The sequence below is a fragment of the Microbispora hainanensis genome (assembly GCF_006874475.1).
GTDB classification, from domain to species: Bacteria; Actinomycetota; Actinomycetes; order Streptosporangiales; family Streptosporangiaceae; genus Microbispora; species Microbispora hainanensis.
Map to the genome: position 1 here is coordinate 1 of NZ_VIRM01000037.1, position 57,267 is coordinate 57,267.

The 57,267-nt window shown below is 71.4% G+C and carries 49 protein-coding genes, 2 tRNA genes and 1 pseudogene (1 of these 52 only partly in view); 19 read left to right on the forward strand and 33 right to left on the reverse strand.

The window, feature by feature from the left end:
* Positions 1-1,186 (forward strand): HNH endonuclease signature motif containing protein (locus tag FLX08_RS26250; protein ID WP_142622409.1); only part of this gene is annotated, 1,186 nt, incomplete at its 5' end.
* A gap of 228 nt (positions 1,187-1,414) precedes the next feature.
* Here the strand turns inward: FLX08_RS26250 and FLX08_RS26255 are convergent.
* From FLX08_RS26255 to FLX08_RS26270, 4 genes are read right to left on the reverse strand one after another with little or no spacing between them, the layout of a single operon-like run.
* Positions 1,415-2,074, reverse strand: coding sequence for a dihydrofolate reductase family protein (locus FLX08_RS26255; protein ID WP_142622411.1), 660 nt, complete (start codon positions 2,072-2,074; stop codon positions 1,415-1,417).
* A gap of 60 nt (positions 2,075-2,134) precedes the next feature.
* On the reverse strand, positions 2,135-2,866 hold the full coding sequence (locus FLX08_RS26260) for a helix-turn-helix domain-containing protein (protein WP_142622413.1): 732 nt from the start codon (positions 2,864-2,866) through the stop codon (positions 2,135-2,137).
* A gap of 56 nt (positions 2,867-2,922) precedes the next feature.
* Positions 2,923-3,105: a hypothetical protein gene (locus FLX08_RS26265; protein ID WP_142622415.1), complete on the reverse strand. Its 183-nt coding sequence runs from the start codon at positions 3,103-3,105 to the stop codon at positions 2,923-2,925.
* A gap of 16 nt (positions 3,106-3,121) precedes the next feature.
* Entirely contained in the window at positions 3,122-5,578 is a 2,457-nt protein-coding gene (locus FLX08_RS26270) for a GcvT family protein (protein WP_142622417.1), read from the reverse strand.
* A 72-nt stretch (positions 5,579-5,650) separates the two neighbouring features.
* On the opposite strand from FLX08_RS26270, the gene FLX08_RS26275 reads away from it, so the two are divergent.
* Together FLX08_RS26275 and FLX08_RS26280 are read left to right on the forward strand one after the other, a co-directional pair.
* Positions 5,651-6,571 carry a choline/ethanolamine kinase family protein gene (locus tag FLX08_RS26275; protein WP_142622419.1) on the forward strand — a complete coding sequence of 307 codons (921 nt, stop codon included), beginning with the start codon at positions 5,651-5,653 and terminating at the stop codon, positions 6,569-6,571.
* 12 nt (positions 6,572-6,583) lie between these two features.
* Positions 6,584-8,131 (forward strand): amino acid permease, encoded by a 1,548-nt coding sequence (locus FLX08_RS26280; RefSeq protein WP_142622421.1) that lies wholly within the window; start codon positions 6,584-6,586, stop codon positions 8,129-8,131.
* A gap of 4 nt (positions 8,132-8,135) precedes the next feature.
* On the opposite strand, the gene lipB is transcribed toward FLX08_RS26280, so the two are convergent.
* The 6 genes from lipB to FLX08_RS26310 form a co-directional block, all read right to left on the reverse strand.
* Positions 8,136-8,774, reverse strand: a complete 639-nt coding sequence (gene lipB / locus FLX08_RS26285) for a lipoyl(octanoyl) transferase LipB (protein WP_142622423.1) — start codon at positions 8,772-8,774, stop codon at positions 8,136-8,138.
* Between the two features lie 52 nt (positions 8,775-8,826).
* Entirely contained in the window at positions 8,827-9,036 is a 210-nt protein-coding gene (locus FLX08_RS26290; RefSeq protein ID WP_142622425.1) for a PspC domain-containing protein, read from the reverse strand.
* A 116-nt stretch (positions 9,037-9,152) separates the two neighbouring features.
* Complete coding sequence (locus tag FLX08_RS26295; RefSeq protein ID WP_142622427.1) at positions 9,153-9,977, reverse strand: ABC transporter ATP-binding protein; 825 nt, start codon at positions 9,975-9,977, stop codon at positions 9,153-9,155.
* Complete coding sequence (locus tag FLX08_RS26300) at positions 9,974-11,020, reverse strand: FecCD family ABC transporter permease (RefSeq protein WP_142622429.1); 1,047 nt, start codon at positions 11,018-11,020, stop codon at positions 9,974-9,976. Before FLX08_RS26300 ends, FLX08_RS26295 begins: the two co-directional genes overlap by 4 nt.
* Positions 11,017-12,099: a FecCD family ABC transporter permease gene (locus FLX08_RS26305; protein WP_142622431.1), complete on the reverse strand. Its 1,083-nt coding sequence runs from the start codon at positions 12,097-12,099 to the stop codon at positions 11,017-11,019. Before FLX08_RS26305 ends, FLX08_RS26300 begins: the two co-directional genes overlap by 4 nt.
* Before the next feature lie 31 nt (positions 12,100-12,130).
* Positions 12,131-13,198, reverse strand: a complete 1,068-nt coding sequence (locus FLX08_RS26310; protein WP_142622433.1) for an iron-siderophore ABC transporter substrate-binding protein — start codon at positions 13,196-13,198, stop codon at positions 12,131-12,133.
* Between the two features lie 203 nt (positions 13,199-13,401).
* On the opposite strand from FLX08_RS26310, the gene FLX08_RS26315 reads away from it, so the two are divergent.
* The 7 genes and pseudogenes from FLX08_RS26315 (at position 13,402) to FLX08_RS26345 (ending at position 21,439) form a co-directional block, all read left to right on the forward strand.
* Positions 13,402-13,980: an LURP-one-related/scramblase family protein gene (locus FLX08_RS26315; protein ID WP_142622434.1), complete on the forward strand. Its 579-nt coding sequence runs from the start codon at positions 13,402-13,404 to the stop codon at positions 13,978-13,980.
* A 360-nt stretch (positions 13,981-14,340) separates the two neighbouring features.
* Positions 14,341-15,420: pseudogene (gene rho, locus FLX08_RS26320) on the forward strand (transcription termination factor Rho); the annotation flags it as partial.
* A gap of 154 nt (positions 15,421-15,574) precedes the next feature.
* Positions 15,575-16,168 carry an ECF RNA polymerase sigma factor SigK gene (gene sigK, locus FLX08_RS26325; protein ID WP_280117133.1) on the forward strand — a complete coding sequence of 198 codons (594 nt, stop codon included), beginning with the start codon at positions 15,575-15,577 and terminating at the stop codon, positions 16,166-16,168.
* Positions 16,165-16,953 carry an anti-sigma factor gene (locus FLX08_RS26330; RefSeq protein WP_142622440.1) on the forward strand — a complete coding sequence of 263 codons (789 nt, stop codon included), beginning with the start codon at positions 16,165-16,167 and terminating at the stop codon, positions 16,951-16,953. Before sigK ends, FLX08_RS26330 begins: the two co-directional genes overlap by 4 nt.
* 169 nt (positions 16,954-17,122) lie before the next feature.
* Positions 17,123-18,514: a DUF4331 domain-containing protein gene (locus tag FLX08_RS26335; protein ID WP_142622442.1), complete on the forward strand. Its 1,392-nt coding sequence runs from the start codon at positions 17,123-17,125 to the stop codon at positions 18,512-18,514.
* A gap of 76 nt (positions 18,515-18,590) precedes the next feature.
* Positions 18,591-19,883, forward strand: coding sequence for a tetratricopeptide repeat protein (locus FLX08_RS26340; RefSeq protein WP_142622444.1), 1,293 nt, complete (start codon positions 18,591-18,593; stop codon positions 19,881-19,883).
* Between the two features lie 11 nt (positions 19,884-19,894).
* Complete coding sequence (locus tag FLX08_RS26345) at positions 19,895-21,439, forward strand: HoxN/HupN/NixA family nickel/cobalt transporter (RefSeq protein WP_244312898.1); 1,545 nt, start codon at positions 19,895-19,897, stop codon at positions 21,437-21,439.
* A 39-nt stretch (positions 21,440-21,478) separates the two neighbouring features.
* Here the strand turns inward: FLX08_RS26345 and FLX08_RS26350 are convergent, their stop codons facing one another.
* The 3 genes from FLX08_RS26350 to deoC form a co-directional block, all read right to left on the reverse strand.
* Positions 21,479-22,354 (reverse strand): aldehyde dehydrogenase family protein, encoded by an 876-nt coding sequence (locus FLX08_RS26350; RefSeq protein ID WP_142622446.1) that lies wholly within the window; start codon positions 22,352-22,354, stop codon positions 21,479-21,481.
* Between the two features lie 221 nt (positions 22,355-22,575).
* The gene (locus tag FLX08_RS26355) at positions 22,576-24,030 is read right to left on the reverse strand and encodes an aldehyde dehydrogenase family protein (protein WP_142622448.1); all 1,455 of its coding nucleotides are present in this window, start codon (positions 24,028-24,030) and stop codon (positions 22,576-22,578) included.
* 15 nt (positions 24,031-24,045) lie between these two features.
* Entirely contained in the window at positions 24,046-24,984 is a 939-nt protein-coding gene (deoC, locus tag FLX08_RS26360) for a deoxyribose-phosphate aldolase (RefSeq protein WP_142622450.1), read from the reverse strand.
* Positions 24,985-25,191: 207 nt separating this feature from the next.
* Here deoC and FLX08_RS40835 point away from each other — a divergent pair, with 207 nt between their 5' ends.
* On the forward strand, positions 25,192-25,359 hold the full coding sequence (locus FLX08_RS40835; protein WP_167530576.1) for a hypothetical protein: 168 nt from the start codon (positions 25,192-25,194) through the stop codon (positions 25,357-25,359).
* A 121-nt stretch (positions 25,360-25,480) separates the two neighbouring features.
* Complete coding sequence (locus tag FLX08_RS43015) at positions 25,481-28,366, forward strand: ATP-binding protein (RefSeq protein WP_142622452.1); 2,886 nt, start codon at positions 25,481-25,483, stop codon at positions 28,364-28,366.
* A gap of 7 nt (positions 28,367-28,373) precedes the next feature.
* On the opposite strand, the gene FLX08_RS26370 is transcribed toward FLX08_RS43015, so the two are convergent.
* From FLX08_RS26370 to FLX08_RS26415, 10 genes are all read right to left on the reverse strand, one after another.
* Positions 28,374-28,943, reverse strand: a complete 570-nt coding sequence (locus tag FLX08_RS26370; RefSeq protein WP_142622453.1) for a TMEM165/GDT1 family protein — start codon at positions 28,941-28,943, stop codon at positions 28,374-28,376.
* Between the two features lie 220 nt (positions 28,944-29,163).
* Entirely contained in the window at positions 29,164-30,222 is a 1,059-nt protein-coding gene (locus FLX08_RS26375) for a UDP-N-acetylmuramate dehydrogenase (RefSeq protein WP_142622455.1), read from the reverse strand.
* 40 nt (positions 30,223-30,262) lie between these two features.
* Complete coding sequence (locus FLX08_RS26380) at positions 30,263-30,616, reverse strand: hypothetical protein (RefSeq protein WP_142622457.1); 354 nt, start codon at positions 30,614-30,616, stop codon at positions 30,263-30,265.
* 57 nt (positions 30,617-30,673) lie between these two features.
* Positions 30,674-31,102, reverse strand: coding sequence for a MaoC family dehydratase (locus tag FLX08_RS26385; protein ID WP_142622459.1), 429 nt, complete (start codon positions 31,100-31,102; stop codon positions 30,674-30,676).
* Positions 31,103-31,104: 2 nt separating this feature from the next.
* Entirely contained in the window at positions 31,105-31,554 is a 450-nt protein-coding gene (locus tag FLX08_RS26390; RefSeq protein WP_142622461.1) for a MaoC family dehydratase N-terminal domain-containing protein, read from the reverse strand.
* Positions 31,555-31,703: 149 nt separating this feature from the next.
* On the reverse strand, positions 31,704-31,868 hold the full coding sequence (rpmG, locus tag FLX08_RS26395; RefSeq protein ID WP_030510782.1) for a 50S ribosomal protein L33: 165 nt from the start codon (positions 31,866-31,868) through the stop codon (positions 31,704-31,706).
* An 80-nt stretch (positions 31,869-31,948) separates the two neighbouring features.
* Positions 31,949-32,022: transfer RNA gene (locus tag FLX08_RS26400), tRNA-Met, on the reverse strand.
* A 178-nt stretch (positions 32,023-32,200) separates the two neighbouring features.
* Positions 32,201-32,273 (reverse strand) — tRNA-Thr (locus tag FLX08_RS26405).
* A gap of 140 nt (positions 32,274-32,413) precedes the next feature.
* Positions 32,414-32,845, reverse strand: a complete 432-nt coding sequence (locus tag FLX08_RS26410) for a hypothetical protein (RefSeq protein ID WP_142622463.1) — start codon at positions 32,843-32,845, stop codon at positions 32,414-32,416.
* Positions 32,846-32,940: 95 nt separating this feature from the next.
* Positions 32,941-33,150 (reverse strand): transposase, encoded by a 210-nt coding sequence (locus tag FLX08_RS26415; RefSeq protein ID WP_142622465.1) that lies wholly within the window; start codon positions 33,148-33,150, stop codon positions 32,941-32,943.
* 106 nt (positions 33,151-33,256) lie between these two features.
* Here FLX08_RS26415 and FLX08_RS26420 point away from each other — a divergent pair, with 106 nt between their 5' ends.
* Positions 33,257-33,877: a hemerythrin domain-containing protein gene (locus FLX08_RS26420; RefSeq protein ID WP_142622467.1), complete on the forward strand. Its 621-nt coding sequence runs from the start codon at positions 33,257-33,259 to the stop codon at positions 33,875-33,877.
* Here the strand turns inward: FLX08_RS26420 and FLX08_RS26425 are convergent.
* Both FLX08_RS26425 and FLX08_RS26430 read right to left on the reverse strand, forming a co-directional pair.
* Positions 33,813-37,229 carry an ATP-binding protein gene (locus FLX08_RS26425; RefSeq protein ID WP_244312899.1) on the reverse strand — a complete coding sequence of 1,139 codons (3,417 nt, stop codon included), beginning with the start codon at positions 37,227-37,229 and terminating at the stop codon, positions 33,813-33,815. The genes FLX08_RS26420 and FLX08_RS26425 overlap by 65 nt on opposite strands.
* A 5-nt stretch (positions 37,230-37,234) precedes the next feature.
* Entirely contained in the window at positions 37,235-37,762 is a 528-nt protein-coding gene (locus tag FLX08_RS26430) for a C40 family peptidase (RefSeq protein WP_142622471.1), read from the reverse strand.
* A gap of 209 nt (positions 37,763-37,971) precedes the next feature.
* Between FLX08_RS26430 and FLX08_RS26435 the strand changes: the two genes are divergently transcribed.
* Complete coding sequence (locus tag FLX08_RS26435) at positions 37,972-38,307, forward strand: STAS domain-containing protein (RefSeq protein ID WP_142622473.1); 336 nt, start codon at positions 37,972-37,974, stop codon at positions 38,305-38,307.
* On the opposite strand, the gene FLX08_RS26440 is transcribed toward FLX08_RS26435, so the two are convergent.
* From FLX08_RS26440 to FLX08_RS26460, 5 genes are all read right to left on the reverse strand, one after another.
* Positions 38,304-40,457 carry a transglycosylase domain-containing protein gene (locus tag FLX08_RS26440; RefSeq protein WP_341874349.1) on the reverse strand — a complete coding sequence of 718 codons (2,154 nt, stop codon included), beginning with the start codon at positions 40,455-40,457 and terminating at the stop codon, positions 38,304-38,306. The genes FLX08_RS26435 and FLX08_RS26440 overlap by 4 nt on opposite strands.
* Positions 40,458-40,530: 73 nt before the next feature.
* Positions 40,531-41,484 (reverse strand): class A beta-lactamase, encoded by a 954-nt coding sequence (gene bla / locus FLX08_RS26445; RefSeq protein WP_142622475.1) that lies wholly within the window; start codon positions 41,482-41,484, stop codon positions 40,531-40,533.
* Positions 41,485-41,605: 121 nt separating this feature from the next.
* On the reverse strand, positions 41,606-42,718 hold the full coding sequence (locus FLX08_RS26450) for an AAA family ATPase (protein WP_142622476.1): 1,113 nt from the start codon (positions 42,716-42,718) through the stop codon (positions 41,606-41,608).
* Positions 42,715-43,386 (reverse strand): nicotinamide riboside transporter PnuC, encoded by a 672-nt coding sequence (gene pnuC, locus FLX08_RS26455; protein ID WP_244312900.1) that lies wholly within the window; start codon positions 43,384-43,386, stop codon positions 42,715-42,717. The genes FLX08_RS26450 and pnuC overlap by 4 nt, the downstream gene beginning before the upstream one ends.
* A gap of 155 nt (positions 43,387-43,541) precedes the next feature.
* Positions 43,542-43,907 (reverse strand): ribosomal maturation YjgA family protein, encoded by a 366-nt coding sequence (locus FLX08_RS26460; RefSeq protein WP_142622478.1) that lies wholly within the window; start codon positions 43,905-43,907, stop codon positions 43,542-43,544.
* A 244-nt stretch (positions 43,908-44,151) separates the two neighbouring features.
* On the opposite strand from FLX08_RS26460, the gene FLX08_RS26465 reads away from it, so the two are divergent.
* Entirely contained in the window at positions 44,152-47,481 is a 3,330-nt protein-coding gene (locus FLX08_RS26465; RefSeq protein ID WP_280117134.1) for a S8 family serine peptidase, read from the forward strand.
* Positions 47,482-47,546: 65 nt separating this feature from the next.
* Here the strand turns inward: FLX08_RS26465 and FLX08_RS26470 are convergent, their stop codons facing one another.
* Positions 47,547-49,064, reverse strand: coding sequence for a serine/threonine-protein kinase (locus tag FLX08_RS26470; protein ID WP_142622482.1), 1,518 nt, complete (start codon positions 49,062-49,064; stop codon positions 47,547-47,549).
* The gene (locus FLX08_RS26475; RefSeq protein WP_142622484.1) at positions 49,054-50,481 is read right to left on the reverse strand and encodes a DUF4407 domain-containing protein; all 1,428 of its coding nucleotides are present in this window, start codon (positions 50,479-50,481) and stop codon (positions 49,054-49,056) included. Before FLX08_RS26475 ends, FLX08_RS26470 begins: the two co-directional genes overlap by 11 nt.
* Before the next feature lie 218 nt (positions 50,482-50,699).
* Here FLX08_RS26475 and FLX08_RS26480 point away from each other — a divergent pair, with 218 nt between their 5' ends.
* The 4 genes from FLX08_RS26480 to FLX08_RS26495 are packed head-to-tail and all read left to right on the forward strand — an operon-like array spanning position 50,700 to position 56,614.
* Positions 50,700-52,124 (forward strand): hypothetical protein, encoded by a 1,425-nt coding sequence (locus FLX08_RS26480; RefSeq protein WP_142622486.1) that lies wholly within the window; start codon positions 50,700-50,702, stop codon positions 52,122-52,124.
* 8 nt (positions 52,125-52,132) lie between these two features.
* Positions 52,133-53,119, forward strand: coding sequence for a DEAD/DEAH box helicase family protein (locus FLX08_RS26485; RefSeq protein WP_142622488.1), 987 nt, complete (start codon positions 52,133-52,135; stop codon positions 53,117-53,119).
* Complete coding sequence (locus FLX08_RS26490; RefSeq protein WP_142622490.1) at positions 53,116-55,407, forward strand: hypothetical protein; 2,292 nt, start codon at positions 53,116-53,118, stop codon at positions 55,405-55,407. The genes FLX08_RS26485 and FLX08_RS26490 overlap by 4 nt, the downstream gene beginning before the upstream one ends.
* Positions 55,408-55,417: 10 nt before the next feature.
* Complete coding sequence (locus FLX08_RS26495) at positions 55,418-56,614, forward strand: erythromycin esterase family protein (protein ID WP_142622492.1); 1,197 nt, start codon at positions 55,418-55,420, stop codon at positions 56,612-56,614.
* Positions 56,615-56,653: 39 nt separating this feature from the next.
* Here FLX08_RS26495 and FLX08_RS26500 read toward each other — a convergent pair whose 3' ends face one another.
* Positions 56,654-57,267, reverse strand: partial view of a serine hydrolase domain-containing protein gene (locus FLX08_RS26500; RefSeq protein ID WP_167530577.1) — the final stretch only. Its footprint extends 640 nt past the window's final position; only the last 614 of its 1,254 coding nucleotides appear in the window; its start codon lies off the right edge, out of view; it ends in the stop codon at positions 56,654-56,656.

Genomic DNA, 57,267 nt, shown 5'->3' on the forward strand with positions numbered 1-57,267 from the left:
AGCCACCGATCCCACAGACACCGACCTTGCTGAGGGCGAGGCCGACGACACCGGCGGCCCTGCTCCCAATGAGACCGGAAGCGCCGACGACCCCAGCGAGGCCGAGGCAGGTGCCGGTGCGGCGAGCGATGCCAGTGCCGACGGAGCCGCTGACGCCTGTGCCGGGAGCACCGACGACATCGGTGACTATGCCCCCGACGGCACCGGAAGCGCCGACGACCCGAGCGAGGCCGACGACACCGTCTTCGGCGCGATGGGCGACCCCGGCGCTGCGGGCCGCACCGACGCCCCCGACGTCCCGGACGGGCCCTACACTGCCGAGGCCGAGGCCGCTGCCGATGTGGGAACCGATGCCGATGCGGACACCACGGATGTCGGTACCGCGAGCGCCGCCAACGCCTGCGATATCGCAGAGGCCGACGTCAATGGTTCAGGCACGGCCGAGGCCGACCCCGCCACCGACCCCGCCCCTGCCCCTGCCGACGCCGCGGCCGGACTCCGTGACAAGGAGTCTCGCGGCTGTGGAGCCGGTGAGCGGCGGCCCGGCGAGTGCGAGCCACCGGAGGCAGCGTGGCCGGATCCCCCTCCCGAGGACGCCTCCGCGCATCACACCCACGCCGGGCCTCGGCCTCCGGGGGACTGTCGGCATGGCCAGGGCACGCCGGGGACGTCGGAGGGGGCGTCATCGGGAGCAGCTCCGGGAGGGGCGCCGGGAGGGGCGGCAGGTACGCTTCCCGGGGCGTTCCTGGGGACGACGCTGGGAGCCTCGTTGGGAATGGTGCCGGGGTTGCTGCTGGCGACCGGGCAGGTGCTGCCCGTCTCCAGCGTGCACCGCCTCGCCCGCACCAGCACATTGGTCCGGATCGTCATGAACGCCGACGGACAGGTCCTCGACATGGGCCGCAAAGTCCGCCTGGCCACCCCCGCCCAGCGCAGGGCCATCTTCGCCCGGTACGCCACCTGCTGGATCGACGGCTGCCCCCTGCCCGCGACCATGTGCCAGATCGACCACGCCGACAACTGGAGCACCGGCGGCCTCACCGACCTGAAACTGCTCGGACCGGCCTGCCAGTTCCACAACCGCCACCGCTACCAGCACCCCGACCGCTACACCCGCCGCAAAGAAGGCAAAGACCGCTGGGCCTTCACCTACCATCGCCTGGGAGCCCGGCGACTACGGGAATGAGGCGGGGAGTGAGGGATGAAGGAGGGGCGACGCGCAGGCAGGCCCGGGCGACTGCGGGAATGACCACCAGGGCCGAGGGCCGACACGAGGTCCGACACGAGGGCCGACGCGAGAGTCGCCGGTGCGCTGTCCGCTGGGCGCACAGTTCTTCGCCGTGCACCGCAGGGCTTCATGGGCCCCTTCGCTCTGGCCGGCGATCAGCATCCCAAAGCCGGGCGGACACCAGTGTCATCCGAGGACCGTCGCCGAGCGCCCCTCGTCCACGGTGTACGCACCCGCGGAGATCGCCCCGAGACTCGAGGGCTTGAGGGTCAGCGAGACGATGCCGCCGGGCAGCACACGCGAATTCTCGTCCACGGTCGTGAACGTCGCGGGCGTCGATCCGTCCGGGAACAGGCGCTTCCCCGTCCCGACGACGACTGGGTACTGGAGCAGCCGGTAGAGGTCGACAAGTCCTGCCTGATGCAGCGTCTGCACCAGCTTCCAGCTTCCGTGAACCTGGAGCTCCATACCGGGAAGCTCCTTGAGGCGGCGTACCTCGTCGACCAGTTCACCGCGCAGGACAGTCGTCGGGCTCCAGTCGGCTTCCTCGTCGGACAGCGTCGAGCTGACGACATACTTCGGCAGCGTGTTGAGCTTGGTGGCGATCAGGTCGTCAGGTTCGGTGACCTTCGGCCAATACCCACCGAGCAGCTCGAAGCTCGTGCGGCCGAAGAGGAAGGCGTCGGCCTCACGAAACCAGCTCTCGACAACCTCGTTGGTGTGCACCGAGGCGTGCGGAACGAGCCACCCGCCGCGGTCGAAGCCGTCGGAGCGGTCCTCGTCGGGGGCTCCGGGCCCTTGCATGACGCCGTCGAGACTGATGAAGGTGTTGACGCTGAGCAGCACGGTTCTCCCCCGGGGATTCGGGTCGCGGACAGCCGGCCAGGGCTGACCGGCAGGCAGACGCTAGCTCCCGGGCCCAGGGTGAGTCTTGTACAGGAACGACATCGCGGCATGGTCGCCGCCCTCCCGCAGTTCGCGCGCGGTGCGCCCTACGTAGCGACGTAGCGCATGTGCGAGGTGGGCCTGGTCGAAGTACCCGAGCGCCTCGACGACCACGCGCCAATCGTGGCCGTCGCGCAACATCGTGGCCGCGGCGTTCGCGCGGTCGATCTGCGTCACTGCGGTTTGCGACAGTCCGGTGATCGCACGGTATCGGCGCTGGAGGGTACGCAGGGTGGGGCTGGCCTCGGGATGCCCGGCGACGTCCTCCTCGTCCCCGAGGCGCGATCGCACCAGCAGACCCGCGTCCAGCAGTCGCCGGATAAAGCATTCGACGTTCTCGTACGTCGGCGCCTCCCAGTCCTCGCCGCCGATGATGACTCTCCCCGAGTCCGTCACTGGGAACGGCACGTACCCGTCGATGATCGAGGCTGCCGGATGTGGCCGAAGAACCGTACCGAGCGTGAATCGGACCCCGAGGAACTCGGTGTACGGCGGGACCGGTGCGGGGGTCGCCCTCGTCTCCGGCCCGCGCAGGCCGGCGAGCAGGCATTCCTGCGTCCGCGAAAGGATCAGATGCAAGCAGGTGCGCGCTGCGGACGTCATCGTGTCATCGGCGCCGCTGCTGGTGCGCCACACCCGGTCGACGATGCTCACGTCGATCTCGGTGACGCGATGCTCGAACCGCAGGGCCATGATCTCCTTGGTCTTCAGAATCTGCTCAGGGTTCCCCTCAAGGATAAAGACACACGTCAGGGATCCAGGGCCTGTACGGACTTCGGATCTTCAGGCAGCCCCGAGGCTTCGGAGAGGAGTTCACCGTCCAAGGCCGTTCCGGCGGCGTGGTGGTGAGCGCGGGCCGTGGTGGAGTCCACACTGACCAGATCGAGATCAACCTGCCCGCGAGCGCCGGCCTCGGCGATCACGGCCTGCATCAGCTCCGTACGGGCCCTAGTGCCAGGGCTCGGCCTTGATACGAAGGCCGTCCGGGTCGTAGAGGGGTTCTTGGACGACGGTGGCGCCCACGCGACCGCCGTTGACGCCGATCTCCACACGGCCACCGATCTCCACGGCGCCGATCTCCACGCCGTCGGGCTGCACGTCCAGGGGCAGGTATGCGTACGCGATCGAGCGGCCGACTCGGTGGCCGAAACCGCCGCTGGTGACGCGGGAGATGGGGCGGCCGTCCAGCCGGACGGGTTCGCCGCCCAGGCAGACGTCACGCTCGTCGTCCAGCACCAGGCAGCGCAGCGCCGTACGGGGACGGGGCAGGGCGGCCCGGCGCTCCGGGCGGACGGCGAAGGCGAGCCCGGCCTCCAGAGGGGTGGTCTCGGGTGTGATGTCGAGGCCCCACAGGCGGTAGCCCTTCTCCAGCCGCAGCGAGTCGAGCGCGCGGTAGCCCGCGGGCCGCATGCCGTGCGGCAGGCCCGCCTCCATGAGGGAGTCCCACAACGTCAGCCCATATTCGGACGGGCAGTAGAGCTCCCAGCCGAACTCGCCCACGAACGTGACCCGCTGGGCGAGCACCGGGACGTGTCCCACGCTGATCTCGGCGGCCCGCAGGTAGCCGAAGGTCAGATCGTCGTCGGTGAGCGACGCCAGGATGTCGTACGCGCGAGGCCCCCACAGGCAGTAGCAGGCGTAGGCGGAGGTGACGTCGGTGACCGTGAGGCCGTGACGGCGCAGCAGGGCGGCGTCGTGAGGCCCGAACGCGGTGCCGGTGACGAGACGGAACCGGCCCTTCGAGAGCCGGGTCACGGTCACGTCGGCCTCGATGCCGCCGCGGGCGTTGAGCAGCTGGGTGTAGACGACCGAGCCCTCCGCACGGTCCAGGGAGTTGCCCGCGAGCCGCTCCAGGTCGGCGACGGATCCGGATATTTCCAGCTTGGCGAAGGACGACTGGTCGAACAGCCCGGCGGCGTCCCGCGTCGCCAGGCACTCCTCGCGGATCGCCGGAGACCAGACCCGGCCGGCCCAGCCCCTCGGCCGTGCCCCGTCCCCATCCGGCGCACCCGAATCCGGAGCGTCCGACATGGGCGGATACCAGTTGACCCGCTCCCAGCCGGCCTTCTCGCCGAAGGACGCGCCCAGCGCCTCGTGCCGCATCCAGGCGGGCGAACGGCGCAGCGGCCGGGCGGCGGTGCGCTCCTCGCCGGGATAGACGATGTCGTAGTACTTGCTGTAGGAGTCCAGGGCCCTGGCGCGGGCCCAGCGGGCCGATCGGGCATAAGAGCCGAAGCGGCGGATGTCCATGCCGAAGACGTCATATTCGGGGGCGCCCTCGACGATCCACTCGGCCATGACCTTGCCGACACCGCCCGCGGCGGCCAGGCCGTGGACGCAGAAACCGGCCGCCACCCACAGTCCGGCGACCTCGGTCTCCCCCAGCAGGAACTCCCCGTCGGGCGTGAACGCCTCCGGCCCGTGGACGGCCTTGCGGAACGCCGCCGGGTCGTCGCCGTCCCCGACCGGCTTGAGTGACGGCACCCGCCGGACCGCCGACTCCCACGACTCGCGGAACTTCGGCATGTCGGGCGCGAAGAGGGTGCGGGGCTCGGACAGGGGCCGGGCGGCGTCCCAGACCTGCGGGCTCCTGATGTAGCCGCCGACGAGGATGCCGCCGTCCTCCTCACGGAAGTACACGATGTTGTCCGGGTCGCGGACGGTCGGCGTGTCCGCCGGGACGCCGGACGGCGGGGTCACGACGTACTGGTGCTTGATCGGCACGATCGGGATGTCGGCTCCGGCCATCCGGCCGATCACCCCGGCCGCCGCCCCCGCCGCGTTCACGACGGTCTCCGTACGGACGACATGGTCGACACCAGCCACGGCCAGCCGTACGGCGGCGACCCGGCCGTCGTGGACGTCGACGCCGGTGACCTCGACGCCGGTGAAGATCCGTACGCCGAGCCTGCGGGCGCCCTCGGCCAGGGCGTGACCGAGCCGGGCCGGGTCGAGCCAGCCGTCCCCGGGCAGCCACAGCGACCCGAGGACGTCGCCCACCTCCAGCAGCGGCAGCCGGTCGAGCGTGCCCCGGGGGTCGAGCAGCTCCAGGTCGAGCCCGTACGTCTCGGCGGCCCCGGCCTGACGCAGCAGTTCCTCCATGCGCTCGGGGGTGGTGGCCAGGCGCAGGCCACCCACGCCGTGCCAGCCGGGATCGAGCCCGGTCAGCTCACGCAGTTCCGGGTAGAGACCGGCCGAATACATGATCATTCTGGTCTGCGTGACGGTGGACCTGAGCTGGCCGACGAAGCCGGCGGAGTGCCAGGTCGTGCCCTCGGTGAGATCGTGCCGCTCGACCAGGATCACGTCGGTCCAGCCGAGCCTGGCGAGGTGATAGGCGACGCTGCATCCGGCCACTCCGCCGCCGATGACGACGGCTCTGGCGTCTGCTGGAAGTTGCGACATCGGTACCGTCCTGTAACACCCGGCCCAGACAATCGGATCAATGGTCTGAAGGTAGACCAAAAGGAGCCGGGCATGCCAGATCCCGTCGCAGACACAATGGATCTCGTCACGGCCTGGGCCGGGCGGCCGCTGACCTTCACGACGATCAAGGGCGGGCTCAGCCACCACATCGCCAGGGTCGACAGCGAGGACGGCGACCGCTGGCTCCTGCGGGTGCTCGACCCGCGCATCTCCGAGACCGGCCTCGGCATCCCGCTCGACCAGGAGATCGCCAACACGGTCGCCGCCGCGACGTCCGGGATCGGCCCTCGCGTGGTCCACGTGCTGCCGGGCGTCCTGCTCCTCGAGTGGGTCGAGGGGGTCACCCTCGACGCCCCGGCCGTGGCCGCGCGGATCGAGGAGGTGGCGGTCGCCTGCCGCCGCCTGCACGCGGGCCCGCGCTTCGGCAACGACTTCTCGATCTTCGGCAGGCTCCGGGAGTTCGTGACGCGCTGCCGCGCCCACGGCCTGGCCCTCCCTGCCGGCTATGAGGACGTGCTGCCGGTCGTGGCCGATATCGAGGCGGCGCTGGCCCGGCGCCCGCTCCCCGCGGTCCCCTGCCACAACGACCTGCTGGCCGAGAACATGATCGCCACCGGCGACGGCGTCCGGATCGTCGATTACCAGCTCTCCGGCAACAACGACCCCTGTTTTGAGCTCGGGGACATCGCCGCCGAATCCGACTTCGATCCCGACCAGGTCGTACGGCTCACGCGCGCCTACTTCGGCGACGACGAGCACGTCCCCCGGGTGCGGCTGAATCTGATCATGTCCAACCTCACCTGGACGCTCTGGTTCGTCATCCACGAGGGACTGGTCCGCAACACGGCTCTGCCCGGGTTCGACTATTCCGCCGAGGCCGCCGACAAGTTCGCGCAAGCCGTACGCGACCTCGGGGATCCCAGCTTCGGACGCCTGCTCGACGGCGTCCGAGAACTCCGCACCAGTAGGTAAGAGGAGGCCTCAGTGGCGCAAGCCCTCGACGACGACGCCAAACGACTAGCGGAACTCGGTTACAAGCAGGAACTGGCCCGCACCTGGAGCGGGTTCTCCAACTTCGCGATCTCCTTTTCCATCATCTCGATCCTGGCGGGATGCTTCACCACCTTCAGCCAGGCGTGGAACAACGGCGGGCCCCTTGCGATCTCCATCGGCTGGCCGCTGATCTCGGCGTTCATCCTGATCATCGGGTTCTGCATGGCGGAGCTGGTCTCCGCGTATCCCACGGCGGGCGGCATCTACTGGTGGGCGGCCAAGCTGGGCGGGCCCGTCCACGGCTGGTTCACCGGCTGGCTCAACCTGATCGGCCTGATCGCGGTGACCGCGTCGGTCGACTACGGCTGCGCGACGTTCCTGAACATCACGATCGGCCGGTTCAGCGACTCGTGGGCCAACGGCAACGCGCTGCACCAGACCTTCCTGCTGTTCGCGATCGTCCTGGTGCTGCACGCGTTGATCAACATTTTCAGCCACCGCCTGATCTCCGTGCTGCAGAACGTCTCGGTGTGGTGGCACGTGTTCGGTGCGGCGGCGGTCGTGCTGATCCTGATCTTCGGCCCGTCGAAGCACCAGGATGTGGGCTTCCTGTTCGAGACGTTCAACAACTCCGGCTTCGGCGACGGCGAGTCGGGACCGACGTTCTGGCTGTACGTGCTGCCGCTGGGCTTCCTGCTCACGCAGTACACGATCACCGGCTTCGACGCCTGCGCCCACGTGTCCGAGGAGACCCACGGCGCGGCCCGCACGGCGGCCAAGGGCCTGTGGCAGTCGATCTTCTACTCGGCGATCGGCGGCTGGATCCTGCTGCTGTCGTTCCTGTTCGCGGCCACGAACGTGGACGCCGTCAACGCCGAGGGCGGCTTCGTCGGCGCCATCTTCACGTCGTCGCTGTCGTCCACTCTCGCCACCGTCATCTTCGGCATCTCCACGATCGGGCAGTTCTTCTGCGGCATGAGCTGCGTGACCTCGATGTCGCGGATGACGTACGCGTTCTCACGGGACGGCGCGGTGCCGGGCTGGCGGCTGTGGTCGAAGGTCGACCGCAACCGCACGCCGGTCAACGCGATCATCGGCGGTTGCGGGGTCGCGCTGCTGATCACGCTGCCCGCGCTCTACGCACCCGAGGGCACGACGACCCCGGTGGCGTTCCTCGCCGTGGTGTCGATCGCGGTGATCGGGCTCTACCTCGCGTTCCTCATCCCGATCTGGCTGCGCCTGCGCGCAGGCGACTCCTTCCAGCCCGGACCCTGGACCCTCGGCCCCAAATACAAGGCGTTGTCCTGGATCGCGGTGATCGAGATCGCGATCATCTCGATCTACTTCGTCCTGCCCATCGCCCCTTCGGGCGTCCCGGGCAACAAGGACTTCACCTGGACGTCGGTGAACTACGCCCCCATCGCCGTGGGGGCCGTGCTCATCGGCATCGCCCTGTGGTGGCACCTGTCGGCCAAGCACTGGTTCGCCGGCCCCCGCCGTACGGTCGACGACGCGGGCGACCGCGAACCGGTCGCGTAACCCCTCAGGAGGCCTCGAACGCCTCCGCGACGACTCGGCGGGTCTCCTCCATGGAGGCCCGTCCGAGCTCGCGGGCGATCGAGGTCATCTCCACGTCGGGCATGCCGCACGGGACCGCGAGGTCCCACGGTGTGAGGTCGCCGTCCACATTGAGCGCGAAGCCGTGGCTGGTGACCGACCGACTCGACCGCATGCCGATCGAGACGATCTTCCGTCCGGTGTCCCGGGTCCACACGCCCGTGAGCAGCTCCGACCCGGGCGGGGTGTCGCGCCGCTCGGCCGGGACGCCGAGCTTCGCCAGCGCCTCGACCAGCCGTAGCTCGACCTCGCGGATGTAGTCGACCACGCCCTCGCCGGTCCGCAGCTTCACGATGAGATAGCCGACGAGCTGCCCGGGCCCGTGATAGGTGAGCTGGCCGCCGCGGCCGGTCGGCACCACGGGGATGCCGGCCGAGGGGTCGGGCAGGTGGGTCTCCAGCGTCCGCTTGCCGATCGTGAAGACCGGCGGGTGGCTGAGCAGCCACAGTGTGTCGGGCCGCGCGTCGTCCTGCCGCTCCGCCACCAGCGCGTCCATGCGCTCCATGGCCTTCTCGTAGTCGACCAGCTCGTCCTGGACCAGTGTCAGGGGCCGTTGCCGCATCATCGCTCACCTCTTCCGATGTGAGCATAAACGCGGCCGTACGGCCCCGTGCTTCCTACCTGTGCCCGTAGGAGTAGTGGTGGTCCGAGGAGGCGGGAGCCTTGGGGAACAGCACCCACATGATGATGTAGGCCACGAACTGCGGGCCCGGAAGCAGGCAGGACAGCAGGAACAGCGCCCGCACGACCGTCGGCGACATGCCGTACCGGTCCGCGATCCCCCCGCAGACGCCTGCGATGATCTTGTGCTGTCTCGATCGGTACATCGATCGGCTCCTTTCGTCATCCGGTCCAACGGACGGCGTAGAAGCACCCGTTCCACGAGGAACCCTGAGAAAACCCCGATCTCGACCCTGAGACGACAGAACCCATCCGTGCCGACCTATCCGTGCCGACCTATCCGTGCCGACCTATCCGTGCTGCCAGGCGCGCCCGGCACGACCAGCGGGCCGCCCGTGACCGGGTCGGGCACGACGACGGAGGCGAGCCCGAAGACCTCCTGGACCAGGTCGCCGGTGATGACGTCGCCGGGTGCGCCCTGGGCGACGATCCGCCCCGCCTTCATGGCGATGAGGTGGTCGGCGTAGCGGGCGGCCTGGTTGAGGTCGTGCAGGACGACGACGACGGTCCGGCCGCGCTCCCGGTTGAGCTGCCGCACCAGGTCGAGCACCTCCACCTGGTGCGCGATGTCGAGGTAGGTCGTCGGCTCGTCGAGCAGCAGGAGGTCGGTGTCCTGGGCGAGGGCCATCGCGATCCAGGCCCGCTGACGCTGGCCGCCGGACAGCTCGTCGACCGGCCGCTCCGCGAGGTCGCCGGTCTCGGTGCGGTCCATCGCCTCGGTGACGGCCTTCTCGTCCGCCTCCGTCCACTGCTGCCACCACTTGTGGTGGGGCTGCCGCCCGCGGGTGACGAGTTCGGAGACCGTGATCCCCTCCGGCGGCACCGGGGTCTGCGGCAGCAGCCCGATCTCCTGGGCGACGCGTTTGGTGGGGATGCGGGCCAGCTCGGTGCCGTCCAGCAGCACCGAGCCGCGCCGCGGCTTGAGCAGCCGGCCCAGCGCACGCAGGAGGGTGGACTTGCCGCACGCGTTGGGCCCGATGATGACGGTGACCTGCCCGTCCGGGATCTCCAGGTCGAGGCCGTCGACCACCGTACGGTCCTCGTACGTGAGCACGAGCCCTTCGGCCCTCAGGCGGTTTCCGGTCATGCTGGGCCTCCGGAACGGCTGCGAGTGCGGACGATCAGCCACATCAGATAGGGAGCTCCCACCACCGCGGTGAACACGCCGACCGGCAGCTCGATCGGGGAGAACAGCTTGCGGGCCAGCAGATCCGCCACGGTCACGATCAGCGCGCCGGTCAGCGCGGAACCGAGCAGGGGGATCTGCGCGGTGCGCGACAGGCGGCGGGCGATCTGCGGGGCGAGCAGCGCGACGAAGTCGACCGGTCCCGCCGCGGCCGTCGCCACCGACGCCAGGACGACGCCGAGAACGATCAGGCCCAGGCGGACCCGGCCGAGCCGTACGCCGAGAGCGGTCGCCGTGTCGTCGTCGAACGACACCGAGCGCTGGGCCCGCGCCGCCCAGAGCAGCGCCGGCGTCAGCACGAGCAGGATCGAGGCGAGCGGCGCGGCGTGGTCGTAGCCGCGGCCGTTGAGCGACCCGGTGAGCCAGACCTTGGCCTGCTGGGCCACCAGGAAGTCGCCCTTGGTGAGGAACAACTGGGTCAGGGAACCCAGGGCCACCGAGATGCCGATGCCGATGAGCACGAAGCGGGAGGCGTGCAGGCCCCTGCGCCAGGCGAAGACGTAGACCAGCGCGGCGGCGGCCAGGCCCCCGACGATCGAGATGTACGGCAGGGTGTCGTACGCCGCGACGCCGAAGGTCATCGCGGCCACGGTCGCCGCGCCCGCGCCCTGGGTCACGCCGATCACGTCCGGGCTGGCGAGCGGGTTGCGGGCCACGGTCTGGACGAAGGATCCGGCCAGGCCGAAGGCGGCGCCGGCGAGCAGGCCGACCGCGAGGCGGGGCATCCGCAGGGTGCCGACCACGAACGCGTCGGGGCTCGGCTGCCCCCACAGCACCCGGACGACCTCCGCAGGACCGACGAACGACTCGCCCACGCACAGATAGGCGACGGCGGCCAGCGCGAGCGCCGCGCCGAGCAGGACGGCGACGAGGGCCGCCCTGCGGTGCAGCAGGAAGCTCGCCCGCCCCACGCGCAGGACGGCGAAGCCCACGGGGCGCGTCATGCCGCCACCGTCGCTTTCCTGCGTACGAGGGCGATCAGGAACGGCACGCCGAGCAGTGCGGTCGTGACCGCCACCGGCACCTCCGAGGGCGGGAAGACGACGCGGCCGATGACGTCCGCGACCAGGAGCATCACGGGACCGAGCAGGGCCGCCGCGGGCAGCACCCAGCGGTGGTCGGTGCCCACGATGGCCCGCGCGATGTGCGGGACGGCCAGGCCGGTGAAGGCGATCGGACCGGCGGCGGCGACGGCGACGCCGGTCAGGACGGTGGCGCCGAGACCCCCGAGGATCCGCAGCAGGGGGACGTTGTGGCCGAGCCCCTTCGCGACGTCCTCGCCGAGCGCGAGCGCGTCGAGCCCCCGGGCCATCGCGAGGACCAGCAGCAGCCCCGCGAGGAGGAACGGCCAGGTCTGACCGGCGATCTCGGCGCTCCGGCCGCTCAGCGAGCCGACATGCCAGAACCGGAACTCGTCGAGGGCTTGCGCGTCGGTCGTGGTGATGCCGGAGACCAGGGAGGCGAGCAGGGCGTTCATCGCGGTGCCGGCCAGGGCGAGCTTGACCGGGGTGGCGCCGCCGCGTCCGCCGCTGGCGATCACGTAGACGGCGACCGCCGCGATCCCCGCGCCCGCGAAGGCGAACCACACATAACCGGTCAGCGAGTGCACTCCGAGGAACGCGATCGCGCACACCACGCCCACCGAGGCGCCCTGGCTGACGCCCAGGATGCCGGGCTCGGCGATGGGGTTGCGGGTGATGCCCTGCATGACCGTGCCGGCCACGGCGAGGGCGACGCCGGCCATCACCCCGATGAGGGTGCGGGGCACCCGCAACGACCGTACGACCTGGGCGTCGTCGCTGCCGCCGCCGTGCGTCAGCGCGTCGATCACCACGCTCGGCGCGATCTGGCGGCTGCCCACCGCGAGGCTGAGCAGCACGGCGAGGACCAGCAGCCCGGCGAGGGCCAGCAGGATCGCGCCCCCGGCGGCCGGACCGACACGGCGTCGGGTGACACGGCGAAGGGGGGCACGGCGAAGGGGGGCACGGCGAAGGGTGGCACGGCGAAGGGTGGCACGGGACATTCGTTCGCTTTCTCGGAGAGCGGGACCGCGCCTACTTGACGAGGTACCGCTCCAGGTCGCCGACGACCTGCATGGCGGCGGTGACGCCGAGGCCGAGATACCAGGTCTCGTCGGGGACCTCGTAGGCGTGCCCCGCCTTGACCGCCTTGAGGTTCTGCCACAGCGGGTTGCCCTGGACCGCCGCCTTGTTCGTGGCCTTCGGGTCGCCGTAGACGCCGGTGAAGATGACGTCCGCGTCCGCCTGGTCGATGTTCTCCGCGCTCACCTCGGCGGCGAGGTCGGGGATGTTCTGGTTGGCCGGGCGCGGGACGCCGGCGTCCTTGAGGATGGTGCCGATGAAGGAGGCGTTGGCGTAGAGCCGGATCACGCCGTTGGGCATGAAGCGCACCATCGAGACGACGGGCTTGTGGTCGCCCAGCTTCGCGCCGAGGGCCTTCACCTTGGCGTCATACTCGGCGAGCTTCGCCTTGGCCTCATCGGTCTTGTCGAGGGCGGCGGCGTTGAGGAGGTAGTTCTCCTTCCAGGTGAACCCGGGACGGATGGAGAACACGGTCGGGGCGATCTTCGACAGCTCGTCGTACTGCTCGGCGGCGCGCAACTGGCTGCCCAGGATGAGGTCCGGGTGCAGCCCGGCGATCGCCTCCAGGTTGAGGTTGTTGATCGTGCCGACGTTCTTCGGGGTGCCGGCGTCCTGCTTCAGGTAGGACGGCAGGTCGGGCGAGCCCTCGCTGGGCGCGAAGCCGACCGGCTTGACGCCCAGAGAGACGACGTTGTCGAGCTCTCCGACGTCCAGGACGACGACCCGCTTGGGCTGGGCCTTGATCTCGGTCGTGCCCATGGCGTGGGTGATGGTGCGCGGCCACTCGCCCGGCTTGGCGGTGGTGCCCATCGCGGCGGTCTTCTCCGCGGCGGTGCCGAAGTCCGCGCCGCCCTTGGCGACGGCCTTGGCGGCGTCGGCGGCGGACGTGCTCGTGCCTCCGCCGCTTGCCGCGCCGCTGTCGGAGGAGGCGCCGCAGGCGACCAGTGAGAGGGCCACTGCGACGGCGCCGATACCGAGACCGATACCGCCGAGACCGATACCGCGGTGCCGGAGAGACATACGGGGGCTCCCTGCCGAGGGCTGAATTTAGGTAAGCCTTACCTTATAGGGAGATCCCCTTGGAGCGACAAGCCTGAAAAGTGTGGTTATGGTCACTGACAGCCGCCCGGCGCACCGGACCGTCGATTCGACCGCATCCCGCTGGTGATCTTCTTCGGGAAGAGGGCATATAGGGAGACAAAAGACCGTCCTTGGAGTCTCGCATGGATATCGCCACCTTGCAGGCGCAGACCCGCCTGTACCTGCGCCAGAAGATCACCATGATGGTGAACAGGTATGTCGTCCATGCGGTGGACCCCGACGGTTCGGAAGGCGAGGTCGTGGCCTTCGCCGAGCAGAAGCGGATGGCTCTCAAGGAGCAGGTGACGCTCTACACGGACGAGTCCCGGCAGACGGAGCTGGCCGGATTCAAGGCGCGCAAGGTCCTCGACCTCGCGGGCGAGTACGACGTGGTGGACGACGCGGGCAACCCGATCGGGACGTTCCGCAAGGATTTCGGCCGGTCGCTGCTCCGCTCGACCTGGCATCTCCAGCAGCCGGGACTGCCGACGCTCACCGGGCAGGAGCGGCGCCTGGCGGTCGCCCTGTTACGCCGGTTCTCCGACTCGCTGCAGTGGCTGCCGTACCACTTCGACTTCAGCATCGGCGCCTCGATCGCGTTCTCGGTCGACCGCAGGTGGGGCCTGCGCGACCGCTACGCCATCGAGATCCACGATCCGCGCCTCGACCGCCGCCTGGTCATCGCCATGGCCGTCGCGCTCGACGCCCTCCAAGCCCGATAGAGCCCGATAGAGCCCGCTGGAGCCCGATGGAGCCCGATGGAGCCCCGCAGAGCCCTATAGAGCTCGAAAAGCTCTCGGGGGAATTGCCGCGACACGTGCGCCTGTTATAGTCAGCGACAAGCCGTATGGTTCTGGCTCCGTCTCTGAGCCCATACGCGCCCAGCACAACCGGCCGGTCTTCCAGCTCCGGCCCCCTTCACGAATTTCGCGAGAATCCCGCTGCGGCCGGACGAACGCGCACACCCACCCACGCTCCACCCCTGCTTTAGCTCACACAACTCCAACACGAGGAGTCCCATGACCACCACCACTCTCAGCGTTCCCAAGCAGCGCAGCGCTTCCCGCACCAGACAGGCCCGCACGAAGGACGCCCCGGCCATCGAGGTCACCGGCCTGCTCGACCGATCGGGCAGGAACACGGTGATCCGTACGAACGGCTACCTGCCCGGCCCGAAGGACGTGACCGTCCCGGCCGCGCTCGTGGACGCCCTCGACCTGCGCCGCGGCGACCACGTCCGCGGCGTCGCCCAGAACGGCATGCTCAGCTCCGTCGCGATCGTGAACGGCGAGCCCGTGGACACCGCGCGGCCGCACTTCGCCGACCTCGTGCCGATCTACCCCGACGAGCGGCTCCGCCTGGAGACGACGCGCAACGTGCTGACCACGCGGGTCATCGACCTGCTCGCACCGATCGGCAAGGGCCAGCGCGGTTTGATCGTCGCCCCGCCGAAGGCCGGCAAGACCATGATCCTCAAGGCCGTCGCGAACGCGATCATCACCAACCACCCCGAATGCCACCTCATGGTCGTCCTGGTGGACGAGCGGCCCGAGGAGGTCACGGACATGCGCGCGTCGGTCCGCGCCGAGGTGATCGCCTCGACCTTCGACCGTGCGCCGCAGGACCACGTCACCGCGGCCGAACTCGCCGTCGAGCGGGCCAAGCGGCTCGTGGAGTCGGGCCGTGACGTGGTCGTGCTCATGGATTCGATCACCCGCCTCGGCCGGGCGTACAACATGGCCGCGCCGAGCGGCGGACGCGTGCTCACGGGCGGCATGGACGCCGGGGCCCTGCACCAGCCCAAGAAGGTGCTCGGCGCCGCCCGCAACATCGAGGGCGGCGGCTCGCTCACGATCCTCGCCACCGCGCTGGTCGAGACGGGCTCGAAGATGGACGACAACCTCTTCGAGGAGTTCAAGAGCACCGGCAACATGGAGCTGAAGCTGAGCCGGAGCCTGGCCGACCGCCGGATCTTCCCCGCCGTCGACGTCGTCGCCTCCGGCACGCGCCGCGAGGAGCTCCTGTTCGACCCCGCCGAGCTTCCCCTGGCGCACCGGCTCCGCCGGGCGCTGCACGACCAGGAGTCCATCGAGTCGTTCCTCACCTCGATGAAGAACACCGGGTCCAACGCCGAATTGCTTCTCGCCCTCCGGCGCGCATGATGTGAGCACGGGAATGTGAGCACGGGAATGTGAGCACGGGAATGTGAGCACGGGAATGTGAGCACGGAGACCAATCCCCTGCCTGGCCGGCTCCGAAGCACAGGCGAAAGCTGAAGGCGGCGGAGGAGGAGGCATGGGCCCGAGGAGACCGACGGTGCGACCGGGGGACGGCGGACCGTCCGAGCACCGTGAACAGGCCGCCGACGGCGGGCTGGAAGGCTTACTCGTGCGGGTCGCCCGAGGCGACCACGCGGCGTTCGAGCAGATGTACGACCTGGTCGCGGGCCAGGTGTACGGGCTGGTGCTGCGGGTGCTGCGCGACCCGGCGCAGAGCGAGGAGGTCGCGCAGGACGTGCTGGTCGAGGTGTGGCGCAGCGCCGCCCGATATGAACCCGGCAGGGCGTCGGCGCGGGCCTGGGTGATGACGATCGCGCACCGCCGGGCCGTCGACCGGGTCCGCTCGGCACAGGCGGCGGTGAACCGCGAGGATCGGGCGGCCCGGCTGGACGTACGGCGGCCCTTCGACGAGGTCTCCGACTCGGTGGAGAAGTCGCTGGAGCTGGAGCGGCTGCGCCGCTGCCTGAACGCGCTGACCGAGCTGCAGCGCGAGTCGGTGACGTTCGCCTACTACGACGGCTACTCCTACCGTGAGGTCGCCGAGCTGCTGAAGGTGCCGCTGGCGACCGTGAAGACCCGGATGCGCGACGGACTGATCCGGATGCGCGACTGCCTGGGGGTGGACCGATGAGCGAACCGCACACCCTGGCGGGCGCCTACGCGCTGGACGCCATCGACGACGATCTCGACCGGCGCAGGTTCGAGGAGCACCTGGCCGTCTGCGAGGAGTGCGCGCAGGAGGTGGCCGGCCTGGCGGAGGCAGCCGCCCGGCTGGGACAGGCCGTCGCCGTGGAACCGCCGCCGGGCATGCGAGCGGCGGTGATGGCCGAGATCGGCAGGGTACGCCAGCTCCCTCCGGCCGTCGCCGCCCCAGGACCCGCCCCAAGACCCGCCCCAATACGCGGCAGAAGACGCGACACAACAGCCCGCACACGACGGTGGCCGCGCGTCGCCGCGGGACTCGCCGCCGTGGGTGTGGCCGCGTCCCTGGTGCTCGGCGTGATCGCCGTACGCACGCAGGACGAGCTGGAACGGCTCCGGGCCGGCGACCGGCAGGTGGCCGCGGTGCTGGCGGCGCCGGACGCCCGCACGGCCTCGGGCTCGGTCTCGGGCACGGGGGCGGGCCGCGGAGCCACCGGAACCGTCGTGGTCTCCCCCTCCCAGGGCAGGCTGGTGTTCGTCTCGTCGGGGCTGTCCACGCTGCCGCCGTCGCGGACGTACCAGCTGTGGCGGATCGCGCCGGACGGCGTCGAGTCGGCCGGGCTGCTGCGCCCGGACGGCTCCGGGCACGTGCCGCCCGTGATCGTCGACGCCCGCGGAGGCGTCGAGAAGGTGGGCGTGACCGTGGAGCCGGCCGGCGGCTCCCGCCAGCCGACCACGCAGCCGATCCTGCTCCTGGACGTGCAGACGGCCTAAGACACCCTGCGCCGGACGGCCCCCGGATTCCCTGAAAACCTCGAAAAATCAGGGCAATCCGGGGGCCGTCCGGTGCCGAATGAGTGACGAGGAATCCGGCCGGATCCTTTCCCGACATCGACACACCGGCCACTCCCTTGGCCGGGAGCCCGAAAGGACCCAGGAGACCATGAAGCTCCGGATCGACCGGCGCGCCCTCGTCGCCCTCGGCACGGCGGGCGTGGTGGCCGCCGCCACCGCCGCCTCCGCCGCCCTGCTGCGACCGGACACGGGCGCGGCCTCCTCGCACCGCGAGGCACCCCTGATCGCGGGCGACCCCCGCAACGACAACACCGACGTGTACGCCTTCGTCAGCCCGGACAAGGCCGGCACCGTCACGCTGATGGCCAACTTCATCCCGTTCGAGGAGTCGAACGGCGGGCCGAACTTCTACCAGTTCGACACGAACTCCCAGTATTCGATCAAGATCGACAACAACGGCGACGCGCTGCCCGACGTCACCTACCAGTGGACGTTCCGCAACGAGGACCGGCGCGGCGCGGGCACCTTCCTTTACAACAACGGCCCCGTCACCTCGCTCGACGACAGGAACCTGCTGTTCCGGCAGCGCTACACCCTCAAGAAGATCAGCCCGGCCGGGACGCGGACCCTGGTCTCCAGCGGCGTCGTGGCCCCCAGCTTCACCGGCGCCGCGTCCATGCCCGACTACGGCAAGCTGCGCGACCAGGCGATCCGGCGCCTGTCCGGCGGCGGCAGGGCGTTCGCCGGACAGGCCGACGAGGCGTTCTTCGCCGACCTGAGGGTCTTCGACCTGCTGTACGGCGGCAACCTGTCCGAGGTCGGCCAGGACACGCTGGCCGGCTACGACGTGCACACCCTGGCCGTGCAGGTGCCCAAGAAGGAGGTCGCGCTGCGCGGGAACGCCCGGCGCAACCCGGTCATCGGCGTGTGGTCGACCGTGGACAAGTGGAGCCCCAGGGGATTCGTCCAGGTGTCCCGCCTCGGCCAGCCCCTGGTCAACGAGGTCGTCGTCCCGGCGGGCCTGAAGGACGCCTTCAACGCGCTGCCCCCGAGCCGGGACGCGGGCATCCCGGCCGTGGTCCGGCGGGTCACCAGCCCCGAAGTGCCCCGCCTCCTCGAAGCGATCTACGGCCTCAAGGCGCCGAAGACCCCGCGCACCGACCTGGCCGAGATCTTCCTGACCGGCATCGCCAAGGCGAACGGCCCGATCAAGGCGGACCTCAACTCGCAGATCCTGAACAAGGACGCCGGCAAGCTGCGCCCGGCGGAGATGCTGCGGCTCAACATGGCGATCCCGCCCGCGGCGAACCCGAACCGGCTCGGCGTGCTCGCCGGTGACCTGCAGGGCTTCCCCAACGGCCGCCGCCTCGGCGACGACGTGGTCGACATCGCCCTCCAGGCGATGGCCGGCGCCGCCCAGACCGGCAAGCTCGTCGACGCCCTCGCCGCCGGAGACAAGGTGGACGGCAACGACAAGCCGTTCACCACGCGGTTCCCCTACATCCCGCTGCCCGGCACGACCGCGACCGCCGGCAGCTGAGTCGCAGGCGCGGGATCGGGGGTGCGTCCCCCGGTGTGTCCCCGGTCCCGCGCCCGCCTCCGAAGGGATGATCGTCGTGAAGATTTCCGTGAAGATCCGCGGCCTCGCCGCCGTGGCGGGCCTGGCCGCCGCGCTGACCCTCGGCGCCGCGGTGATCCCCCACACCGACGGCGACCCGCCCCCGTCGGCGGCGGTGGCGGTGGCGGGCGAGACACCGGTCTCGGACGCCTCTCCCGGCGAGGCGATCCGTTCGCTCACCGCACGGCTCCGCCGCCTGCCCAAGGACCACGAGGCATGGGCCCGGCTCGGCATGGCGTTCGTCCAGCAGGCGCGGCTGACCGGCGACCCGTCCAACTACACCGGCGCCGATCGGGCACTGGCCCACGCCACCGCCCTCCGCCCGGACGACTTCGCCGTGCTGACCGGCCGCGCCGCGCTGGCCGCCGCCCGCCACGACTTCACCGAGGCCGTCCGGCTGGCCAGGCTGTCGGAGGCCGCCAACCCCTTCGGGGTGGACGCCCAGGCCGTGCTCGCCGACGCCTACACCCAGCTCGGCCGCTACCGCGACGCCGGCAAGGCGATCGACAGGATGATGACCCTGCACCCCGGCGTCGCCGCCTTCACCCGCGCATCGTACGACGCCGAACTGCGCGGCGACCGGGCCGAGGCCCGCCGCATGCTGGAGCACGCGCTGCGTGACGCCTTCGCCCCCGCCGACATCGCGTACTGCCGCCACTATCTGGGAGAGCTGGCCCTGCACTCGGGTGATCTCGACGAGGCCACGCGGCAGTATCGGCTCGCGCTGAAGGCCGACCCCGGCTTCACCCCGGCCCTCGCCGGGACCGCCAGGGCCGCCGCGCTCGGCGGCCGGACGGCCGATGCGGCCGATCTCTACGCCACCGTCGTCGCCCGCCTACCCCTCGCCCAGTACGTCACCGAGTATGCCGAGGTGCTGATCGCGGCGGGCAGGGATCCGTCGGACCAGTGGGCGCTGCTGCGTGCGCAGCGGGACCTGATGCGGCAGGCCGGTGTCAGGGACGACCTGACGTGGGCCGAATATGAGGCCGACCACGGCTCACCGGCCCGGGCGGTTGATCACGCGCGCGCCGAGTATGCCCGCCACCCCAACCTGGTCGCCGCCGACGCCCTGGCCTGGGCCCTGCACCGGGCCGGCCGCGACGAGGAGGCGTTGCGGTACGCCCGCGAGGCGACGGCCACCGGCTGGCGCAACGCGTTGCTCCTCCACCACCGGGCGGAGATCGAGCGCGCCCTCGGCAGGGAGAAGGCGGCCGGGAAGTCGGCCGCCGCGGCCCGCCGGGCCGATCCCGTCTTCTCCCCCGCCCTTCCGGCCCTGGCGAGGCACTCATGAGACGCGCGTGCGTGACGATCGTTCTCTTGGTGGTCGGAATGGTGTTCGGGGTGGTGTGCGGGGCGATCGCCCTGGCCGCCGCTCCCGCCGCCGCCGGGACCGTGCCCAGGCACCCGCTGGGCAACTTCACCGTCAACCACTACGACGGCCTGCGGATCACGCCGGACGAGGTGGAGAACCTGGCGATCGTGGACAGCGCCGAGCTGCCCACCCTCCAGGCCCGCACCGCGGTGGACGCCGACCGGTCGGGCACGGTGTCCGGCGCGGAGCGCTCGGCGTACGGGCTCGCCCGGTGCCGCGAGCTGGCGGCGGCGCAGCGCCTGACGGTGAACGGCGTGGTCACGCCGTGGCAGGTGACCTCGGCCGATCTCGCCTACCAGCCGGGGCAGGGAGGACTGGAGACCAGCCGGCTGACCTGCCGGCTGACTGCACAGGCGGCGACACAGGCGGCGACACAGGCGAGCATCTCGTTCGGCGACGGCTATCTCGCCGACCGGATCGGCTGGCGTGAGATCACTGCGTCGGCGGGGGACGGGGTGCGGCTGACGCGCTCGTCCGTCCCGGAGGCGAGCGTCAGCCGGGAGCTGCGGGCCTACCCGGACGACCTGCCGGACGGCCCGCTCGACGTGCGCCGGGCGGAGCTGACCGTCGCGCCGGGAACCGGGACGACGGCGCTCAGGCCGCCGCCGTTGCTCGGCGGCCCGGCCGGGGACGCGCTGGCCGCCCTCGACGGGGCCTTCACCCGGCTGATCGGCCCCGGCTCCCTGACCCTGCCAGTGGGCCTGCTCGCGGTGCTGCTGGCCGCGCTGCTCGGGGCGGGTCACGCGCTCGCCCCCGGGCATGGCAAGACCGTGATGGCCGCTTATCTGGCCGGGCGGCGGGGACGTCCGCGCGACGCGCTGGTCGTGGGTGTGACCGTGACCGTGTCCCACACGTTCGGCGTCCTGGTGGCCGGTCTGCTGCTGACCGCGTTCTCCACCCTCACCGGGGAGTCCGTGCTGGGCTGGCTCGGCGTGACCGGCGGCCTGCTGGTCAGCGTCGTGGGCGCCGGTCTGCTGCGCTCCGCCTGGCGCTCACGCAGGGACGGCACGCACGAGCACAGCCACGAACACAGCCACGAGCACAGCCACGAGCACAGCCATGAGCATGAACACAGCCACGGTCATGGCCACGGGCACGGGCACGGGCACGGTCATGAGCACCGCGGCGGCCGGAGCGGCCTGGTGGGCATGGGCGTGGCGGGCGGCCTGGTGCCCAGCCCGTCCGCGCTGGTCGTCCTGCTCGGCGCGGTCGCGCTCGGCCGCACCTGGTTCGGGATCGCGCTGGTGTTCGCCTACGGCGTCGGCATGGCCGTCACCCTCACCGTCACCGGGCTGCTCCTGGTCCGCCTGGCGGCGCGGCTCCACCGTGTCGTCTCCCGTGTCGTCTCCCGCGCCGGCTCCCGCACGGGGGGCCTGGCGTCCCGCTGGCCGGCGCTGGCGCCGGTCGGCACCGCCTGCGTGGTCATCGTGCTCGGCCTGGGCCTCGCCGTACGCGGCCTCGCCGGTGCCGTGTGACCGGCCCTCCCGGCCCGCTCGGGCCGGGAGGGAACGGGTTCAGATGCCGATCGGATGCCAGACGGTCTTGGTCTCCAGGAACGCCGTCATCCGCTCGATGCCGGGGTCGGCGAGCCAGTTCACGCGATCCACCGGCGGCCGGAGCACCCGCTTGAGGTTCTCCGCGGCCAGTTCCTCACACGTGACGGCCAGCTCGGGATCTGCGCCGGTCAGGTCGATGCCGTTGACGTCCATGTGGCCCGCCAGCCAGGGGGCGATCTCGGCGGCCGAGCCGGTGAGGATGTTCACCACCCCGCCGGGCAGGTCGGAGGTCGCCAGCACTTCGGCCAGCGTGATCGCCGGCAGCGGCGCACGCTCGGAGGCGATCACCACACAGGTGTTGCCGGTCACGATCACCGGGGCGATCACGCTGACCAGCCCGAGCAGCGGTCCCTCCTGCGGGGCGACCACGGCCACCACGCCGGTCGGCTCGGGGCTCGACAGGTTGAAGTAGGGCCCCGCCACCGGATTGGACGACCCGAGGACCGCGCCGATCTTGTCGGACCAGCCCGCGTACCAGACCAGCCGGTCGACCGACGCGTCCACCATCTCGCCGGCCTGCTTGGCCCCCACGCCGCCCATGGCGGTGATCTCCGCGACGAACTGCGCGCGGCGGCCCTCCAGCATCTCGGCGATGCGGTAGAGGATCTGGCCCCTGTTGTACGCCGTGGCGCCCGACCAGCCGGGGAACGCCTTGCGCGCCGCCCCGACCGCGTCCCTGGCGTCCTTGCGCGAGGCCCTGGCCGCGTTGGCGAGGAAGTCGCCCTTGGAGGAGGTCACGACATACGACCTTCCGCTCTCCGAACGCGGGAACGCGCCGCCGATGAACAGCTTGTACGTCTTGCGCACACTCAGGCGTTCGGTGCGCTCACTCATCGAAGGTTCCAATCTCCAGAGGACGGGCCGGCTGGTAGGTCTGGCCACAGCGGCACACGCCGCCGCGGTGCGCGAACCAGCCGTGCCGTACGGCGAAGCGGCGGGAGCGGCTGCCCCGGGAGAAGCCGTCACCGGCGCCGGCGCGCGCCCGGCGGGCCAGACGGCGGCGCTGCCCGTCGTCGCACCTGCACGACGGCCGGCCGGAGGGGTGATGACACCGGTCATACGGCAAGGTAGGCCTCCAGACCGTGCCGTCCGCCCTCGCGGCCGTAGCCCGACTCCTTGTAGCCGCCGAAGGGCGAGGTCGGGTCGAACCGGTTGAACGTGTTGGACCAGACGACGCCCGCCCGCAGCCGGGACGCCATCCACAGCATGCGCGAGCCCTTCTCGGTCCACACGCCCGCCGACAGCCCGTACGGCGTGTTGTTGGCCTTCTCCACCGCCTCGGCGGGGGTGCGGAAGGTCAGCACCGACAGCACCGGGCCGAAGATCTCCTCCCGGGCGATCCGGTGCGACTGGGCCACGCCGGTGAAGAGGGTGGGCGGGAACCAGTAGCCGCGGTCGGGGATCGGGCAGGCGGGCGACCACCGCTCGGCGCCCTCGGCCTCCCCGGCCGCCGACAGCTCGCGGATCTTGGCGAGCTGCTCGGCCGAGTTGATCGCGCCGATGTCGGTGTTCTTGTCCAGCGGGTCGCCGAGCCGCAGCGTGCCGAGGCGCCGCTTGAGCGCCTCAAGGAGCTCGTCGGCGACCGACTCCTGCACCAGCAGCCGCGATCCGGCACAGCAGACGTGGCCCTGGTTGAAGAAGATGCCGTTGACGATGCCCTCGACGGCCTGGTCGAGCGGCGCGTCCTCGAACACGATGTTGGCGGCCTTGCCGCCCAGCTCCAGCGTGAGCTTCTTGCGGGTCCCCGCGAGGCTCCTGGCGATAAGGCGGCCGACCTCGGTGGAGCCGGTGAAGGCGACCTTGTCCACGCCGGGGTGACCGACGAGCGCGGCGCCCGTCTCGCCCGCGCCGGTGACGATGTTCACGACGCCCGGCGGCAGGTCGGCCTGGCGGCAGATGTCGGCGAACGCCAGCGCGGTCAGCGGCGTGGTCTCGGCCGGCTTGAGCACGACCGTGTTGCCGCAGGCCAGCGCGGGCGCGATCTTCCAAGCCAGCATGAGCAGCGGGAAGTTCCACGGGATGACCTGCCCGGCCACGCCCAGCGGCCGGGGATCAGAGCCGCCCTGCCCATCTGTCGGCCTCCGGCCGAACCCGGCGTACGACAGCTTGTCGGCCCAGCCGGCGTAGTAGAAGAAGTGGGCGGCGACCAGCGGGAGATCCACGTCGCGGGACTCCCTGATCGGCTTGCCGTTGTCGAGCGTCTCCAGGACCGCCAGCTCACGCGCGCGTTCCTGGATGATCCGGGCGATCCGGAACAGGTACTTGGCCCGCTCCGCGCCCGGCATGGCCGACCACACGGGGAACGCCTTGGCCGCGGCCTGGACCGCGCGGTCGACGTCGGCCTCCCCCGCCCACGCGACCTCCGCGAGCACCTCCTCGGTGGCCGGGTTGACGGTCTTGTGGCGCTCCTCGCCCTGCGGCTCGACCCACTCGCCGTTGATGAACAGGCCGTACGACGGCCGGATGTCGACGATGTCCCGCGACTCTGGTGCGGGTGCGTATTCGAACATGTCTCAGTCCAGCCCTCAGTCCAGCGTGAAGTAGTCGGGACCGGCGTACCGGCCGGTGGCCATCTTCTGCCGCTGCATGAGCAGATCGTTCAGCAGCGAGGAGGCGCCGAGGCGGAACCAGTCGGCGTGCAGCCAGTCGGGCCCGGCGGTCTCGTTGACCAGCACCAGGTATTTGATCGCGTCCTTGGTGGTGCGGATGCCGCCGGCGGGCTTCACGCCCACCTTGCGGCCGGTCGCGGCCAGGAAGTCGCGCACGGCCTCCAGCATGACGAGCGTCACGGGCAGCGTCGCGGCCGGCGACACCTTCCCGGTCGAGGTCTTGATGAAGTCGGCCCCGGCGATCATCGCGAGCCAGGAGGCCCGCCGCACGTTGTCGTACGTCGCGAGCTCGCCGGTCTCCAGGATCACCTTGAGGTGGCTGTCGCCGCAGGCCTCCTTGGTGGCGACGATCTCCTCGTACACCTTGAGGTAGTCGCCGGCGAGGAACGCGCCGCGGTCGATGACCATGTCGATCTCGGCGGCTCCGGCGGCCACGGCGAGGGACGTGTCGGCGACCTTCACCTCAAGGGAGGACCGGCCGCTGGGGAACGACGTGGCGACGGACGCCACCTTGACGCCGGATCCGGCGAGGGCCTCGACGGCGGTCGCGACCAGGTCGGGGTAGACGCAGACGGCGGCGACCGGCGGCACGGAGGAGTCGGTGGGGTCGGGCCGCACCGCCTTGGCGCACATCGCCCTGACCTTGCCGGGGGTGTCCGCGCCTTCCAGGGTGGTGAGGTCGACCATCCCGATGGCCATGTCGATGGCCTGTTTCTTGGCGGTCGTCTTGATGGATCGCGTGCCCAGCATCGCGGCCCGGGCGTCCGCCCCGACCCTGTCGACCCCGGGAAGGCCGTGCAGGAACGCACGCAGCGTCGAGGGTGAGGAGGCGACCTCCGCGAGCGGAGTAGTCATAGTTGGCACGGGACCAGCATCCCCGACCACGCGGAATGATTCCAAACCCGGGGACCCGGGCGTCCCTAAGGCATCTCCTTACCCGCCTTAGAAGTCCTATGCCATAAGCCCCTGTCAGAGATAGGGCATCCGCCCGATGTGCCGCACCACGCCTTAGACCGAACCTTGAGGAGTACGAGAAGAGACCCGAAACAAGGAGACACTCTGATGGGTCCGGAACTGCACTACCAGGTAATGATCAACCGGGCGACCGAGCTCCAGGAGGAGGCCGCCGCCCACCGCCGCGCCCGCGAGGCGCAGTCGGGCCTGAAGGCCCAGCAGCGCTCCGGCCACCGCCGGCTGCGTGCGGCCTTCGGCAAGCTCCGCACCTCATGAGACGCGCACGAAGGCCCGGCCGGACCCTCCCTCCCGGCCGGGCCTTTCAGCCGCCCTGAGGCTCATGGGGGCACAGAGGTCTGACTGAAAAACCAGGCGAAGTCACGCAAAGGGTCATGACATGCTGGAGCACATGACACGCCGGGCGGTGAGCCCCGTTTTCGTCGGGCGGGGCGTGGAACTGGAGACCCTGGGCGAGGCCTACGACCAGGCGCGCAAGCAGGCCACCGCCGCGGTGCTCATCGGCGGCGAGGCGGGCGTGGGGAAGACCCGCCTCGCCGGCCGGTTCGCCGAGCAGGCCGCGCAGGACGGGGCCCACGTGCTCGTCGGGGGCTGCGTGGAGCTGTCCGCGGAGGGCCTGGCCTACGCGCCGTTCACCGCCGCGCTGCGGCAGCTCGTCCGGGAGTGCGGCGCGGCCGAGGTCGCCGCCCTGCTGCCCGACGGCGCCGCCCGCGACCTGGCCAGGCTGCTGCCCGAGTTCGGCGAGCCGAGCGGCGACGGGGAGACCGAGTCGGCCCGCGCCCGGCTGTTCGAGCTGATCCTGGCCCTGCTCGAACGCCTCTCCGAGCGGCGGCCGGTGGTGCTCGTCATCGAGGACATCCACTGGGCCGACCGCTCCAGCCGCGACCTCATCGCCTTCCTCAGCCGCAACCTCAAGACGGCTCCCGTCCTGATGGTCATGACGTACCGCTCGGACGAGCTGCACCGCACCCATCCCCTGCGGCCGGTGCTGGCCGAGCTGGGGCGGGTCGACGGCGTGGTCCGGGTGGACCTGCCCCGCTTCACCCAGGACGAGGTCGCCGAGCAGATGGCCGGGATCCTCGGCGTGACCCCCGAGTTCGCCAGGGTCGACCGGGTCTTCGACCGCAGCGGCGGCATCCCGCTGTTCGTGGAGGCGCTGCTCGACTGCGGCGAGGACTGCTCGTTCCCCGACTCGCTGCACGACCTGATCATCGGCTCGGTGGAGCGGCTGCCCGAGGAGACCCAGCGGGTGCTCAGGATCGCCGCCGCCGGGGGCATCCGCGTCGGGCACGCCCTACTCGCGGCGGTCAGCGGCCTGTCCGACGTGGATCTGGAGAACGCGCTGCGGCCCGCCATCGCGGCCAACGTGCTGCAGGTCGCCGACGGCGGGGCGTACGCGTTCCGGCACGCCCTGATCCGCGAGGCGGTCCACGACGAGCTGCTGCCCGGCGAGCACGCGCGGATGCACGCGCGGTATGCCGAGGAGATCGACCGCGACCGCGGCCTGGTGCCCCCGGGCCGGGCGGCCATCGAGATCGCCCACCACTGGTACTCCGCCCGCGACGACCTGTGGGCGCTGATCTCCGCCTGGGAGGCGGCCGAGAAGGCGGCCAAGTCGTTCGCCTACACCGAGCAGATCCAGCTCCTCGAACGCGTGCTGACGCTGTGGGACAAGGTCCCCGACGCCGCCGAACGCATCGGCCACGACCACTGCACGGTGCTGGAGCGGGCCTCCGAGGCGGCCTTCCTCAGCGGCGAGATGGAGCAGAGCCAGAAGTACGTGCGCGGCGCCCTGGCCGAGCTGGACGAGGAGACCTCCCCCGAGCGGGTGGCCGAACTGATGGTCCGCATGGCCAACGTCAAGGCGCACAAGGGCAAGCCGGGAATCCTGGAGTATCTGTGGCGCGCCGAGCGGCTGGTCCCGCAGCCGGGCGACGTGCGTGCGCTGGTCCTGACCCGGCTGGGCCAGACCCTGATGTGCGCCGACGGGGTCGCCGAGGGCACCGCGCTCACCGAGGAGGCGCTGCGCATCGCCCGCGACATGGGCGACGAGGTGCAGGAGGCCGACCTCCTGATCAACATGGCGCTCGGCCACTCCATCAACGGCGACCTTGAGACCACGATCGCGCTCAACGAGCAGGCGCTGGCGATGGGCCGGCGCCTGAAGTCGCCCCGCATCATCCTGCGTGCCCTGGCCAACAACGTCGACGCCCTCGACAACCTCGGCCGTTCCGAAGAGGCCGTGGCGCTCGCGCTGGAGGGCGAGAAGCTCGCCCGGCGATACGGCAGGTTCCGCCACCAGGGCACGTTCATCGCCAACAACCGGGCGGAGGCGCTGGAGTCGCTCGGCCGGTGGGACGAGGCCGTCGAGATCATCGAGCGGTCCCTGACGATGGGGCCGACGCTGCGCAACCGGTGGCACATGCTGCGGGTCCGCGCGGACATCGCGATCGCGCGCGGCGAGGAGGACCTGGCGGAGGACATCCTCACCGAGGTCGGCGCCTTCTCCCCGCACCGCGACGAGCAGACCCAGGAGTGGACGAACAACGTCCGCCTGCGTCTCGCGTGGCACCTGCTGCGCGGCGAGCCCCTGAAGGCCCTCGACGTGCTGGAGACGGCGCTCGACAACCCGCCGCTGGCCCGCAAGGCCATGCTCGCCGGGCGGCTGCTCGCCTTGGTCCGATACGTCTGCGACGCGGCGGCTCCGGTCGCCTCCGACCCGGTGGCCCGGGTGCGGGAGCTGGGCGACCGGCTGGCCGTCAACCTCGGCGACGGTCCGGTGAACGAGGCGTTCGGGCTGGTCTACCGGGGCGAGTTCGACGCCGCGGCCGAGGCGTGGCGCCGGCTGGGCCGTCCGCACGTCCAGGCCAAGGCGTTGCTGCACGGCGCCACGGTCGCCGCCGCGAGCGGCGACCGTGAGGGTGCCATCGCGCGGCTGCGCGAGGCCTGCCCGCTCGCGGTCGCGTTGCGCGCCACCCCGATGGTCACCCAGATCGAGACGCTGGCCCGGCGCGTCGGGACCCCCCTGTCCGACCCCACCCCGTCCGAGCCCGTACGGCAGGCCGACCTGACCCCGCGCGAGCTGGAGGTGCTGCGCCTGGTGGCGGCCGGGCGCAGCAACCGGGACATCGCGGCCGAGCTGTTCATCTCGGCCAAGACCGTCAGCGTGCACGTGTCGAACATGCTGCCCAAGCTGGGGGTGTCGACCCGGGGCGAGGCCGCCGCCGCGGCCCACCGCCTGTCCCTGCTCGACCAGCTCGACTAGCCGAGAGTCAGGCGAACAGGGGCTCGGCCAGCAGCAGCACGCCGAAGACGGCGAACGCCGCGGCGGCGCCATACTTGATCCACTTCTCGGGCAGGCGCGTGCCGAGGAACCGGCCGACCAGGATGGCCAGCGCGTCGGCGGCGACCATGCCCACGGTCGAGCCGACCCACGTGCCGAACCAGCCGTGCTGGGTGGCCAGCGTGATGGTGGCGAGCATGGTCTTGTCGCCCAGCTCGCTGAGGAAGAACGCCACGGCGACGGCGATGAACGCGTTGCGGGTGGTCTTGGCCGCCTTGCCCTTCTCCTCCTCGGTGAGCTCGTCGCCGCGCAGCGTCCACGCCGCGAAGGCGAGGAACGCCAGGCCCGCGACGATCGAGATGGCGGTGGTGGGGAGGGCGTCGCCGACGACCCTGCCGAGCCCGACGCTGACGAGGTGGACGAGCGCGGTCGCCGCGGTGATGCCGGCCAGCACCGGCCCCGTCTTGAACCGGGTCGCGAAGGTCAGGGCCATGAGCTGGCTCTTGTCGCCCAGCTCGGCCACGAAGATGACGACGAGAGAGATCCAGAGGGCTTGCACGGGGTCGCCTTCCTACAGGGGAGTCTGCGACCGGGCCGCCGTGCGACACCCGGGGAGTTCGGGCACGACTTCGGCCCGGCAGCATGTGATCATGACTGTCTGTGATCATTACTGTCGGGCCGAAGGTCTCGTCCGCCACGAGGGCTCCACGACCGGGCGGGCGAACCGCCAGTGTGTCGATCAGTGGATTGTGGACTACTCCCCTTCGGGTCATCCCAGTTTAACCGAGCTCCAGACGCGCTCCCACCAGCACCGGCTCGTTGACGAGCCACACCCCGAACTTCTCGTGCACGCCCTCGCGCACCTCGCGGGCCAGCGCCAGCAGCTCCGCCGCGCCCGCCTCGCCGGTGGGGTTGGTGAGGGCCAGCGTGTGCTTGGTCGAGATGCGCACCCGGCCCTTCTCGTAGCCCTTGGGGAACCCGGCGTTCTCGATCAGCCACGCCGCCGGCACCTTGACCATGCCTCCGGGCATGTCCCAGCGCGGGTGGCCGGGGGCCCGCAGCTCCAGGGCCGCCGCCTCCTCCGGGCCGAGCACGGGATTGGTGAAGAACGACCCGGCGCTGCGCGTGTCCGGGTCGCCGGGGTCGAGCACCATGCCCTTGCCGCGCCGCAGCTCCAGCACGGCCTCCCGCGCCTCGGCCAGCGGCACCCGCGCGCCGATCTCCACACCGAGCCGCGCGGCCAGCTCTTTGTACGCCACGGGCCCCGACAGCGGCGAGCGCTCCAGAGCGTAGGTGACGGCCAGCACGACGTGCCGGTCTGGCTCGTGCTTGAACGCGCTGTGCCGGTAGGCGAAGCCGCACTCGGCCGCCGTGAGGTCCCGCACCTCGCCGGTCCTCCGGTCGTACACGCGGACGGCGGCGACCGTCTGCGAGACGTCCTGCCCGTACGCGCCGACGTTCTGGATCGGGGTGGAGCCCACCAGCCCGGGAACGCCCGACAGGCACTCGACCCCCGACCAGCCCTCGGCCACGCAGCGGGCGACCAGGGCGTCCCAGTCCTCCCCCGCCTGCACGGTGACCAGCACGCGCCCGTCCTGCGACATCTCCTCCACGCCCAGCGTGGCGACGCGCACCACGAGCCCGTCGAACCCGTCGTCGGACACCACGAGGTTGCTGCCGCCGCCGAGCACCAGCACCGGCTCGCGTGCGCGGTCGGCCTCGGCCACGATCGCGATCAGCTCGTCCTGCGTCCGCGCCTGCGTGAACGCCCGGGCCGGTCCGCCCGTCCGCAACGTGGTGTACGGGGCGAGCGGCACCCCTGCCAGCCGGTCAGCCATCGGTCTCCTCGCACCCGGAACATCCCGACGAACAGGATATCTACCCGCGATCCTCGCGTTCCGCCTCGGCGATCGACTCGTCGACCCGGGACGTGGCCGAGCTGCCGTCCCACAGGAGCTGGGAGGCGACCACCGACGGCTCGCCCGAGGGGGTCAGCGCGGTCTCGATCGTCCCGCCGGGAGCGGTGTCCCGCTTGACCTCGGTGATCTCCTCCGGGCCCGCTGCCGCGGCGGCCTCCCTGGCGTTCCGCGCCCACGGGCGGGGCAGGGCGCCGCCGTGGGCGTCGCCCGCCTTGCCCGGGTCCTGGGTCTCCGCGGCCGCCCCGGCGACGTCGCCCTGCTCGCGCTGGGTCGTGACCGGCTCGTTCTTCGCTTCGCTGTCTCGCTCGCTCACGATCCGACCGCTACCCAGCACCGCGACGGCCAACCGGGCCCGGCCAGGCGGGGGAACTCAGGAGAGCTGGACCACCGCGCGGGCCTTGGACAGCACACGGGAGTCGCCGGACTTCGCGGTCAGCGCCACGACGACGCGCTTGTCCTCGCGCTTCTCCTCGACGACCCCGCTGATCCTGATCGTCGCGCCGTTGTCGTCGTCCGGCACCACGACCATGGAGGAGAACCGGACGCCATACTCCACGACCGCGCCGGGGTCGCCCGCCCAGTCGGTCACGAACCGGCTGCCCTGCGCCATCGTGTACATGCCGTGCGCGATGACGTCGGGCAGGCCGACCGCCTTCGCGTAGCGCTCGTTCCAGTGGATGGGGTTGAAGTCGCCAGAGGCGCCGGCGTACCTCACCAGGTCCACCCGGCGGACCTGGTATTCGACGGCCGGGATCTCCTGGCCGGTCTCCACCTCGTCGTACTTGACCGTCGCCGCCATGATCAGGCCGCCCCTCCGCGCTCCACGATGACGTTGTACGTCCGGCAGACCAGCTCACCCGAGGTGGTCGAGACGTCGCTGCGCAGCGTCAGGAACTCGTTGCGGCCGACGCTGCGGATCTCCGCGATGGTCGACGTGCACACCAGCTCGTCGCCCGCGTGGATGGGCCGCTCATACTCGAACCTCTGCTCGCCGTGCACGACCATCGCGAAGTTGAGCCCGAGGCCGGGGTCGCCGAGCGCGTCACCGGTTCCGAGAAGGCTGAACACGATGGGGAACGTGGGCGGCGCGACGACGTCCGGGTGCCCGGCCGCCACCGCGGCCTGCCGGTCGTGGTAGATCGGGTTGGAGTCGCCGATCGCGGTGGCGAACTCGCTGATCTTCACGCGGCTGACCTCGTAGGGCGCGGACGACTCGTACGTCCGCCCGACGAAATCGCGGTTCAAAGGCATCGGGCCGGGCTCCTTCGGATCGGCTGGGTAGGCCGTACCGTAACAGACCTACGCCGGCGGGCACCGGCCCGCACCGCCCCGGACACGACAAACCGGCGCCCCAGTCAGGGAACGCCGGTGTCGGAAGTGCGTGCGGTCCGTGCCGTGACCTAGCGGGTCTCGCGGTGCGCCCGGTGCGTCTTGCAGTTGGGGCAGTACTTCTTCAGCTCAAGCCGATCCGGGTCGTTGCGCCGGTTCTTCCGCGTGATGTAGTTGCGGTGCTTGCACTCCTGGCAGGCCAGCGTGATCTTCGGCCTAACGTCTGCGGCAGCCACGTGGGAGTGCCTTTCTGCGTTCGGGACTACTGGACAACCCGCACCGGGGCCCCCTTGTTCAGGGTGGCCCGGCAGGGTAGTAGCGGAGGCCGGACTTGAACCGGCGACACAGCGATTATGAGCCGCTTGCTCTGCCTGACTGAGCTACTCCGCCTCGGCCGGAAACGAATCCGGCCACGCAAGGATACCCGACCTGTACGGCTATTCGCGCATCGGGATCAGCCATGATCGAGATCGGTGCTTCGGCGAGGATGAGGCATCCCCACCAAGCCGAAAGCCCCACCCTGCAGCGCTCAGTCAGAAACGCTGCTTGGATAGGACTTTCTGGCTAGAGCCCCCAAACGGAATCGAACCGTTGACCTTCTCCTTACCATGGAGACGCTCTGCCGACTGAGCTATAGGGGCGGGCCCGCCTGCCGCTCTCGCGGTGCGGACAGGTGTAACCATACACGGCCACGGCGGTGTACGCGAACTCGAATCGCCCCTCCGCGCAGGGCTCGGCACAGGGCTCGGCACAGGGCTCGGCACAGGGCTCGACACAAGGCTCAGGGCGTCGGCAGCACCCCGGACAGGTCGGCCTCGGGACGCTGCCGGACGGGCACCTCGGCCGTCACGGCGTAGCGGCTGAAGTAGCCCTTGCCCTTGACCGGGATCACGCTGCTCAGCGTCACCGTGGCGGCGTAGGGCGCGTCCGCGCACTCGGGCAGGCACCAGGTGCCGCTGATCTTTCCGGCGCCGGTCGCCCGGGTCGGCCCCCAGGTCCGCCAGGTGACGCCGCTCATCGTGCTGAACTCCGAGAGCACGAGGTTCGCCGGCCGCTGCTCCGCCCTGCCCCGCTCGGAGTTCTGGAGGTTGAGCACGTACACCGGCGTCTCGGCGACGGACCCCGTGGGCGCCGACCCGCAGCCGGCGGCGCAGAGCGCGATGGCGGTGAAAGACAGGGCGACGGAAGACAGGGCGACGGAAGACAGGCACACAGGCAGACAGGCAGGCAGGCGCATCGATTCCCCCTCGGCACTCTGATTGCCCAGAGGCCACCGCTGTTACGCCTGCGACGGCCTACGTGACCTGGCTACTTGACGGCCGTACGGGTGTCGCGGGCCCTGACGGGCAGCGGGATCACTTCGCAAAGGTCGGCGAGATCGACATATCGGGCGACCTCCTCGACCGAGAGACAGTCGGCGATCACCCGGCCGTAACGCCGCACCCGCAGCACCTGCCGGTCGCGGCGGTACGCGGGGACGATCTCATAACCGTCCGGTCCCACCCATCGGCTGTCCATAGGGGAACAAGCTATCGGATTTTTCCCACGTCTATCTCCCGTCACAGGGGAATCGGTTTAAGCAGGGTCCCAATCGGCTCCAAGTGGGGAGCCGCACGATGAGCCCATGTCTGACACTCCCAACCTGCTGGGCTTCCGCATCGCGCACCGGGCGATGCGCACCGACTCCCGGCGCCTCGCCGACGTCACCGCCGAGATCGCCGCCGGCCGGCAGCCGTGCGGCCCGGAACGCGCCGCCGCCATCCGCGAGTACGCGACCAAGCTGTGCCGCGGCATCCACCACCACCACAAGGCCGAGGACGACCACCTGTGGCCGCTGCTCGTCCGCTCGGCAGGCGCCGAGATCGACCTGAGCGAGCTGAGCGAGGACCACTCCGAGCTCGACCCGCTGCTGGAGGAGATCCAGGCCGTCGCGGGCGATCCGGCCGAGCTGGCCAAGCCGCTGCGCCGGCTGGCCGACCTGCTCGACGAGCACATCCAGGAGGAGGAGCGCACGATCTTCCCGATCATCATGCGGCACGTCTCCGGCGAGGACTGGGAGGAGATGGAGCAGCACGTCCGCAAAGGCGGCGACGTCCGCTTCGAGCTGCCCAGGATCGAGCAGCACGCGCTGCCGGAGGAGCTGGCGGAACTGCGCAGGCTGGCCGGGCCCGTCCTGGTGGTCATGCTGGCGCTGATGCGCCGCGGCCACCGTCGTCGCGAGCGGCTCGTCTTCGGCTCCGCGTGAGCGCTGCGTCGTCGAGCCCACGGCGGGCGGCCTCCTCCCAGTGCGGGGAGCCGGCCTGCCGGGCGACCTCGGCGGCCCGCAGATAGTGGGCCTCGGCGTCGCCGGGCCGGCCGAGGAACGCCGCCAGGTCGCCGAGCGTGTGCGCGACCGGCCCGAGCGTGACCGAGCCCGAGTGCAGCCCCGCCAGCTCGCCGTCGGACGGCAGCAGCAGGCGATAGCACTCCTCGGCCTCCGCCCGGTGATCGAGCGCGATCGCGTTGTCCGCACGCAGAGACAGGAACACGAGCCAGTAGTAATCCCGGCGGGGGACCCGTGCGGAGGCCCACACCACGCGGGCCTCCTCCAGCCGGCCGGCCCCGACGAGCGCCCGCGTGTACAGCTCGCCGACGTCCTGCGGCAGGCGCTCCCACAGGGCGGCGAGCTCCTCCACCGACTCGTGGACCCGCCCCGCCGCCAGCGTGACCACGAAACGGCCGACCGTCCCCACCATCGCGCCGTTGGCGTCACCGGTGCTCGCCAGCCGCTCGCCGAGCTGCGTGTAGACGCTCTCTGCCCGCTCGAACTCGCCCCTGACCAGCAGGTGCACGGCGTCGAGGAACGCGAGGATGCCGAGGGCCAGGCCGAGCTGGCCGCTCGTCGACAGCTCCATCGCCTTGTCGGCGTGCCGGCGGGCCGTGGCCCAGTCGTTGCGGCCCAGCGCGGCCATGAGCAGCGAGAAGTGACCGAGCGTCTGGTAGCCGAGAAGCCCGGCGGCGGCGGAGGCGGCCAGCAGCTCGTGCCCGAGCCGCTCCAGGTCGTCCCGCCTGTCCGGGGTCAGGCAGACCCAGTAGCGGGCGTTGAGCGCCATGCACCGCAGGCGGGGGTCGCCGAGGGCGTCCGCGATCGCCAGCGCCTCCGCACTGGCGGCCTCGATGCGCTCCGCGTCGTGTCCTTCGAGCGCGTGGCACAGGGCGACGAGCATGCGGCAGCGCAGCTCCCCCGCCTCCGCGGGCAGCGCCTCCTCGATCGCCCCGACGAGGTCGGCGTCGAGCACGCGGTCGGGCTGGATGGTCCAGATGACCGGCGCGTCGAGCGAGGACACCGCCCGCGCGACCGCGCCGCGATCCCCCGTCTGGCGGGCCACCGCCAGCGCCTTCGTCCGGTTGCGCACCGCCGTGATCACGTCGCCCGCGTGCGACTGCGCGGACACCAGGCGGCACAGGAGGTCGAGGCGGACGTCCCTGGGAGAAGACGCCCGCGCGTCACCGGCCCCTGCGCTCACCAGGTCGAGCGCGCCCAGCGCGCCCTTCAGCAGGGCCGCCGCCTCCTTGTGGGCGTAGAGGGCGGTCGCCTGCCCGGCGGCCCGCGCCGCGTACTCGGCCGCCGTGAGGGCGGTCGCGGTCGTCGCGGCGGCGAGCGCGTGGTGCCCGAGCGCCCCCACGTCGCCGGGACGCACTCGTTCGAGCGCCGCCAAGACCTTGCCGTGCATCCGCGTACGGCGCAGCCGCGGGATGTCCTCGTACAGCGTCTCGCGCACGAGCACATGCGCGAACCGGACGCGGCCGGGGCGCGGCTCCTCCAGCAGGCCGGACAGCACGCCCGCCTCAAGGCCGTCGAGCACGGTCTCCTCGTCGGCCCCCGGCATGGCGATCAGCACGTCCGCGTCGGCCTCCCGGCCGAGGACGGCGGCGTTGCGCAGCGTCGTCCGGGCCGTCGCGGGCAACCGGGCGAGACGCCGCCGGATGAGGTCGCGCACGCCGGGCGGCAGCGCGTGGGCCGCCGACGGGCCGTCCACCGCGAGCAGCCGGGCCGTCTCCGTCACGAACAGCGGGTTGCCGCCGGTGCGCTCGGTGACCGTGCGCACCGTGACCTCGTCGACCCCCGTGCCGGAACGCTCCGCGAGGAGCCGGGCCACCTCGCGTTCGCTCAGGCCGCCGAGGGTGATGTTCTCCACGGCCTGCACGGCGAGCGCCGCCCCGGTGGCCGTGAGGTCGTCGCCCGCCTCGGCCGGCCGGTGCGTGAGCAGGACGAGGACCGGCGTCCGCGTCAGGCGGCCGGCCAGGTGGCGCAGGAGCTGGAGCGTCTCCTCGTCGGCCCGGTGCACGTCCTCCAGGACGATCAGCAGCGGTCCCGGCACGCCCTCCAGATAGTCTCCGGCCGCCCGCGCCAGCCAGAACTGCCCCACGGGCGCGGCGTCGTCGGTCAGCAGGGGCGCCAGCCTGGCGGCGGTCCCGGGCTCGGGCGGGCAGGCCGCGGACAGCTCCCGCAGCACCTCGCTCCACGCCCACGCGGGCGGCACGCCGCCGGTCGTCTCGGGGCAGCGGCCGACCACGGTCTGCCAGCCGTCCGCCGACAGGCGCCGCACGAGCGCGTCGGCCAGCGTGCTCTTGCCCGAGCCCGCCTCACCGCCGAGCCAGGCGATGCGGAAACCGGCCCTGGCACGCTCCGCCGCGGCGGTCAGCCGGGACAGCTCGGCCGTACGGCCCACCATGCGGACGGGCTCGGGGTCCCCGGCGGGCGCCGGGGCGGGCACCGGGGCGGGCACGGGGTGCTGCGCCGACGACGGGACGGGCATCGCGCGTACGGGGGTCGCGTCGAGCGACTCTGCCTGCGCGAGGATGTCCGCCTCCAGCGCGCGCAGGGCGGGCCCGGGATCGACGCCGAGCTGGTCGGCGAGCTGGTCGCGAGTCCTGCGCAGGACCGCCAGCGCCTCCCCCTGCCGCCCGGCCCGGTAGTAGGCGAGCGCGAGCAGCCGCACGGCGTTCTCGCGCAGGGGGTGGGCGGTGAGGTGGCGCTCCAGCTCGGGAACGACCTCGCCGTGGCGGCCGAGCGCGAGACCGGCCTCGGCGCGATACTCCACCGCGACCGCCCGCAGCTCGTCCAGGTGGACCACCTCGGGGACGGCCCACTCCTCCTCGCCGAACTCCGCGTACGCCTGGCCGGTCCACAGGGCCAGCGCCTCGTCCACGACCTCCCGCGCCCGCGCGTGCCGTCCCTCGGTGAGCAGGCCGGCGGCGGACTCGACCAGCCGGGGAAAGCGCCAAGCGTCCACGTCGCCGGGCTCCAGCGCCAGCCGATAACCGGAGGGAGTGGTGACCAGCACGCGGGCGGCGGCGCGGGGGGCGCGGCCAGGCTCGAGCGCCCGCCTGAGGTTGGAGACGTAGACCTGGAGCGCGCCCAGCGCACGCGGCGGCGGCTGGCCCCTCCACAGGTCGTCGACGAACCGGTCGGTCGACACCACGTGTCCGCGGGCGCAGACCAGCCGGGCCAGCACGGCACGCTGGAGCGACGTCCCGAGGTCCGCCGGACGCCCGTCGACCTCTGCCGTGATTCGCCCCAGAACGCGCAGTCTCACCATTACGGGGGCAAGCATAGGGATCAGCGTCGGTAGTGGTAATAACCGAGCAGGTCGTCCAGCGCGGACACGTCGTCCATGCGGATGCGCGTCCCGGTGGCGAACGCGTTGATCATCTTTCCGCCGCCGACGTACACCCCGACATGGTGGGTCCTGCCGGGCCTGCCGTAGAAGACCAGGTCGCCGGGTTGCGGCACGGCGACCCTGCGCAGCCGGGCGATGTGGGCGTCGGTGTTGCCGGGGCCGAGCACGTCGTCGCCGAACGCCTGGTCGTACACCCAGCGGGTGAACCCGGAGCAGTCGAAGCCGCGCGTCCGGGTGGCCGGGCAGGGCTTGACCGAGCCGCTGTATCCCCGGCAGGTCCCCTTCGAGGGCCCCGGCCGGGTCGCGTGTCCCCCGCCCCACGAGTACGGCAGCGTGCCCTGGGCCGCGTACGCGACGGCGACGGCCCTGGTCAGCTCCGCGTTGAGCGGCGCGGATCCCGCGGCGGCCAGTGCGACGATTCCCCCGATCAGGACCAGCCGGCGCCGCAACGTGCGCTCAACCCCCATAAATCGTGACGATAGCCACTCGATTCGGTCGGTGCCACGGAAGCTTTACTTGAGCCGATCGACGCAACGGAGGTGCGTTGTTACCCTGAGTACGGCTCAGCTCGTACGGTCATCGGCGCGTCGGTCGAAGCGCTTCGTCGGTCGCCCCGGACCTCCCCGTCCCGCTCACCCGGTGGTCCCCGGCGCCAAGAAGAGCGAAGGGAACCACCGTGGAGACGTGGACGGCACAACCCCCTTCTCCCACTCGCTGGTGGGTGCTCGGGCTGCGCGGAGAGCTGGATCTCCACGCGGTGCGGCACCTGCGCGAGCCGCTGCTCACCCAGATCGAGGCCCACGGCCCGTGGCTGGCCGTCGACCTCAGCGAGGTGCGGTTCATCGACACCACGGGCGTGGGGCTGCTCGTGCGCCTGGTGCACAACCTGCGTGACCGGGACGGCGATCTCGCCCTCATCGCGCCGGCCGGCCAGGTGCTGCGGATCCTCCGCTGGACGAACCTGACCCGGCTGTTCCGCGTCCTGGACACGGCCGACGCTCTGGTGGACTAGTCGTTGGGCAGGATCGTCACCGGCGTGTCGTCCCCTGGCATCGGACCTCCGTCGTCCCCGGTCGGGGGCGTCACGGACACCAGGCCGCGGCAGCTGTCGCCGCAGCCGCCGAACCGCGCGCTGTCGACGGGCGTGAAGTCCGTCGGCGGCACGTTGCGCAGCGCGCGCAGCATGGTGTCCTTCCAGATCGGGCCGGGGACGCTGGCGCCGAACACCGAGCCGTAATAACGGCCGCCGATCGTCACGCCGTTCAGCTTGTACTTCGACGTGCCGCGCGGGTCGCCGAGGCTGACCGCGCCGGCGAGGTCGGGGGTGAACCCGGCGAACCAGGCGGAGGAGGAATCGTCGTTGGTCCCGGTCTTGCCCGCCGCGTCACGCCCGATGCCGCCGACCGCCGCCATCGTGCCCTTGGTCAGGACGCCCGACAGGATGTGCGCCGCCGCGTCCGCCACCTCGGGGTCGACGGCCTGACGGCACTTGGGCCTGTAGCTGGTGGTCTTGCCGGTGCTGTCGGTGATCTGGGTGATCGCCATCGGCGCGCAGTACTTGCCGCGCGCGCCGATCGCGGCGTACGCGTTGGCGACGGTCACCGGGTCCATCTCGTTGATGCCGAGCGTGAACGTCTCGAACTCCTTGAGCGGATTGCCGTCGGCCCGGTGGATGCCCAGCGACTTGGCCGTCTTGACCACGTCGCAGAGCCCGACCCGCTGCTCCAGCATCATGAAGAACGTGTTGACCGAGTGCCAGGTGCCGGTCTGCAGGGTCAGCCAGCCGGGCGACCCCTCGTCGTTGGTGACCGTGTGGCTCGGGTCGCCGATGGGCTGGCCCGCGCAGTTCTTGAACGTCGAGTAGGCCGGCGCGGTGTAGCCGGCGCCCGCGCTGAACCCGTCGTTGATCTTCATGCCCTGCTTCAACGCGGTGAGCAGGGTGAAGGTCTTGAAGGTCGAACCGGCCTGGAAGCCGATGCCGCCGCCGTGCGCGACGTCGGCCACGAGGTTGTAGGACACCTCGTTCTTGGTCTTGTGCGTCCCGTACGGACGGCTCGCGGCCATCGCCTTGATCGCCCCGGTGCCGGGCTGGACCAGCGCCTCGGCGGCCACGGGGTCGTCGGTCGGGTGCACCCACTTCCTGATCGCCGTGTCGGCGGCGGCCTGCATGGAGGGGTCGATCGTGGTCTTGATGGTCAGGCCGCCGCGGTTGAGGAACGCCAGGCGCTGCTTGGCCGTCTTGCCGAAGTCGGGATTGCTGAGGATCTCGTTGCGCACGTAGACGCAGAAGTACGGGTATTTGCTCGACTCGCAGCCGCCGGGCAGCGGGGTCCCCTTGTAGCCGAGCCGGGTCTTCTTCGCCTCGGCCGCCTGCTCCTTGGTGATCTTGTTGAGCTCGGCCATCCGGTCGAGCACGACGTTGCGCCGCTTCAGCAGCCGGTCGCGGCTGGTCTTGCCCAAGTTTGGGTCGGTGGCGTTGGGGTCCTGCACGGCTCCCGCCAGCGTCGCCGCCTGCGGCAGCGTCAGGTCCTTCGCGCTGACCCCGAAGAACCGCTTGGCCGCCGCCTCGACGCCGTACGCGCCCGCGCCGAAGTAGGCGATGTTGAGGTACTTCTCCAGGATCTGGTCCTTGGAGTACTTCTTCTCCACGCCCATCGCGTAGCGCAGCTCGTTGAGCTTGCGGGCGTAGCTGGGCGCCAGGGCATCGTTCTTCTCCTGCTCGGTCGTGGCGGCGTTGAGCAGCACCTGCTTGACGTACTGCTGGGTGATGGAGGAGCCGCCCTGGGCCACCCCGCCCGACTGCAGGTTCTTGGCCAGGGCGCGGATGGTGCCCTCGATGTCGATCGGCCCGTGCTGGTAGAAGCGGTAGTCCTCGATCGAGATGATGGCCGTCTTCATGATGTCGGCGATCCGGTCGAGCGGGACCACTTCGCGATACTGCTCGTAGAACCGCGCGATCTCGTGGCCCTTCACGTCCTGCACGACCGAGACCTGCGCCAGCGGAGGCTCGGCGAGGTCCCGAGGTTTCAGGCCCACGTCCTCGACGGCCGACACCACCCCGACGCCCGCGCCTCCCACCGCCGGCAACGCGATCCCCGCGACCAGCACGCCCGCCGCTGCTCCCATGGCGACCAGGCGCAGCACGTTCCCCGTGGCGTTCACACGAACCTCCCCCAAATGGCTATAGACAAGGTTATGGCGCTGTAAAACACGGTCGGCCCCATAACACGGTGGTTCACGAGAGCCGGCCGAGGCCGCGCGCGAGCAGGGTCGCCGTCCGGGCGACGACCGAGTCCGCGGTGGCGCCGTCGGCCGCCCGGCGGTTGGTGTAGATCGCCATGATGATCGGGGCGGCGTTCCCGGCCGGCCAGACGACGGCGATGTCGTTGGCGGTGCCGTACGTGCCGCCGGTGCCGGTCTTGTCGCCGACGATCCACGTCTTGGGCAGCCCGGCGCGGATGCGCGCGTCGCCGGTCGTGTTGTCGCGCAGCCACCCGATCAGCCGGGACCGGTCCTTCGCGCCCAGCGCGCCGCCGGTCGTGAGCGCCCGCAGATCGCGGGCCACGGACGCGGGCGTGGTGGTGTCGCGCCTCTCCTTGGGCGACCAGACGTTGAGGTCGGTCTCCCAGCGGTCCAGCCGCGACACCGGGTCCTTGAGCGTGCGGAAGTAGCGGGTGAGTCCCCGTGGCCCGCCGATCCGCTTCAGCAGCATGTTCCCGGCGGTGTTGTCGCTGTAGATGATCGCCGCCCGGCACAGCTCGGCGAGCGTCATGCCGTCCTTCACGTGCTTGCCGGTCTCCGGCGAGTTCGACTTCACCTCGGCGGCCGTCCAGTGGACGACCTTCCGCGTCAGCTCCCGATCGGTCGTCCGGGCCAGCACCGCGCCCGCGGCCACCGCCTTGAAGGTGGACAACAGCGGGAACCGCTCGCCCGACCGGTAACCGATCGTCTTCCCGGTCGCCGTGTCGATCGCGTACGCGCCGATGCGGCCCTTGAACGACGCCTCCAGCTTGCGCAGCGCGGCGGTCACGTCCGTCCGGGGCGCGGCGGCGTCAGGGAGCGCAGCGGTGGCAGCGGGCGCGGCGGCGGCAGGGAGCGCAGCGGGCACGGCGCCGGCCAGGAGGGAGCCGGCCAGGAGGGCGGCCGTGATCGTGGTGGCCTTCAGCGCGACCGAGGGTGTCCAAGTCATGACATGTCCTTGCTCTCGTGCGTCACAGGGGCGTTAGACGCAGGAGCCAAGCAAAGTGTTCGGACCATGTCCAATATTCATATGGAGCACCGACCGATATGCGTTCCCGTATAGAACCAGCTCACAACGGCGGGGCGAATTCGCGGCCGGCCGCGAGGAGATCGTCCACGACCCGCACAGCGGTGGCCAGCCGCTCCTCGGGCGGCCCGGAGACGACCACGTGCGGCAGCCCGCGATCGGCCAGCTCCGCGCGCATCCGGCGGTCCATGCCGTGCCGCACGTGCTCGCCGTCGCGCCAGCCGTCCTGCTCGAACGGCACGCCGTCCACGGACGTGTGGATCCACAGGTCGTGCCGGGCCCGTTCGTGGACGCGCAGGACCTCGGAGCTCACCGCGCCGAGATAGCGCTCGTGCCACAGCGCGGTGGCGAGCGCGTCGGTGTCGCAGAACAGCACGGGAGACCCGGTCCGCGCCGCCGCCTCCTCCCAGCCGAGCTGGCGGTGGGCGATCAGCCTGAACTCCTCCGGCCGCCACTCCAGGTCGTCGAGCCACGGCTCCGGCGCTCCCGCCGCCTTGGCCGTACGGCGAGCCAGCGCGAGCTTCTCCTCGCAGTAGGTCCTGCCATACTCGGGCACCCACCGGGTCGCGGCCCAGACTCCGCCGCGTGCCGCGTAGTGGGCGGCCAGCGCGCGGGCGAGCGTGGTGGTGCCGGTGGACTCGGCCCCGAGGACGACCACCCGCCGGGCGAGGTGGGCGCGTACGGCGGGGCTCAGCCAGGGCCACGCGGACACCGGGTCGTCGCGGACCATCGTCCCGCTGACCGGATAACGGATCCGGTCCGGGTCGACCGCCACGTGCGCGCCGCCGAACCTGCGGGCCAGCTCGGGCCCGTACGCCTCGGAGGAGAAGACGGCGTCGACATCGGGCGCGAGGCCGCCGTGGGCCAGCGCCAGCGCGTGCCGGAAGACCTCGACGTGCGCGGCCCAGACCTCCGGGTCGTCGTAGTCGATCTCTATGTCGTCCACGACCGGGGCCACGACCACGTGGGGCTGCGGGTGCGCCTCGCGCAGCCACGCCGTACGCAGGGCGAGCGGGATGCTCTCCACGCTGCTGGCGGCGACGACCACCGTGACCAGCGCGCACCGCTCGGCGGCGGTGTCGACGAGATGGTGGTGGCCGGCGTGGGGCGGGTAGAACTTGCCGATCACCAGCCCGTGCGCGTATCGCGGGCTCACCGCGTCACCACCGGAGCGGCGGCGGGCCGGGCGGCCGGGTCGCGCCGCCACGCGAGCAGCCCGGCCACGCACAGCGCGAGGAACAGCACGTAGAGCACGCTGGTGAGGTAGAGCTCCTTGTAGGCGTAAAGGGGGATGTAGACCAGGTCGACCGTGATCCACAGCCACCACGACTCCACCCGCTTGCGGCACTGGCCGTAGGTCGCCATGAGCGACAGCGCGGTCGTCAGGGCGTCCCAGAACGGCACGGCCGAGTTGGTCCAGGTCGTCAGTGCGGCGGTGAGCAGCGCGGTCACCGCGGCACCCGCGAGCACGAGCCACCCCCACTCCGCGCGGCCGGTCCTGGTGACCGTGAGCGTGGTCCGCCCGGCCCCGCCGTACAGCCACTGCCACCAGCCGTACAGGCCGAGGAGCACGTAGACGATCTGCAGGGCCGCGTCGGCGTACAGGCCCACGGCGAGGAAGACGAGGCCGAGCAGGACGACGTTGGCGACGCCGATCGGCCAGTTCCACACGTGCTGGCGGACCACCAGCCAGACGGTGAGCGCCCCTGTCGCGAAGCCGAGCAGCTCGGCCCAGCTCGTCGAAACGCCACCAAGGGTGATGGCGGGCTCCAGGAGGGGCCCCAGCAGATCGGTCAGCGCCACCACGGCCTCCTTAATCGTCACTGTGACGATAACAAGGGATCGTGATCAGCGATAGAGCGGCGGATCACGAGAGGAAACCGGCCGGCGCCCGGCGTGAAGGCGATGCAAGAGCCGGTGCGCGCGAGCAAACGGATGTTAGCTTTGCCCACAGAAGTGGTCAATGACGATTTCGCAGACTATTTCGCGCGGACCGAATCAATGGCGTAACCGACGGCCGCCCCCACCGCGTACCAGAACAGGTCGGGGGCGTTGAACGTCGTGCCGAGCACCAGCCGCGCCAGTGTGCTGTGCGCCGACAGCTCGGCCGGCACTCCGGTGAGCTGAGCGAACTCCACCAGCCAGCTCACCGCGAGCGCCACGGCCGTCACCGCGAACGGCCGGGCGCGCGGCGCGACCACGACGACCAGCGCGTACACGAGGAGGGTGTAGAGGAGGTCGCCCGCATACTTGGCGACCGCGCCGGGCAGCAGCGCCCGGACCGCCAGGCCGGCGGCCACCACCACGACGGCGGCGGCCAGGGCGGCGAGTCGGCGATGCGGCATCCCGGCACCCTATCGGGAACCCCAGCGCGACCCACGCCCCCATACAAAGCGAAAAATCACATCATGGAACGATCTAGCCGGAAAAAAGAAGGCTAGTTAAACTCCGAGTCAGCTTCGGCCACCCGTCTCGGGTGGCCGTTCGCTCGTCGCCCAACGGGGAGGGCCGTGCCCTCCCATGCCCGTGGGCGACACGGCTCCTCCACGCCCGGGACGGCGAGACATCACCGGTCTCCATGGAGGTGTCGTGTCGAAGAAGCCCCCACCTGCCTACGTACGGACCACAGCCGTCGTCGTCGGCCTCGGCCTCGTGACGGCGATGATCCCGGCGGCCTCCGCCGCCGCGGACCCCACTCCCACCCCGTCGCGGTCGTGGAGCGCCACGGCCGTGCCGGACGCCGAGCGCGTGCAGGGCGCCAAGTCGGACAGCGGCCGGCTCGCCAAGAGCGACGCGGCGCTGCTCGCGTCGAAGTCGCCGGCGCGGACGAGCGTCGTCGTGAAGCTCGACTACGACGCGCTCGCGGCCTACAAGGGCGGCCTGCCGGGGCTCCCCGGCACCAGCCCTTCGGTCACCGGGAAGTCGCTCAACCTGAAGAGCGGCGACGCGGCGAAGTACCAGAAGCACATCGAGGGCATCGAGAACACCTTCCTCGGCGAGCTGGGCAAGAAGATCCCCGCCGCCGCGGTGGGGCAACGGCTCCGCACGGTCTACGGCGGCATCGCCCTGACGCTGCCCGCCGACAAGGCCGCCGACCTGCTGCGGCTGCCCGGCGTGGCGGCCGTGCAGGAGGACAAACGGGAGCAGCCGCTCACCGACTCCAGCCCCGCGTTCATCGGCGCGACCACCGTCTACGACCAGCTCGGCGGCGCGAAGTCGTCGGGCAAGGGCGTCATCGTCGGCATCCTGGACACCGGCGCCTGGCCGGAGCACCCGTCGTTCGCCGACCCGGGAACGCTCCCGGCTCCCCCGCCGAAGGCCGACGGCACCCCGCGTACGTGCGACTTCGGCGACAACCCGCTGACCCCGGCGGCCGACCCCTTCGCGTGCAACCACAAGCTGATCTCCGGCGAGCCGTTCCTGGAGACGTACAACGCGGTGGTCGGCGGGGAGGTGTACCCGGACAGCGCCCGTGACTCCAACGGCCACGGGACGCACACCGCCTCGACGTCGGCGGGCGGGCCGGTCGACCACGCCAACCCGCTCGGCATCGACCGCGGGGCGATCCACGGCATCGCGCCCGCCGCCCACGTCGCGGTCTACAAGGTCTGCGGCGCGGAGGGCTGCTACCAGTCCGACTCGGCGGCCGCCGTGGCGCAGGCGATCGCCGACGGCGTACGGGTGATCAACTTCTCGGTGGGCGGCGGCGCCGACCCCTACAGCGACCCGGTCGAGCTGGCGTTCCTCGACGCGTACGCGGCGGGCGTGTTCGTGTCGGCCTCGGCGGGCAACTCGGGACCTGACGCCGCGACGACCGACCACCGCGGCCCGTGGGTGACCACGGTGGCGGCCTCGACGCAGAGCCGCACCTACCAGTCGACGATCACGCTGACCGGCGGGCCGTCGATCAAGGGCGCGTCGATCACCCAGGGCGTCGCGTCGCCGCTGCCCGTGGTGCTCGCGTCGGCCCCGCCGTACAACGACCCGCTGTGCGTCAACCCGGCGCCTCCGGGGCTGTTCACCGGAAAGATCGTCGCCTGTGAGCGCGGCCCCAACCGGGTGCTCAAGGGGTTCGCGGTCAAGCAGGGCGGCGCCGCGGGCATGATCCTCTACAACTCCTCGCCGCTCGACGTCATGACCGACAACCACTGGCTGCCGGCCGTGCACATCGACAAGCCGGAGACCGACGCGCTGCTCGCCTGGCTGAGCACGCACCCGGGCGGCACGGCGAGCTTCACCCAGGGCGTGAAGAGCACCTGGCAGGGCGACGCGATGACGACGTTCTCCTCGCGCGGCCCGGGCGGCGACTTCCTCAAGCCGGACGTCACCGCGCCCGGCCTGCACATCCTGGCGGGCACCACCCCGACCCCCGAATCGCCGCTGGAAGGTCCTTCGGGCAACCTCTACCAGGTCATCGCGGGCACCTCGATGTCGTCGCCGCACGTCGCGGGCGCGGGCGCGCTCGTGTTCGCGCTGCACCCCGACTGGACGCCGGGCCAGGTCAAGTCGGCCCTGGAGACCACCGCCACGACCAAGGTCACCAAGCAGGACCGGACCACCCCGGCCGACCCGTTCGACTACGGCGGCGGCCGCATCGACCTGACCAAGGCGGGCGACGCGGGCCTGACCCTCGACGAGACCGCGGCCGGCTACGCCGCCTCGGCCGCCGACCCGCTGAACCGGATCGACCTCAACCTCCCGTCGGTCAACGCGCCCGTCATGCCGGGCGTGATCAGCGCCAAGCGCACGCTCGTCAACGCGACCGGCAAAACGCTGGTCTACACCGCGACCGGCACGACCGTCAGCGGGGCGAACATCACCGTGCTGCCGCCGCTGTTCACGGTCAAGCCGGGCAAGAGCCAGAAGATCACGATCCTGATCACCGCGCCGGACCTGCCCGACGGGCAGTACTTCGGTCAGGTGAACCTCAAGCAGGTCGGCGGCAAGCGGGAGCAGCACCTCCCGGTGGCCTTCTTCCGGCAGGAGGGCGACGTGCCGATCGATCAGACCTGCGCCCCGAGCACGATCACCAAGAACACGGGCGCGTCCACCTGCACGGTCACGGTCCAGAACAACACGCTGGAGGACGCCGACGTCACCGCGCTCAGCACGCTGGACGCGAAGCTGCGGCTCACCGGCGTCACGGGCGCGACCAAGATCGGCAGTCAGATCGTGACGACCAGGAGCACGCTCCCGGGCAAGCAGCCGGACAAGCCGGGCATCGCCCCCGGCGCGACCCCGGCCGGCTACCTGCCGCTCGCGGCCTTCGGCATCGCCCCCATCCCCATCGGCGACGAGGAGGCGCTCAACTTCACCGTCCCGGCGTTCACCTACGCCGGCCGCACGTACACCAGGATCGGCGTCGTCTCCGACGGCTACACGGTCGCGGGCGGCACGAACGGCTCGGCGGACATCCAGTTCGCCCCGCAGACGCTCCCCGACGCCGCGCCGCCGAACGGCGTGCTCGCGTCGTACTGGACCGACCTGAACGGCGAGGGCGCCCCCGGCGTCTACGTCGCCAGCCTGACCGACGGGGTGAACAGGTGGCTCGTGGTCGAGTGGCAGGTCTACCTGTACGGCACGAACAGCCTGAAGGTCTTCCAGCAGTGGATCGGGCTCAACGGCACCGAGGACATCTCGTACGCCTACGACCCGGGCAACCTGCCCGGTGACCCGGGGGCGGCCTACGGCCTGACCGTCGGCGCCGAGAACGCGGACGGCACCGCGGGCAGCCAGATCAGCGGCCCGCCCACGCAGGACTACCGGATCACCAGCACGCCGGGCGCCCCCGGCGGCACGCTCACCTACTCGTTCACGGTCAAGGGCGTGTCCTCGGGCACCGGCACCGTCACGACCGGCACCTCCACTCCCCAGGTGAAGGGCATCACGGTCGAGGTCGACAAGATCACCGTTCAGTAGAGTTCCGGGGCTTTCGGAGGGCCCGGCGGACATGCGTGTCCGCCGGGCCCTCGTGTCGTCAGGGCTTAGTCGGCGAGAGCGATCTGGGCGCGTACGGCGGGGCTGAGCCCGGCCAGGAGGCGGGCGGCGCGGCCGTCCGTGGTCGCCCGGAGCAGGGCCGCTGTGATCGGCGGCGGCACGTACTCCAGCACCTGCCGGGCCCGCCGGGTCGTCATCGCCTCGACCAGCCGGACCGCGGCGGGGGTGACGCCGAGCGCGTTGAGGATGTCCGCGGCGACCCGGTCGGGGATGTCCGCAAGGATGCTCGCGCCCCGGCTCGCGGGCAGTCGCCGCAGCAGCGCGGCCGCGCCCGCCGCAGTCATCTGGCCGACCACCCGCCCGGCGTGAGCGGACGGCAGCAGGGCCAGCACACCGGCCGCCCGGGACGGATCTTCGACCATCGCGTCCAACGCCTGCCCGGCGGCGGCCGGCGCCATCACGGCGAGCGCCTCGGCGGCACGGCGTAGATCGGCGGCACTGGGTAGATCGGCGGCACCGGGATCGGCCGACCTGCGTAGATCGGCGGAGCCGGGTAGATCGGCGGAGCTGGGTAGATCGGCCGGGCTGCGTAACGAGGAAGCCGGCCGCGGCGGCGGAGGCTCGGGACGCGGCCTCTCCACCGGTTGCTCCGGACGCGCTCCCTCATGCCGCGGTCGCTGGACGCGCGGCTCCAGACGCGGCGTCTCCTGCCACGGCCTCTCCTGCCACGGTCGCTGGACCCGCGGCTCCGGACGCGGCGGGGTGGCGATCGCCGCCAGCCTGCGGTCGAGTTCGGCCGCCCCCGTCCGGAGAGCGGGGTCCTTCCTGAGCAGCCCGGCGATCACGTCGTACAGCGGCCCGGGACGGCGCGGCGGCGGAAGCTCCTCGGCGCAGACGGCGTGCGCGGTCGCATAGGCGTTGTCCCGCCGGAAGGGCGAGTGGCCCTCCAGCGCGCAGAAGAGCGTGACGCCGAGCGACCACAGGTCGGCGGCGGGTTCCACCGCCCGCCCGTCGATCCGCTCCGGCGCCATGAACTCCGTGGTGCCGAGCATGATGCTGTGCGAGGTGAGCCCGCTCTCGCCGGCGATCTGCGCGATGCCGAAGTCGACGAGCACCACCTTTCCGCCGGGGCCCACCAGGATGTTGGCCGGCTTCACGTCACGGTGCAGCACGTTCGCGGCGTGTGCGGCCGTCAGCCCGGCCAGCACGTCGCGTCCCAGGACGGCGATCTCACGCTCGGACAGCGTCCGCCGCCGGATCAGGTCGTCCAGGGAGCCGCCTTCGACGTGGACCATGACGATCCACGGCGAGCCGCCCTCCTCGAAGACGTCGTAGATCTCGGCGATCGCGGGGTGCTTGATCCGGGCCAGCGACCGGGCCTCGCGCAGGGCCCGCGCCCGCTGGATCTCGATCCCCTCGCCGTACGGCGTCAGCAGGACCTCCTTGAGCGCGACGAGCCGGCCGAGCCTCTGGTCCATCGCGAGCCAGACCGTGCCCATGCCGCCGCGCCCGAGCTGGGTCCGCAGCTCGTAGCGGCCCTTGATCACCCGTGCGTCAGTCGTCATCGGGCAGCAGCTCGACGCCGCCGGGGCGCTCGGCGCCGGTCCGCGGCACCCGCATGGTCCTGCCGTCCGGCATCCGCCTCAGTTCCTGGTCTTCCATCGAGTCGTACACGTCGGTCTCGCCGGCGGTCTCCCGGAGGGTGTCCCCGAGCCTCTCGGCGCGGGTTCCGGTGGGGCCCCGGTGCGCCGAGCCGTCCTCGGGGAGGGTGACGACCGGCTGCGGGCCGGTCTCGCCCGTACGGGACCAGATGCGCCAGAGGTCCTGCGAGCGGCCCGCGGGCGACGCGGGCGTCCCGGAGCCGCCCATGCCCTGGGAGGCGAAGGCGCCCTGCGCGGCGAAGGTGCCCCGAGCGTCGCGGAACTCGTGCTTCTCGGCCAGCGCGAGGACCTTCTCGTAGTTGCCCGGCCGCTGCATCAGCTTGATCGTGACCGGCAGGCACTCGATGAGGAGGAACAACAGGAACAGCAGCAGGCGGGTGACGCCGAGGCTGCTGTCCTTGCCGGTCACCTCGTTGAGCGCCTGGATGCGGATGAGCAGGCCGTTGGTCGCCATGTTCTCCGCGTCGAAGGTCGCCTGGAGGTCCGCCTGCCGCTTGATCCCGGCGGCGAGCAGCTCCTTCGCCTTGGGCAGGGCCTCCTTCGCGCTCGCGAGGCGGGCCTGCTTGGCCTCCTCGCTGCCGGCGTCGAGCTCCCGCTTCCGGTCCTCGATCTGCCGGTTGATCAGGTCGATCCGCCGTTTGTCCTTCTCGTACGCGCGCCGGCTGTCCTGGGCGAGAGGACCGTCGCCCTTCTTCGGGCACGACGGCCCTCCGTAGAGCTGGCACTGCCACTCGCCGTAGTGCTTGTCGGCCAGTTTCTGCTGCCTGGCGCGCTCGGCGGTCAGCGCCTTGATGTTCGGGTCCTGCTCGGTGTCGATGGGCACGTCACCTCCGGAGGAGATGACTTTTTCCAGGCCCGCCACCTCTTTGCGGAGCTGGCCGACGTCCTTGCCGACGTTGCCCTGCTGCTGCTGCGCGGTGAACGCGTCCGCACGCCGCTGCTTGATCTGGACAATTTGGGCATCGATTTCCGACCTGAAGATCTGGAGCACTAATGGCGTGGAGATGACGAACCCGAGCAGAAGCGCCATGAGAATGCGCGGAACGGCCAGCGGCCAGCGGCGCGGGGCGTCCGCCTTCATCGTGCTGACCAGCCAGCGGTCGAGGCTCAGGATCATCAGGCCCCATACCAGCGCGGCGAGGACGGCCAGGACGACGTTGACGCCCAGGGCGCTGTTGAGGGCGAACGTCATCGAGACGACCGCGAGGACGGCCGTCGTGAGCACGGCGCCGCCGATGCCCTCGAACTTCCCATACTCGCTCGGACACCGTTCGAGCACTTCGGGCCGCGCTCCGGACAGCGCGATCAGAAACCGCCTCATGCTTCTCCTCGCCTACGCGCACATATTGGAACGTGGCATAACGCTCGAGACTCGGGCTATCGTAGATCACCGCCGTAAGATTGCGGGAAACCGAGAACGATTCGACGCAACGACACAACAAGAACCCTACCGTTATGACAAGTCGTCTTTTCGTTGTTACCCGCAAGTTCGGATAAAGGGGGACGTGGGCGACGAATAGGACAATAAACGGAGGATCCGTGTCAGAGCCCGACAAGGCTCTGCTTCGCAAGGCCGTCGCCCGAGCCGTTGCGGGGCTCACCGCCACCGGCCGCCTCACGATCGTCGAGGTCGCCGCCGACGGCATGACCGTTTTCCGCATCCACCGGGACGACAACGGCAGACCTCGCTGCCATTACTGGTCGTCGTCATGGGAGGACCTGACCTCGGAGCAGGGGTGGGGGCACGAGTCCTCCCGGCCGGCCGTGCTCCGGGCCGCCGACCCGTTCTCCGCCGACGAGGTCGTCCTCGTCTGCTCGTTTCCCGAGGGCGCCGAGGCCGACCGGGCGCTCGCCTGGCTGAGCGAGGCGCGGCCCGCCGCCGTCCTCCCCTCCGACGGTCCGGTCACCGCGATCGTCGAGGATGTCCTGGCCTCCGACCCGCTCACCCGGTCGTACGACCTGGTCGTGCTGCGCGCCGACCACGCGAGCGGGCGGCTGCGGCTGGGCAGCAAGCAGCTGTTCCCGATCGGCGCCCTTCCCGGGACCAGGGCCGAGGTGGCCGTCCGCTGCGAGCCCGGCGACGCGTACGGCACCGCGTTCGCCGTGGTCACCTGGCAGGGCCGGGAGCCCAGGCTGCTGTCGGTGCACAGCGCACGGCTCGCCCCCGGCAGCTACCTGCTGACGGCCGAGCTGGTGCGGCCGGGGAAGGTGCGGTTCGGCGGCGTGCCCGAGCTGACGCGGGACCCGCGCGGCTGGGACGACCTCGTGGCGGCGGCGCCGGCACAACTGCCGCCCAGGGCCGGGCCGGCACACCTGATCTGCGCGGTGGAGGTGTGCGGGCCGGACGCGAAGGTCGAGGAGCGCCTGAGCCGGGTGCGTCAGATGGTCAGTCATCTGTCCGCCGAGCTCGCGGACCTCCTGCGGGTCTCCCTCGTGACGTACGGCGCGCACTCGTACGACGACCGGTCGGCCGGAGAGCATCCGGTGGAGGTCGCCGCGTGGCAGGTCACGCCCGAGCGCGCGCTGGCCGCCCTGGAGTGGCTGGAGGAGCGCGGCGCGATCACCGAGGGATACCCCTACTATCCGCACGCCGCCCAGGTGGAGGACATGCTGGACGCGGTGGCCCGGCGCCTGTCGACGGCGGAGCGGGTGCGCACGGTCCTGCTCACGGTCGGCGACCGCCCGCCGCACCCGGCGCGGACGAACCGGTCGCTGATCCTGCCCTGCCCGCGGCGGCACGACTGGCGGTTACTCGTGGGCCGCGTCCAGGGCCGGCCCGACACCCTGCTCGCCGCGATCTGCGACCGCGAGGACACCTCCCCGCACCCGGTCTGGCGCCGGCTCGGCGCGGACGCGCTCGCCCATCTCGACGCCCTCGACATCCGGGGGCTCGCCGCCGACCTGGGGCTGGCCGCGCCCGCCGCCCTTCCCATCCCGTTCCCCCTCCTCGACGAGACGGAGTGAGACCCGACATGCAGTCCGACCCGGCGCAGGGACCACCGGCCCACGACATCGCCATGTGGGGCGCCCCCGGCAGCGGCAAGACCACGCTGCTGGCCGCCCTGAACATCGCGTTGATGCGGCGGAAGGACGAATGGAAGATCGTCGGCTCCGACGCCGCCTCGTCCGACTACCTCATCGAGAGGACGAACGCACTGTCGAGCGGGAAGATCTTCCCGGAGGCGAGCCAGAGCCTGGAGCACTACCGATGGACGCTCGTCGGGCCGGCCGAGCGGCAGGAGCGCCGGTGGCTCCGCAAGGCCCGGCCCACCCCACCGCTGACGATCGGCATCAGCATGGTCGACGCGCCGGGCGGTCTGTTCAGCGCGGGCCCCCTCCACACGGCGAACGGCTCCGGGGTCGCCGACGACCTGCGCCGCCGCCTGATGGACAACCTGGTGAAGAGCCGGGGCCTGGTCTTCCTCTTCGACCCCATCCGGGAGTTCGAGCTCGGCGACGCCTTCGACCACCTGCACCCGCCGCTCACCCGCCTGGCCGAGAAGATGCTGGAGATCGGAGAGCTGCGCGACGGCATGCTCCCCCATCATGTCGCGGTCTGCATCACCAAGTTCGACGACCCCCGCGTGCTGGAGACCGCGCAGAAGCTCCACCTGCTCGACTCCGCGCCCGACGACGAGTACGGATTCCCCCGGGTGACCAGCGAGGACGCCCGCGACCTGTTCCGGGCGCTGTGCGAGGTGTCCGCGAGCGGCAACGCCGACATGGTCGTCAACGCCCTGGACCAGTTCTTCCACCGCACCCGCGTCGAGTTCTTCGTCACCTCGTCGATCGGCTTCTACGTGCGGCCGCACACCAAGACGTTCGACTGGAACGACTACCAGAACCTGCTGCCCGAGGCGGGCAAGGACCTGCGGATCCGAGGGCAGGTCCATCCCGTCAACGTCGTCGAGCCCATGCTGTGGCTCGGCCGGCGCCTCGCCGCCGGCGGTCCACGGTGATCGGTTTCGAGTGGGCGCTGGAGGGCAAGCGCCCCGGCAGCTACGACGAGTACGGCCTGCTGGAGTGGAGCGACGGGCGGCTCGGCCGTGAGGTGTTCGACAAGCTCAGGCACCGCTACACGGCGAGCACCGCCGGCGACCTGCCCCAGGTGACGATCGGCACCGCGCGGGTCAGCGAGAAGGGCGAGGTCTCCTACTACCTGGTCCTGGCGATCCGGCAGTGGTCGGGCCACCGCGACTTCGCCGACCGCAAGATCGCCTACACCCGGTGGTTCTACGTGCCGTACGAGCAGCTCGTCGACCGGCCGGTGTCCTACACGGCGCTCTACACCGCCTTCGCCGCGTTGCCGCTGGAGCCCCGGCCTCCGCTGACCGTGGCCGTGCCGCCGTACGACCCCGAGGCCATGGCCCCCGGGCCGGACACGCTCTCGGCGGCGGCGCTGCTGCTGAACGGCCGGCCGGTGTGCGTGGTCGGCGCCGACACCGTCCCCATGATCGATCGGCTCCGCTTCGCGGACACCGTCGCGGCGCTGCTGCCGTACGGGACGCGGACCAGGTTCACCGCCGCCACCTGGACCAGCAGCACGAGCGAGCACAGCATCAAGCTGTCGTTCGCGCGCTACGCCCCCGAGGGGGCGCAGACGGTGGTCTGGGGACGCGCGGCCGACGGCGTCCTCGACCAGACGCCGTCGAAGCTCTGCCACCAGTTCTACGCGCGGTCCGACGTCCCGGCACCGGAGGTGATCGCGAGGCTCGCCCGGCAGACCGAGCCGCTGTCGCTCGAGAAGCACCGGCCGAAGGTGCTCCAGCTGATCGAGCTGTCCACATCCGCGGCGCCGGAGCCCGAGCCCGAACCGGATCGCTCCCCGCCCGGCCCTCCTCCCGCCCTGCCCGCCGGGAGCGCGGGCTCGGCGGAGCCGACGGTGGCGTACCGGAACAGCGCGGGAAGCCCCTACATCGAGGCGCTGGCCGACGCGCTCCCCTACGCACCGGATGTCAGCGCCGCGGTGGAGGACCTGGCGCGCTCGGGCACGGCCCCCACCGCCCGGCCGCACCTCCGGAGGGTGCTGCTCCAGCGCAACTGCTTCCGGAGCGTGATCGATCCCCGGAGCGACGCGACCCGGCTCTACGCCCGGCTCGTTGACGCGGCCTTCCCGGCCGAGGAGGTGTGGAACCAATCCAGCCGCGACGTCGCCGACGCCCTCATCTGCTCGCCGGCCACGCCGGACGCCGTCCGGCACCGGCTCGCCTCCCGCATGGAGACGCCTGTCGTCGAGCACAAGCGGGGCTGGTGGCCTCCCGGCCGGCGCGTCCGCCAGGCGTTGATCCTGGGCGGCACGTCCGCGCTCGTCGCGGTGGCGGTCGTGGCCGTGTTCCTGACCCTGGGCGACGCCGGGGAAACCCCGCAGGAGAGCTTCTCCCCTCCGCCCCTGGCGGTGGTCGTCCAAGCGCCGGACGACCAGCGGTACGCCGCCGAGGCCTTCGCCGAAAGGCTGCGCCGCGACGGCTATGCCCCCGCCGTCGTGCCGATCGACCCTGCGACCGTCACACCGCCCGTGGGAAAGCCGGCCGTGACCATCGCGTACGACCTCGACGTCCTCGAGTCGGTCAGCAACGGCCGGCACTCCGGCAGGGACGTACGGGAGGATCTGCGGCAACGGGGCCTCAGTCAGCTGGGGGACCTCGGGGTGGCGAGCACCGACGTCCTGCTCGTCAGGGAGGGCGTCAAGCCGCAGCGGTTCCTCGACCGGCCCGGCGAGGACGACGCCATCCTCATCCGCGACACGATCGGCGACGAGCAGCTACGCGCGCTGACCGACACCGGCCTCCGGCTGACGACCATGCCGGCCCAGGACATCGCACGCCGCTTGGCCGAGCGATCCGCCGCCGCCGCGATCGTGCCCGAGAACGTGAGCGCCTTCGAGGGCTACCAGCGCCTGACCCCGGATCTGCCGCTCCCCCGGCGCAGGCTGGTCGTGCTCGTCAACGACGCGGCGGACGAACCGATACGGCAGGACCTGCTCGAAGTCATCAGAGCACCCGACTTCAGGCGCGCGCCCCAGGGCGACCCCACTCTGGCCGCGAAGGCACTCGTCGATCGGATCGCCCCAGTGGTGGAGAAGACGGTGGTGACACAGACGCCCGGGGAAGAGCCGGCAAGCGGAGGCTCCGTGCTGTGGATCCTCTTCATTGTGGTGGTCGCCCTCTCCTTCGTGGCGGTGGTGCTGTTGATGTGGCGGCCGGCCCGGATCGACGGCACGATCAGCCGGCACCGCCGGCGACCGTGAGGAGGAGCGCGTGTCCGGCGCGACGGCCGAGGAGCAGGTGACGCAGTGGCTCAGGGCGCGCGCCATACCGCTGGACGGCCTGGCGCCGCTTCGCATCGCATTGAACGGCGTGCGGGTGGTGGGGCTCGGCGAGGCCACACACGGCAGCCGCGAGTTCTTCCTGATCAGGCACCGGTTGCTGGAGTTCCTGGTGGAGGAGCTGGGCTTCACGACGCTCGCGGTGGAGGCCAGCGCCTCGGCGTCCCGGGCCGTGGACGACTACGTGCAGGGCGGCTCCGGCGATCCGGTCGAGGCACTCGCCGGGCTCGGCTTCTGGACGCTGCACACGGCGGAGATGCTGGCGACCGTCGAGTGGCTGCGCGACCACAACCGCACCGCCGCGCGGAAGGTGCGGTTCGCAGGCGTCGACCCGCAGCATCCGGCGGCGTCGCTGGACGCCCTGCGCGCCCACCTCGGTGCTGCCGCGCGGGACCTGCTCGACCCCCTCGCTCCCCTCGCCGGAAAGCGCCTGGGCGTCGGCCCACCGCTCGACCGGCGCATCGAGGCCGACGCCCGCCGCCTGGAGGAGTTCCTGACCGGCCGCTCCGCCCCGGACGAGGCACTGGCACATGCGCGGATCGTGCGCCAGAACGCCGACCTGGCGAGCCGGCCGTTCCGGCATCCGGATCCCACGCAGACCGTGAGCGTCGCCCGCGACCGCCACCTCGCCGACAACGTGGATCTGCTCCTGACCGACCCGGACGCCAGGGTCGCCCTCTGGGCCCACAACGGCCACGTCATGAAGGGCGCCCACAGCGGCGGCTCGGTGCCCGCGATGGGTCTGCACCTCGGGCAACGACACGGCGAGGCCTACTACGCGCTCGGCGTGCTCTTCGGCGCGGGCCGGTTCCGGGCCCGCCGGGCACGATTCGGAAAGGTGGACCCGGCCCGGCCCCCGGTCACCTTCCGCGTCCCGCTCGTGCGGAGGCCGACGATCGTGGAGGCCCGCCTCGCCGCCGCTCATCCCGGTGATCACGTGATCGACCTGCGGAACGGCCCACGGCCGGAGGCCGTGACACGGTGGCTCGGCGAGCCCCTGAACATGCGCGGTTACGGCGCGGTGGCGCGGCGGTTCACCTACAGGCTCGGCTACATGCCCACGGTGCTCGCCGAGCACTTCGACGGCATCGCCTTCGTGCCCGAGGTCACCGCTTCCACCCCGCTGTGAATCCTGCTGTGAGTCCTCGGTGAGTCCTGCTGTGAGTCCTCAGAGATCGAGTGCGAGCGTGGCGAGGTGGCGGGCGATCCCGGCGGTGTCGGTGTCCTGCACGTTGCTGAGCACGACGACCTGGATGTCGTCGTCGGGCAGGTACATGTTGCTCGCCGTGTAGCCCATGAACAGACCCGGGTGATACCGGAGCCGGTGTCCCTGGAGCCGGTCGACCAACCAGCCGAAGGCGTACGCGCTCGACGGCAGGTCGAGGCAGCCTCCCGGGGGACACTTCGCCTGCGGCGTGAACGCCAGCTTGACCGTGGCGGGCGGCGCGACCGTGAACGAGCCGAACGCCCGGTCCCAGCGGGCGATGTCGTCGACGGTGGAGTAGAGGCCGGTCGCGGAGAACAGCTCGGAGTTGTTGAGGAGCGGGGCCGGCTCCCCGAGCCTGAAGTAGCCCTTCGCGAACCCGCGTGGCGGATATGTCGTGCTGTAACCGGTGTGCCGGAGGTTCAGAGGCTCGGTGATCAGCTTGCGGAGTACGACCCCGTACGGCTGGTGCGTCACCGCCTGGATGATCGCGCCGGCCAGGACGTAGCCGGAGTTGGTGTAGCTCCAGTTGGTGCCGGGCGTGAACAGCAGCGGCAGGTTCACGAACTGCCGGATGA

Excerpts from the sequence above, each read along its gene's own strand:
- FLX08_RS26295 (WP_142622427.1), bottom strand. The coding sequence starts at position 9,977 with ATGACCGGAAACCGCCTGAGGGCCGAAGGGCTCGTGCTCACGTACGAG.
- FLX08_RS26330 (WP_142622440.1), top strand. The coding sequence starts at position 16,165 with ATGAGCGAACCGCACACCCTGGCGGGCGCCTACGCGCTGGACGCCATC.
- FLX08_RS26460 (WP_142622478.1), bottom strand. The coding sequence starts at position 43,907 with ATGCCGCATCGCCGACTCGCCGCCCTGGCCGCCGCCGTCGTGGTGGTG.
- FLX08_RS26485 (WP_142622488.1), top strand. The coding sequence starts at position 52,133 with ATGCAGTCCGACCCGGCGCAGGGACCACCGGCCCACGACATCGCCATG.
- FLX08_RS26355 (WP_142622448.1), bottom strand. The coding sequence starts at position 24,030 with ATGTTCGAATACGCACCCGCACCAGAGTCGCGGGACATCGTCGACATC.
- FLX08_RS26420 (WP_142622467.1), top strand. The coding sequence starts at position 33,257 with ATGTCTGACACTCCCAACCTGCTGGGCTTCCGCATCGCGCACCGGGCG.
- FLX08_RS26270 (WP_142622417.1), bottom strand. The coding sequence starts at position 5,578 with ATGTCGCAACTTCCAGCAGACGCCAGAGCCGTCGTCATCGGCGGCGGA.
- FLX08_RS26390 (WP_142622461.1), bottom strand. The coding sequence starts at position 31,554 with ATGCCTTTGAACCGCGATTTCGTCGGGCGGACGTACGAGTCGTCCGCG.
- FLX08_RS26265 (WP_142622415.1), bottom strand. The coding sequence starts at position 3,105 with ATGCAGGCCGTGATCGCCGAGGCCGGCGCTCGCGGGCAGGTTGATCTC.
- FLX08_RS26275 (WP_142622419.1), top strand. The coding sequence starts at position 5,651 with ATGCCAGATCCCGTCGCAGACACAATGGATCTCGTCACGGCCTGGGCC.
- deoC (WP_142622450.1), bottom strand. The coding sequence starts at position 24,984 with ATGACTACTCCGCTCGCGGAGGTCGCCTCCTCACCCTCGACGCTGCGT.
- FLX08_RS26385 (WP_142622459.1), bottom strand. The coding sequence starts at position 31,102 with ATGGCGGCGACGGTCAAGTACGACGAGGTGGAGACCGGCCAGGAGATC.
- FLX08_RS26375 (WP_142622455.1), bottom strand. The coding sequence starts at position 30,222 with ATGGCTGACCGGCTGGCAGGGGTGCCGCTCGCCCCGTACACCACGTTG.
- lipB (WP_142622423.1), bottom strand. The coding sequence starts at position 8,774 with ATGATGCGGCAACGGCCCCTGACACTGGTCCAGGACGAGCTGGTCGAC.
- FLX08_RS26470 (WP_142622482.1), bottom strand. The coding sequence starts at position 49,064 with ATGACGACTGACGCACGGGTGATCAAGGGCCGCTACGAGCTGCGGACC.
- FLX08_RS26315 (WP_142622434.1), top strand. The coding sequence starts at position 13,402 with ATGGATATCGCCACCTTGCAGGCGCAGACCCGCCTGTACCTGCGCCAG.
- FLX08_RS26300 (WP_142622429.1), bottom strand. The coding sequence starts at position 11,020 with ATGACGCGCCCCGTGGGCTTCGCCGTCCTGCGCGTGGGGCGGGCGAGC.
- FLX08_RS26425 (WP_244312899.1), bottom strand. The coding sequence starts at position 37,229 with ATGCTTGCCCCCGTAATGGTGAGACTGCGCGTTCTGGGGCGAATCACG.
- FLX08_RS43015 (WP_142622452.1), top strand. The coding sequence starts at position 25,481 with ATGCTGGAGCACATGACACGCCGGGCGGTGAGCCCCGTTTTCGTCGGG.
- FLX08_RS26475 (WP_142622484.1), bottom strand. The coding sequence starts at position 50,481 with ATGAGGCGGTTTCTGATCGCGCTGTCCGGAGCGCGGCCCGAAGTGCTC.
- FLX08_RS26350 (WP_142622446.1), bottom strand. The coding sequence starts at position 22,354 with ATGAGTGAGCGCACCGAACGCCTGAGTGTGCGCAAGACGTACAAGCTG.
- FLX08_RS26310 (WP_142622433.1), bottom strand. The coding sequence starts at position 13,198 with ATGTCTCTCCGGCACCGCGGTATCGGTCTCGGCGGTATCGGTCTCGGT.
- FLX08_RS26415 (WP_142622465.1), bottom strand. The coding sequence starts at position 33,150 with ATGGACAGCCGATGGGTGGGACCGGACGGTTATGAGATCGTCCCCGCG.
- FLX08_RS26430 (WP_142622471.1), bottom strand. The coding sequence starts at position 37,762 with ATGGGGGTTGAGCGCACGTTGCGGCGCCGGCTGGTCCTGATCGGGGGA.
- FLX08_RS26260 (WP_142622413.1), bottom strand. The coding sequence starts at position 2,866 with ATGGCCCTGCGGTTCGAGCATCGCGTCACCGAGATCGACGTGAGCATC.
- FLX08_RS40835 (WP_167530576.1), top strand. The coding sequence starts at position 25,192 with ATGGGTCCGGAACTGCACTACCAGGTAATGATCAACCGGGCGACCGAG.
- bla (WP_142622475.1), bottom strand. The coding sequence starts at position 41,484 with ATGACTTGGACACCCTCGGTCGCGCTGAAGGCCACCACGATCACGGCC.
- FLX08_RS26305 (WP_142622431.1), bottom strand. The coding sequence starts at position 12,099 with ATGTCCCGTGCCACCCTTCGCCGTGCCACCCTTCGCCGTGCCCCCCTT.
- FLX08_RS26335 (WP_142622442.1), top strand. The coding sequence starts at position 17,123 with ATGAAGCTCCGGATCGACCGGCGCGCCCTCGTCGCCCTCGGCACGGCG.
- FLX08_RS26290 (WP_142622425.1), bottom strand. The coding sequence starts at position 9,036 with ATGTACCGATCGAGACAGCACAAGATCATCGCAGGCGTCTGCGGGGGG.